This window comes from Flavobacterium kochi, assembly GCF_048286715.1.
GTDB lineage: Bacteria > Bacteroidota > Bacteroidia > Flavobacteriales > Flavobacteriaceae > Flavobacterium.
Genome location: NZ_JBLVPW010000006.1, coordinates 1 through 57671, shown reverse-complemented (window position 1 = coordinate 57671; position 57671 = coordinate 1). Strand labels below are relative to the sequence as shown.

The window sequence follows — 57671 nt, the reverse complement described above, 5'->3', positions numbered from 1 at the left end:
ATTCTACTTAAATCAGTTTAAAAATAAAATAGATGAAACATTATTCTCATTTCCCATCCTTACTAAATCCAGAGAAGAAAAATGGGTAGAACAAACGGTAATGCAATTAAGAGAAGGCAATAGGATAACCGGACATAAATCTATTATGAGAGATATTACGGAACGAAAAGCGGCTGAACAGAAATTAAAAGAAAGCGAAGGTCAATTGCAAACCATATTTAATGAGGCGCCAGACGCTTTAATAGTAATAAATGATGAGGGAAATATTATCAGATGGAACCCGCAAGCTGAAAAAACATTCGGATGGTCACTATCGGAAGCTATGGGAAAAACTATGCGTGATTTAATTATTCCTGAAAAGTATAGAGACGAACATAGTAAAGGTTTTAAAAATTTCCTTACAACAGGTGAGGGACCGATTATTAATAAAACAATAGAAATCACAGCCCTTAACAAAAAAAATGAAGAGTTTGATATTGAGCTGACAGTGTCTCCAGCTACAATTTTGGGCAAATATATTTTCATTGCTTTTATCAAAGATATCTCACTAAGGAAAAAAATGGAAAATGAAAAAAAAGAAGCAGACAAATTAGTGCATCTTAATGAACTAAAATTAAAATTGATCCTTGAAAATATTGGCGAGGGAATTATTGTAACCGATAATCAAAAAAGAATTGTTTTATCCAATCATATGGCAGAAGAAATTATAGGAATAAAACAAGATTCTGCAGCCCCTACTACGCTTGATTGGTCAACTAAATATGAATTATATTATCCTGACGAAAAAACCATTTTTCCCGCACAGAATCTTCCATTGGAAAAAGCATTAAAAGGAGAGTCTACGGATGATGTTGAGATAATAATTGAAAATTCAGAAACAAAAGCCAAAAAACGGGTTATCATTAGCGGCAGACCAATAATCGATGAAAACAACTATGTTATCGCTGCAGTTGCTAATATAAAAGACATTACCTCTTACAAAGAACTTGAGGTTGCCTTAGAAGAAAGCGAGCAGAAATATCGAAAATTAATTGGTTTTAAAAAGGGATAAAAAAATAGCTCAGCATTGTCATTAGACTTATTTTGAATACCCTATCTTTATATAATAGTCTTTTTTAACAACAGGTACGTCTTGCTTGGGATAAGGAAAAACACTGATGCTTTTTATTTTTCTTTGCTTTTCTGGTAGATACATCGCAAACCATTGTTTGTTTTCTTCTTCATTTTTTGGAGAAAAGACAATCGTTTTATCGTCAATTAACTTTGAATCTTTATAAACGGAAATAACTCCTGAAGCTTCTCCAGCCCAGACGCAAGTAACGCCCTCCGGACAACGGGAATCGGAAATGATTGCTTTCAGAACCAATTGATATCCTGTTTTTTTAAGGCATCTTTTTGGGCTGATCTTTACATATTTTATGTTTTTTTTTTGGGTGTTTTGGGCAAAAACGGCAACACAGAAAACCAATAAAAAAATTAAGAAACTCTTTTTCATTTGATTTTTATTTTAATATACCAAATACAATACCTTTTGGTTAGCTTATTTTCACAAAAAGATTGGTGGCAATTTTATTTGAAATGGTTAAGTCTTTGTGATCCACTTTTATCTTTAAAGACAGGTCAAAACTTTCTTTAGTCAGTATTTGAATTTTAGAGCCCAGTGCTATTCCTTGTTTGTCTAAATATTTAAGAAATTCAGATGAAGTATCTTTTACACCCACACATATTCCAGTTTGATTTTCGTGCAATTCAGAAAGCAACTGTTTTTCAATTTTAATTACACGTCCATTGGCATCCGGAATAGGGTCACCATGCGGATCTTCGGTCGGATTTCCAAGAAAATCATCGAGTTTGTTAATCAGTTTTTCTGATTTTATATGTTCTAATTGTTCTGCAATATCATGAACCTCATCCCATGAAAAGTCTAATTTATCTACTAAGAAAACTTCCCAAAGACGGTGCTTTCTCACAATCATTTTAGCCGTTATTTTCCCGTGCTCCGTCAAAGAAACCCCTTGGTATTTTTTATAATTGACCAAATCCTTTTCGGCTAATTTCTTGAGCATATCGGTTACCGATGATGCTTTGGTTTCCATCATTTCAGCAATAGCATTGGTACTTACTTCGGAATCTGAAATATTGGTAAGATGGTATATGGTTTTAAGATAATTTTCTTCTGAAAAAGTCATTTGAATTTTGATTGAAGATTAACGATTTTATTTATAACAATTAGCGCGACATCGAAGATTCAGCAGCGCTAAACGGCCTCTGAAAAATTTAATTTTTTACAATAAACAAGGGGATTGAAATTTTGCGTCGTACTCTGTCAACAGTAGTTCCAAAGACTAAATCTTTAAAATCCGTATGTCCGTGCGTCCCCATTACTAAAACATCAAATTTTCCATTATTAATAATTTGGGGAATAACTTTATTGGGTTTCCCAAATCCTAATTCTGTAGCAATTTTATATCCTTTCTCCGTCAACATTTCTTTGTATTCATTCAATAGTTTTTCGTCTATTAACGTCTCGTGATCCTCAATATTGCCGCCATAAATCATGGCTCCAACTGTTTCTTCTACGTGAATTAAAGTATATTTTGCATCTATTCCCCCTAATTCAAAAGCACTGTTTAATGCAATTTCATCTGCAGTGGAAAAATCTACGGAAACGGCGATATTCTTTTTGTCATAACATCCCGATTTAGAGAATTGCAGTTTTAAATTGTGTGGCGAATGATTTTGAATATCTATTTTTGATTTTGTAACAAAAGGATTAAATACGATATACAGCAACAAAATCAGGAAACCTATCGCTAACGGAACAACCGTAAACCATAACAGCGTTGGATTTTCGGAAGTTTCGAGCCAGTCGTTTATTTCATCAAAAACCAATTTGGCGTTAAGCGAAACAATAATAAGTGCAACAAGCCAAGAAGCAGCCTGTGTTGTTTTACTGATATGAAAACCTTTCATTTTTGATTTATCGCTGACAAAATGAATCAGCGGAATAATGGCAAAACCAAGTTGTAAGCTCAGAATTACCTGACTTAAGATTAATAATTTACCCGTAACATCTTCCCCAAAAATTGAAATAACAATAACTGCCGGAACAATAGCGATAAGTCGCGTAATAATCCTTCGGATCCAGGGTTGAATACGTAGATTCAGATAGCCTTCCATAATAATCTGCCCCGCCAATGTTCCAGTAACAGTAGAACTTTGCCCTGCAGCAATCAAAGCTACTGCAAATAATATCGGAGCCCATTTGCTCCCCAAAAGAGGTTCCAGAAACTTATGTGCGTCTTGAATCTCTGATACATTAAACATACCACTTTTATAGAAAGTGGCAGCTGCCAGTATTAAAATGGCTGCATTTACAAAAAAGGCCAAGTTCAGTGCAATAGTAGAATCAATGAAATTATATTTCAATGCCTCCTTAATTCCTTCCTTGCTTCTGTCTAATTTTCTAGTTTGTACCAAAGCGGAATGCAAATATAAATTGTGCGGCATTACAGTTGCTCCAATGATTCCGATAGCGATATATAGTGCTTCTTGGTTGGGCATGGAAGGAATTAAACCATAAATAATTTTTCCCATTTCCGGTTGCGCAAAAATCATCTCAAAAATAAAGGAAAACCCAATGATTCCAACCAATACAATAATGAAGGCCTCCATTTTTCGGATGCCTTTATTGATTAGAAATAATAACAGGAAAGTATCTAAGACTGTGATCAAAACTCCTTCAATCAGTGGAATTCCAAAAAGCAGATTAATCCCAATAGCCATACCCAAAACTTCTGCCAAGTCACAGGCAGCGATAGCAATTTCAGCTAGAAAATAAAGAATGTAATTGATAAATTTAGGATAGGTTTCGCGTGAGGCTTGCGCCAAATCCCGCTGGGTAACAATTCCAAGTCGTGCACTTAAACTCTGCAGCAACAAAGCCATAATATTACTCATCAATAAAACCCAAATCAAGGCATAGCCAAACTGACTTCCTCCTGCAATATCGGTTGCCCAATTTCCCGGATCCATATAACCCACACTAATCAGATAAGCAGGTCCTGAAAATGCTAATATTTTTCTGAATATTGATGTTTTATTATGTGCAGCCACCGATTCATGAACTTCCTCTAAAGATTTCCCCATGGTTGAATTAAATTATTGATACAAAAGTAATTAAAATATTTGTTTTGCGAAATTTTATTTTTAGCTTTGCCTAAATTTAATTTAAGCATTGTGAAAAAAATATTTATGATATTTGTTTTTCTTGTAAACTTCAGTTATGCACAAGAAAAAACTTTTATTTCAGGGTCCGTTTCCTCAGAAAATAAAGCGATTCCTGAAGCAAGCGTTGTTATAATAGGAACTCAGTATAAAACTAAAACAGATAACCTCGGTAAGTATACCTTTGAGAATATCCCGGAAGGAACTTATAAAATTCAGATTATAGCCAACAGTTTTCAAACATCAAGAAAAAATATAACTGTCAAAAAAAACGAAAATACAATTGTGGATTTCGAACTCTCAAATATTGAAAATCAACTGAACGAAGTGGTTGTTTCAGGAACCTTGAAAGCCGTAAAAAGATTAGAAAGTGCCGTCCCGGTTGAAGTCTATTCCCCTATATTTTTTAAAAAAAATCCTACGGCAAGTATTTACGAAGCGCTTCAAAACGTAAACGGAGTCCGACCACAACTTAATTGCGGCGTTTGTAATACCGGAGATATACACATCAACGGATTGGAAGGTCCCTATACTTTGGTTTTAATAGACGGGATGCCTATAGTAAGCAGTCTATCCACTGTTTATGGATTATCCGGAATCCCAAATTCTTTAGTTGAAAGAATTGAAATTGTAAAAGGTCCCGCATCCTCTTTATACGGAAGTGAAGCAGTTGGAGGCTTGATTAATATCATTACCAAAAACCCGATAAATGCTCCTTTATTTACCGCTGATGTCTTTAGTACTTCCTGGCTCGAAACTAATGTTGACCTGGGGGTAAAATTGAATGCAGGCAAGAAAGCAACAGCCTTATTAGGTCTAAATTATTTCAATTACAACAATAGAATTGACAACGACAAGGACGGATTTACCGATGTTTCGCTCTCGGACCGGATTTCTCTTTTTCAAAAATGGACTTTTAACAGAAACGAAAATCGATTATTCACCATAGCTGCACGTGCGGTCTATGAAGACCGTTTTGGAGGAGATATGCGCTGGGAGAGAAAACACCGTGGAGGAGACGAGATTTACGGCGAAAGCATCTACACAAAACGAGCAGAGCTTATCGGAAGTTATCAATTGCCATTTCAAGAAAAATTGATGCTTTCCTTCTCTGGAAACGTACATTATCAAGACAGTCGCTACGGCACAACAAAATATATTGCCAACCAAAAAATTGGTTTTCTACAATTAACCTGGGATAAGAAATTAGGAAAAAGTGACCTGCTTACAGGAATAGCGGGACGTTACAATTACTATGATGATAATACTCCAGCGACGGCAGCTCTTGGACAGAACAATCCTGAAAAAACCTGGTTGCCCGGAATTTTTGTACAGGATGAAATTACGTTCACTGAAAAACATAAACTTTTATTGGGAATGCGTTACGATTATAACTCCTTTCACGGAAGTATTTTGACACCCCGATTAGCCTATAAATGGAAATTGAATGACAATAATATTCTTCGTTTGAATGCCGGAACGGGTTTTAGAGTAGTGAATTTATTTACCGAAGACCATGCTGCTTTAACAGGTGCTCGGGAAATCGTAGTTGCCAATAACCTGAAGCCCGAGCAATCCATAAATGCAAATTTAAATTACATCAAAAAAATAAATTTCAGCAATGGGACATTTATAGGAATTGAAACCGCACTTTTCCACACGAGATTCAGCAATAAAATTGTTTCCGATTATGAGACTGACCCCAATAAAATAATTTATGACAACATCAACGGATATGCGATAAGCCAAGGAATTAGCACGAATATAGACGTCAATTTCCCTAACGGATTAAAAATTATAACAGGAGCTTCCTTTCTTAATAATAAAAATGTTGAAAACGGAGTAAAGGAAACTCCCTTTCTGACCGAAAAATTCACTGCGACATGGACGGTATCGTATAAAATAAAAACGATCGATTTAAATATTGACTATACCGGAAATGTATACGGACCAATGAAATTACCATTATTAAGTACTTTAGATCCCCGAAGCCCAGATTCACCATGGTTTAGTTTACAAAACATACAGCTTACCTATTCGGGTTGTAAAAATTTTGAGTTCTATGCCGGAATTAAAAACATATTGAATTTTCTGCCAAAACAGAACAACCCCTTTTTGATTTCCAGAACAAATGATCCTTTTGACAAAAATGTAACGTACGACTCCAATGGACAAGTACTGGTTACATCACAAAATCCCTACGGATTGACATTTGACACGACTTATGTTTATGGTCCTAACCAAGGTATTCGCAGCTTTTTTGGACTGCGTTATAATTTAAAGTAAATGAGAAAAAAATTCTTTTTATTGTTGCTTTTATTTTGGGCGATTCCATCTGGTTTTGCGCAGCTAAATTTGGTTTCTTTTGAACAAATTGATAGCCTCCAAAATATTCAAAAAAGGAAAGTTATCGTTTTTATTCATACGGATTGGTGCCAATTTTGCCATGTCATGAAAAACACAACGTTCAAAAACGAAAGCATCATAAGGGAATTAAACGATAATTTTTATTTTATTGATTTTAATGCCGAAGAAAAACGGACGATTCTTTTTAACAAAGCCACTTTTAGATTCAAATCCACGGGAAACAATTCCGGAATTCATGAACTGGCTATACCGTTAGGAACCATTAATAAACAGCTGAATTATCCCGCTTTATGTATTTTAAATAGTGAAAACGAAATCATTTTTCAAGACAACAGCTACATAAAACCGAAAGAGTTTACGCTACTTTTAGAAAAACTAAAAGAATAAAATATGTATTTTTGATGTAATTGTCAAATTTTCAAATGAAACACTTCGATTACATTTTTACCGGAACTGGCTTATCTGCTTTGATGACCGTTTATAAAATGGTGCTTTCGGAAAAATTCAAAGACAAAAGTATTTTGCTAATTGATGAAAACACTAAAAAAACAAACGACAGAACCTGGTGTTTTTGGGAGAAAAACAATACTGTTTGGGAAGATTCTGTTTCAAAGAAATGGAATTTGGCATTGTTTGCCAATGAAGACTTTCGTCGGGATTTAGATTTAAAACCATATCAATACCGCCTGGTAAAAGGCTTGGATTTTTACAACCAGGTGTTTGATCTAATTTCGAAACAAGAAAGCATCACTTTCGTCAATCAAAAAGTAATCGAAATTGAAGAATCAGAAAATATAATTCTGATACAAACTGATTCTGAAAGTTACTCCTGTACAAAACTATTCAACAGCATTTACTATAGGCAGAAGGTAGAAAATCAATCTAAATATCCGTTGTTACAACAACACTTTATTGGTTGGTTTATAAAAACTGAACAGCCCGTTTTTAATCCGGAACAAACCACATTTATGGATTTTTCGGTAGAACAAAAAGGAAATACACGTTTTATGTATGTGTTGCCTTCCAATAGAAGCGAAGCTTTATTAGAGTATACTTTGTTTTCTCACAATCATCTTGAAAAAGGGGAATATGAAAGTGAAATCAAAAAATACATTCAAAATCTCGGTATTATTAATTATGAAATCATAGAAAAAGAACAAGGAAGTATTCCCATGACGTGTTATCCTTTTTGGAAAATGAACACCAAGAATGTCATTAATATAGGTACTTCTGGTGGTTGGACCAAAGCCAGCACAGGTTATACTTTTCGAAATTCTGATAAAAAATCTACTGAATTGGTTTCATTTCTACAAACTGAAACTGATTTCACAAAGTTCCATAAAAAGAGTAAATTCTGGTTGTATGATTTGTTGCTTCTGGATATTTTAGATCGCACAAACGAATTGGGAAGCACTATTTTTTCTTCCCTGTTCAAAAAAGGAAATCCGACATTAATTTTGAAATTTCTGGACGAAGAAACTTCTTTTTTTGAAGACATTCAAGTCATTTTAAAATGTCCTAAATTAGTATTTATTAAAGCCCTTTTGCATGTTATTTTCAAAAAAAACAAAATAACAATCAAACTATAACAAAACTTTATAGCTCAAACAAACGTGTTGATTTTAAACTTTGTAACTTTGTAGCTTGAAATTATCAATTTTAAAATAAAAAATATGTATCCAGAAGAAATGGTAAAACCGATGCGTGCTGAGTTATCTGACGCAGGTTTTCAAGAATTACATACAGGCGAAGCGGTTGAAAACGCAATAAAAGCAGAAGGAACGACTCTTGTAGTTGTAAATTCAGTTTGTGGTTGCGCTGCAAGAAATGCACGTCCAGGAGCAAAAATGAGTTTGGATAATGCTAAAAAACCGGACCATTTAGTAACGGTTTTTGCAGGTGTTGATAAAGAAGCTGTTGATGCTGCAAGAGGATTTATGTTTCCTTTTCCTCCATCTTCTCCAAGTATCGCCTTGTTCAAAGACGGTGAATTAGTTCATATGTTAGAGCGTCACCACATTGAAGGTCGTCCGGCAGAATTAATTGCTGAAAACCTGAAAGACGCTTTCAACGAGTATTGTTAATTCAATCCAAAAGAAATAAAAAACCACGATTTTGAATCGTGGTTTTTTTATTATTATTTTTCGCCCCTTCTATCAAACGACAGTGTCTCCCCCTTTTCTAAACCCTATTAACTGTCTGTACTTTAATTCAGTTTCTTTTAATTCTTCTTCCATCTGTTTGTATTTACTGATGTCTTTTATAGTAACAACAGCTGCAACTACTTTATCATTTTGATCCACCAATGGCCTGCCGCTAATGAGAACCCTTCTCTTTTGTTGAGCAACAGGATTCCAAAGAACTACATCAACATCATTTGTTTCTTCGCCCGCCAGTGCCCGCTCCATTGGTAAGTTTTGGGAGGGAAAAATAGTTTTCTCATCCGGAAAATACAACTCAAAATGATCGGTTAAATTTGATGATATTTTATCATCCTCTTCGATCCCAAAAATTTCATTTGCCATATAATTCGCCATTACTACTTTTTTATCTGCATTTGCAACGATAATGCCCTCACTTATATTCTCCAAAATCAGCCGTAACTTTTCTTCATTCTCATACAATTCATCCACGGCTTTTTTGCTTTCGGTAATATCTCTCACAAAACCAATAAAAAAATATTTCTCCCCTGTTTTGATCGGCGAAATACTTAGCGACACCGGAAATTCAGTCCCTTCTTTATTGACCGCTTCTATATCATATGGTTTACTTAAAATAGGCCCTGTTCCAGTCGTTAAAAAATGCTCCATCCCTTTCTTATGACCCTCTCTGTAGCGTTCAGGAACAATGAAATCATAAAGATGTTTCCCCGCAACTTCGGCAATTTTCCATCCAAAAACAGATTCTGCCTTTGGATTCCACCTTAAAACATTGCTTTCGCTGTCAATTACGATAACCGGATCCGGAGCACCATCAAAAATGGCTTGGATTTGTTCTTCGTTGTCTTTTAATTTCTGAGTATAATTATTCAACAATCCTTCATCATGCCTTTTTTGGGTGATATCACGTAAAACCGCATAAATCATTCCTTCTTTAACATCCGTTGCTATCACCGATTCAGTCCATTTATAAGAACCGTCTTTGCATAATAATGGAAACATAACATCGGCCTCTACCTGCTCTCCTTTCAAACGTTTTTCCCTCCTTTCACTGACAATTTTTATATAATCAGGATGCAGTAAATCTAAAAGCGACATTTTCTCTAAGTCATTTTGATTATAACCCAAAATTTTAGTGAAAGCAGGGTTGATTTTTATGATTTTATTTCCTTTTTCAACAAAAAAAGCATCAAAAGACATCTCGAAAAAATTGTTGACTATTCTTAAGGATTGTTCATTTTTAACTTTTTCGGTAACATCACGTGCCACAGAGTACACTATGCCTTGCTGTACATCAATAGTGCTGTGCCATTCCAGCCATTTATAGATCCCGTCTTTACCACGAATACGATCTTCAAAACTTACAATTTCTTCTCCTTTTAGAAGCTTAGCCCATACTTCATCAGCTATCTTTTTATCATCAGGATGCGTTAGCTCCGTAAACTTTATGGCATCCATATCCTCTTGCGTATATCCAAGTGTTTTAGTAAAAGCCGGATTTATTTTTATAAAATAATCTCCTTTTGTAACGACAAGTAAGTTATTGGACATGTTGAAAAATTTACTGGCAATAACCAAAGAGTCTTCAACTTCCTTTTTAGCGGTAACATCACTGGCAACACCATACAACAATCCGGTTGATGGATCTGTAAAGGTTGACCAGGAAAGCCATCGTATTGACCCGTCTTTACAAACATATCTATTTTCGAAGTTTAATGTCGAATTACCCGCCTGAATTCTACTAACTTCCTTTTGTGTAACTTCAACATCTTCGTGATAGATAAATTCCAGAAAGGGCTTACTCAATAACTCCTCCTCTGAATATCCCAAAATTTTAGTGGCTGCCGGGTTGACCTTTACAAATTTACTCTTTGTGGCTATAACCATTATTTCTAATGACATATTAAAGAATTTATCTATATCTTTAAAAGATTCTTCTAGTGTTTTTCTATCTGAGATATCCGTCGAAATTCCGCCAATAGCATAAATCCTCCCTGCTGAATCATACAAAGGAAATTTTACTGCGATATAGGTATGAGGACCATCCGGTTGCTGGATTGTTTCTTCCGTTTTTAATTCTCTTAATGCTTTTGCCACTTCAAGATCAGAATTTCGATACACATCAGCCACTTCCTTTGGTAAAAAATCGTGATCTGTTTTCCCTATTATTGCTTCGTTAGGGATTTGAAATAAAGAACCAAATTGTTTATTAACCAATAAATATTCACCATTTATTTTTTTTATAAAGATGGGATTCGAAGTGTTATCAATAATAGACTGAAGTAGTTGTTTGTTTTCTAACAGTAAGTTTTGAGAAATATTTTTAGCACGTAATTGGGCTTTAATTATAAAATAGACGATGGTCAGCAAAATAATTGAAAGAACAAACAGGGAAAGCTCTATCCAATATAACATAGAATCATTTGTTTGATCCCTATGTTTATCAAGCCGAGAAATAAAAACCCATCCTGAAGCAGTGACAACCAGTAAATTGATAATAAATCCTAGCAATATTTTTTTTTCGAAGGAAATTTTCATAGCAGAAAAGATGTTACATTTAACATTCATTAACCTCAACAAACCGAATAATCATCTATTTATATACATGAAAGTTAGTGAATTATATCCAATAATCAAAAACGATTTTAACGTATCCGGCCTGAGCAGCACTCTAAACCCAAAAAGAAACACTTACACCCAGTGTCAGACAAATCGGTCAAGGTATTAAACAATTTAAAGGACGAAAACAGCATTACTCCCACTTAAATTTTTGTTTGGAGCAATTTCCAGCTATCGGTCAGGAAATTATTTCATTTCCTAATTAATTCTTACATTTGCACCGTTCAAGAAATTGACTTGAATATTTTATCGAAAATAAATTTCTCAACTTAAAACTGTTTATAGCATGCAACTGTATAACACATTAAGCGCAGAAGAAAGAGCCATCATGATTGATGATGCCGGAAAACAACGTCTTACATTGTCTTTCTATTCTTATGCGCAAATCTCAGATCCAACACAATTCCGTAACGAATTATTCCTGGCTTGGAACTCTCTTGAAGTTCTTGGTCGAATTTACGTAGCCAATGAGGGAATCAACGCTCAATTATCGCTGCCTGCCGATCATTTCTATGCCTTCAAGGATTCTATCGAAGTCTACGATTTCATGAAAGGCATTCGGTTGAATATTGCCGTAGAACAGGACGACCATTCGTTTTTGAAACTCACGGTAAAAGTTCGTGATAAGATTGTGGCTGATGGTTTAGTTGATGAAACTTTTGACGTAACCAATATCGGAATACATTTAAAAGCGAAAGAATTCAATGACCTTTTGGACGACCCAAATACAATTGTGGTTGATATGCGAAATCATTACGAAAGCGAAATTGGACATTTTACGAAAGCTATAAAACCAGATGTTGATACTTTTCGAGAATCACTCCCCATTATCGAAGACCAACTTTCTGAACACAAACAAGACAAAAAACTCTTGATGTATTGCACTGGAGGAATTCGTTGCGAGAAAGCCAGCGCCTACTTCAAACACAAAGGTTTTGAAAATGTATACCAACTTGAAGGCGGAATTATAGAGTATACCCGTCAGGTAAAAGCCGAAGGACTGGAAAGTAAATTCATCGGTAAAAACTTTGTATTTGATCATCGTCTAGGCGAAAGGATTACTGATGATATCGTTTCCCAATGCCACCAATGCGGAAAACCTTGTGATGTTCATACGAATTGTGTGAATGAAGGCTGTCATTTGCTTTTTATTCAATGTGAAGAATGCGCAACGGCCATGGAAGGATGTTGCTCTCAAGAATGCAGGAATGTAATTCATTTGCCGGAAGAAGAACAAAAAGCTATTCGAAGAGGCATAAAAAACGGAAATAAGATTTTCAAAAAAGGAAAATCAGATGTTTTGACTTTTAAAAATAACGAAGAAACTCTTACTGCTTTTGCCGCGGACCCAAGCTTTAGTGAATCGGCAAACCAAAAACCAAAAACAGCTGTAAAAAAAGGACCAAAAATTAAAAAAATCTATATTGGAAAAGGAACTCATTTCTTTCCAAAACCAAGTATTGGTCAGTTTTTAATTGAAGAAAACGAAATCAAAATTGGCGATACTATTCTAATCAAAGGTTCCACAACTGGAGAGCAAAAAATGATTATTGAAGACATGTTTGTCAACGACTTGGTTTTAAGAAAAGCTGTTTCTGGTGATACTTGTACTTTTAAACTACCATTCAGAATCCGATTATCCGATAAATTATATAAAATTCTAGATTAGAAAAGAGGATAAAAACCGTATAAGAAAAACCCAGTGCAAACCGATTGCAATGGGTTTTTTTTAGTATAAATTTATGATTTATTGGCGCATATATGCGTTGTGCCGTGAAATTAAAAAATACTATCTTTACACATTAAACGTTTAAGAACTTAAGTTGTGCTAGTCGCAACACTACATATAAAATTATGGCATGTACAAGTTGTTCAACTTCTGACGGTGGCGCACCTAAGGGTTGTAAAAATAATGGGACTTGCGGCACCGATAGCTGCAATAAATTAACTGTTTTCGATTGGCTTTCTAATATGAGTTTGCCTAATGGCGACGCTCCTTTTGACTGTGTTGAAGTACGCTTCAAAAACGGAAGAAAAGAATTTTATCGCAATACTGAAAAATTAACATTAAGCATGGGCGACATTGTTGCCACCGTTGCTTCACCAGGACACGACATAGGAATTGTAACTTTGACAGGCGAATTGGTAAAAATTCAAATGAAGAAAAAAGGAGTCAATCATTTAAGCAATGATGTTCCTAAAATCTACAGAAAAGCATCGCAAAAAGACATCGACATTTGGTCAACTGCAAGAGACAAAGAAGAGCCTATGAAAGTTCGCGCTCGTGAATTAGCAATTGCTCAAAAACTGGAAATGAAAATTTCAGATATCGAATTTCAAGGTGACGGATCTAAAGCTACTTTTTACTACACAGCAAATGATCGTATTGACTTCCGTGCTTTAATTAAAGATTTCGCTAAAGAATTCAGTACCAGAATCGAAATGAAACAAGTAGGTTTCCGCCAGGAAGCAGCTCGTTTAGGCGGAATCGGTTCTTGCGGAAGAGAATTATGCTGTTCTACCTGGTTAACAGATTTCAGAAGTGTAAATACGTCGGCAGCACGTTACCAACAGCTGTCTTTGAATCCGCAAAAACTTGCAGGACAATGCGGAAAATTAAAATGCTGTCTGAACTATGAGTTAGACACTTACATGGATGCCTTGAAAGATTTTCCGGATTTCGAAACAAAATTAGTGACTGAAAAAGGAGATGCAATTTGTCAGAAACAAGACATTTTCAAAGGACTAATGTGGTTTGCTTATACCAATAATTTTGCTAACTGGCATGTTCTGAAAATTGAACAAGTCAAAGAAATTGTTGCCGAAAACAAACTAAAAAATAAAGTCTCCTCACTGGAAGATTTTGCCATAGAAATTGTTGCAGAACCAGAGAAAAACTTCAATAATGCAATGGGTCAGGAAAGTTTGACTCGTTTTGACCAACCAAAACCAAAGAAAAAACAAAATAAAAAACGCAAACCAGCCGGTGAAAATGCAATTGTAGCAAACAACAACAAGCCTGCAAATAATAATAACAACAATAAGCCTGCAAATAATAATAATAATAATAACCGTCAGGCCTCGAATGAGAAGAACCCGCCAATAGCAAGAAAACCTATAATTATTACTAAAAATGAGGGTAAAAAATAGCGCTCTACTTCTTCTGGTTGTCCTAGTCTTTTTCTCTTGTGATAAAAAAAGAGTGTTTGATGAGTATAAATCTGTAGGAAGTGCGTGGCATAAAGACAGCATCGTAACGTTCGATCTACCGGAACTAGACTCCACAAAACAATATAATTTGTTTATAAATTTGAGAGATAATAACAATTATCAATTCAACAACTTGTTTTTAATTGTAGCGCTGGAAAAACCGAATGGTTACACAAAAGTAGATACACTCGAATATCAAATGACGGACCCGGACGGAACTTTATTGGGTAACGGATGGTCGGATATAAAGGAAAGTAAACTGTACTTTAAAGAAAATGCAACGTTCAAAGGGAAATATAAAGTTCTTATAAAACAAGCCGTTAGGGAAACTGGTAAAGTTCCTGGTGTGACAGCTTTGGAAGGAATTACGGAAGTAGGTTTTAGAATAGAAAAAAAAGATTAAAAAAGTATTATGGCTATCAAAAAAAATAACAATCAGACAAGAAACATTGATAAAGATATAACCTACTACAAAAAGAAATTTTGGAAAATTTTCTTTTACGGAATGGGCGCTATCGGTTTGTTTTTCTTATTTGCTTCATGGGGACTTTTTGGCTCGATGCCTTCCTTTGAAGATTTAGAAAATCCCGATTCAAATTTAGCCACGGAAATCATTTCCTCTGACGGAGTAGTTTTGGGTAAATATTTTGAGAAAAACAGATCACAATTAAAATATTCTGACTTACCAAAAAACCTGGTTCAGGCATTGGTAGCTACTGAAGATGCTCGTTTTTACGAACATTCCGGTATTGATGGCAGAGGAACTTTGAGAGCCATTGCGAGTTTAGGAACAAGTGGCGGAGCCAGTACATTAACACAGCAATTAGCCAAACAATTATTCCACGGAGAAGGTTCTAAATTCTTGCCTTTTAGAATTGTACAAAAAATAAAAGAATGGATTATTGCCATTCGACTAGAAAGACAATATACTAAAAACGAAATCATTGCCATGTATTGTAATGTATACGATTTTGGTAATAATTCTGTTGGAGTAAGTTCTGCTGCTAAAACTTATTTTTCAAAAGAACCAAAAGATTTGACTATAGATGAATCGGCAATATTAGTTGGAATGTTCAAAAATTCCGGTTTATATAATCCTGTACGAAATCCAGAGGGTGTAAAAAACCGCAGAAATGTGGTGCTTTTACAAATGGAAAAAGGAAATATAATCACAGAAGAACAAAAAGTAAAATTACAAAGCTTACCGATCAAATTAAATTTCAAGTTAGAAACACATAAGGAAGGAACGGCTACTTATTTCAGAGAGTATTTGCGTGATTACATGAAAAAATGGGCCGAAGAAAATAAAAAACCGGATGGTTCTGATTATGATATTTACAAAGATGGTTTAAAAATCTATACTACCATAGATTCAAGAATGCAATTGCATGCTGAAGAAGCAGTTTCGGCACACATGGCAAACCTTCAGGAAGAGTTTTTTATTCAATCTAAAGGCAATAAAAATGCTCCTTTTGTCAATATCTCTTCTGTCGAAACACAACGAATTCTGAATCAGGCTATGAAATCTTCTCATCGCTGGGAGGTTATGAAGGCAAACGATAAAAGTGATGAAGAAATTATAAAATCGTTCAGCGAAAAAACAAAAATGACTGTTTTTTCCTGGAAAGGGGAAAGAGATACAATTATGACTCCGTTAGATTCAATTCGTTACTACAAGCACTTTTTACAATCGGGATTAATGGCAATGGAGCCACAAACGGGTAATGTAAAAGCTTGGGTGGGCGGAATCAACTACAAATATTTTCAATACGATCACGTAGGACAAGGCGCAAGACAAGTAGGATCAACATTTAAACCCTTCGTTTACGCCACTGCTATTGAGCAATTGAACATGTCTCCCTGTGATTCTATCCTTGATGGTCCTTTTATGATTCGAAAAGGACGTCATCATGTTACCGAAGATTGGGAACCAAAAAACTCTGATAACAGATACCGCGGAATGGTTACCTTAAAACGAGGTTTGGCTAATTCCATCAATACAATATCAGCAAAACTAATGGACAAAGTCGGGCCTGAAGCAGTTGTTGATTTGGCGCATAAATTAGGCGTAAAATCCGAAATTCCACTGCAGCCTTCCATTGCATTAGGGGCTGTAGAAATAACCGTGGAAGACATGGTGGCTGCTTACAGCACCTTTGCTAATCAAGGGGTTTATATGAAGCCCCAATTTATAACTCGAATTGAAGACAAAAGTGGTGTGGTAATCTACGAGCCCATACCGGAATCACATGATGTTTTAAATAAAGACATTGCTTTTGCAGTCATCAAATTATTGGAAGGTGTAACCGAAGGTGGTTCTGGTGATCGTTTGCGCACAACAGGTGGCGGAAGCGGTGACAATCGATGGACCGGTTATCCTTATTCATTCAGAAACCCTATCGCTGGTAAAACAGGTACCACTCAAAACCAGTCTGATGGTTGGTTTATGGGAATGGTTCCCAATCTTGTAACTGGAGTTTGGGTAGGCTGTGAGGATCGTTCGGCTCGTTTCAAAAGCATCACATATGGTCAAGGAGCAACTGCAGCACTTCCTGTCTGGGGTTATTTCATGAAACTTTGCTATGCGGACCCTGGTCTTCATGTATCTAAAAGTGATTTTGACAGGCCCGCAAATCTTTCCATAAAAGTAGATTGCTACACCCCCCGAGCTGCGGTAAAAGATACTACCGATGTCCAACAGGACACTGAAGAATTTGAATTGTAAAATTTTTATTTGAAGCTATTCCAGCGGCTTGGCATATCTTTTTATCTTGTCTCGTTCTGCCATTCGCATCTGGACTAAAAAATACACTATGATCAACAAAAAAGTAAATACCGTTCAAGACGCACTTCAAGGAATTGAAAACGGAATGACCATAATGTTAGGCGGTTTTGGATTATGTGGAATCCCGGAGAACTCTATCGCCGAATTAGTAAAAAAAGAAAACAAGGATTTAACCTGTATTTCTAACAATGCGGGTGTAGATGGTTTTGGTCTTGGACTACTTTTGCAAAAGCGTCAAATCAAAAAAATGATTTCTTCCTATGTAGGAGAAAATGCCGAATTTGAACGTCAAATGTTATCCGGCGAACTCGAAGTAGACCTTATTCCACAAGGAACACTTGCGGAGCGTTGTCGTGCTGCACAAGCTGGAATTCCAGCTTTTTTCACACCTGCAGGTTATGGAACTGAAGTAGCTGAAGGTAAAGAAGCACGCGAATTCAACGGAAAAATGCACGTGATGGAATTGGCTTTTAAGGCTGATTTTGCCATTGTAAAAGCCTGGAAGGGTGATACTGCCGGAAATTTAATCTTCAAAGGTACGGCCAGAAACTTTAATCCATGCATGGCCGGAGCAGCAAAAATAACCGTTGCTGAAGTGGAAGAATTAGTGGAAGCCGGAACTTTAGATCCAAACCAAATTCATATTCCTGGAATATTTGTACAGCGCATCTTTCAAGGAGAGCAATACGAAAAGAGAATCGAGCAACGTACTACCAGAAAAAAAGCGTAATCATGGCATTGGATAAAATAGGAATCGCAAAGAGAATTGCACAAGAGCTACAAGACCGATATTTCGTAAATCTCGGAATCGGAATCCCAACATTAGTAGCAAATTATATCCCAAAGGGAATTGACGTCGAATTTCAAAGCGAAAACGGCGTTCTGGGCATGGGACCATTTCCTTTTGAAGGAGAAGAAGACGCTGACATTATTAATGCAGGAAAACAAACCATTACTACCCTACCGGGCGCATCCTTTTTCGATTCGGCTTTGAGTTTTGGGATGATCCGTGGTCAGCATGTTGATTTGACAATTCTTGGTGCAATGGAAGTTGCTGAAAATGGCGATATCGCTAACTGGAAGATTCCCGGTAAAATGGTCAAAGGAATGGGTGGCGCAATGGATTTAGTGGCTTCTGCCGAAAACATTATTGTTGCCATGATGCACGTCAACAAAGCCGGAGAATCAAAAATTCTTAAAAGATGTACTTTACCGCTAACAGGCGTGAGCTGTGTAAAAAAAATAGTTACTGAACTAGCGGTTCTTGAAATAACTCCAAAAGGTTTCAAACTATTAGAACGCGCACCAGGTGTAACTGTGCAGCATATTATTTCTTCCACTGAAGCAGATTTGATTATTGAAGGTGAAATTCCCGAAATGGTGATTGATTAGACTAAAATTATTTTAATACATAAAAACCACAAAATTCAGAAATTTACTTCCTGAATTTTGTGGTTTTCTATTTGCCCATTTTGCAGTTAAAGAATTAAAATAGTCTTGGTATTAAAAAAACCAAGTCGCCACTAAAATAGCCGTAATCACACATACCAAATCTACCAAAAGCATCGTCCCAAGAGTATAACGTGTATTCTTAATTCTAATAGACCCAAAGTAAACTGCGATTACATAAAACGTAGTTTCGGCACTGCATTGGAAAATGGAACTCAGCCTTCCTGTAAAAGAATCTGGCCCAAAAGTACGCATCGAATCAATCATGAAGCCTCGTGAACCTCCCGAACTAAAAGGTCTAAGAATCGCAACCGGTAAAGAATCCGTAATCTCTTTGCTTACACCAATATTAGAAAAAACAAACGAAATTCCATTACTGATAATTTCAAATAAACCGCTGTTTCTAAAAAAAGAAATGGCAACTAACATGGTCAAAACATAAGGGAAAATAGTAACTCCTGTCTTAATTCCATTATTGGCTCCCACAATAAAAGCATCAAAAATTGTGGTATTCAAAGCCGTAAATTTTTTCTCGTTCACAAAAGAAAATACTAATGTAAAGCCAATAATACCAACTAACATCAATCCTGAAAGATTAGAAGTGAAAAAGTTTTTACCAATTAAATCCAATCCATTTATATAAAACAACAGACCTGCAATGGCAGCGATAATAACCATTAAAGCGGTGACTAAAGAAGCACTTTTAAAATTGATTTTTTGTCTGATGCCAACAATTAAAAACGCTGCAATAGTTCCTATGAACGAAGTTAAAATACAAGGCAACATAACATCTGCAGGATTAGCCGCATTTTCAGCAGCACGATACCCGATAATAGAGGTCGGTATCAAAGTTAAACCTGCAGCGTGCAAACACATGAACATGATTTGCGCATCACTGGCTCTGTCTTTATCTGGATTAAGGGTCTGCAAACTCTCCATTGCTTTTAAACCAAAAGGTGTAGCGGCGGAATCCAAACCTAAAAAGTTAGCCGCAAAATTCAAAGTCATGTAGGAAATCGATTCATGATTCTTAGGCACGCTTGGAAAAACTTTTACAAATACAGGACTTAATTTTTTAGCCAGCTTCTCGGCTGCCCCAGAGTCAATTAGCAATTGCATCAATCCACAGAAAAAAGCCAAATAAGCAATTAACGGAATGATTATATCAAGTAAACTATTCTTGCAGGTAGGCAACAAACCATCTGACTTCTGAACACCGCTGTATATTTTTACTGTCTTGCTCTTATAAACATAAGTGGTATCCGCATTGATGGTATCCCTGTTGATGATCATGGTCTGATCCGGCGCTTTTTTGATGCTGTCACGGATAAAAGCAGGTACTTGCTCCATGTATTTTTCGGAAAGCAAAACAGGATCGTCTTTTTTACCATTTAAAATATAATCAATGGTGTAACTATTACCGGAAAACAAACTAATAACCACAAACACAATTGAAGAAATAAAAATAGCCAACCAAAATCTGCTCAATACCATAATTTATAATTTTTGTAAATGTAATTATTTAACCCTAAAGAGTGTAACTATTTTTACAAAGTAAAGGGTGAATAATTACAACAACAGATTTGTTTTGTTGTTGTAATTTCGAATTTTCATTCCTATTTTTTTGCAAAAATAATTTACTTATTCCATCACAATGGTACTTCCCAAGTAAGTTCCATAAGACTTAATTACCTCAACAAGCGACTCTTTCTTATTTTTATCCACTGTTTCAAAAAACTGTGTTTCCACTTTTACAAATTCTTTTTTTACAGTTCGTTTCCAGGTTCCAATGACTTGTCCGTTTTCGACAATAATTGGTTTAAAAATTCCATTATTTGTGAATGCCTTTGGCTGATTTTCAAATGAGATGGAAGCTTCCCGATTTTTATAAGAAATTAAAAACTCATCAAAAGAAGGCAAAAAGAGCATGTTTGAAGTGCGATTGTTAATGGGCAAACCACTACTGCCAAACCAGTACGTTTGACTCTCAATTTGAATTGAATTAAGCCCTGATTCAATTAAATTTACGGCCATTTTCGCAGTTGTAACGGAGAAACCAGACCACCAGGCAAAATCACTAACTGTCGCCGGACCATGACTTTCAAAATACTTTTTAGCCAATTTCGCTAATCCTTCTTCTTTGGTAAGTTTTATTTTTGATTCCCTCACTCTTTCATCGAGCAAAGCATAGGTAATTTTTTTTCCCCTCATGTATCCGTTGCACACCAAACCGTCAAGTTCCGCGTTCATCATGATTAAAGCAGATTTAAATTCTTGCTCGGAACCCGTTTTAAGATTCAATTCCCGCATTATTTCGTCACGGGTAAGATGATTATTTCCCACTAAAAGTTTCTCGATAGCTCCATTGATCTAACCTAATTTTTTTTCGTCAAGATCATATTTCTTAGCAATCGATGCTGTAAATTTCTTAACCTGAGGTGCAGAAAGTTCTAACATCCAAGAAATATCATTCGCTGCAACAAAATGCCAAGTTGGTCTCAATAAATGGATTCGGATAATTTCTCCAGAATGTATCGCTTCCTCGATTGTCTTCTCTGAAACACCACATCGTGAGCCGATTGCCCATTTCGCCATAGCATAATCCTGGGCCTGTATAGCTCCGAAATGGCTGACCATCTCTTTTGGGGAGCTTTTCTGGGTATTTAAAAGTTTTTGGGACGAAACTCTATAATTAGCTATTTCAAGATGGGTCATTTCCAATTGTTTTTACTATACATGAATAATCTCGTCGTCAATCAATAATTCTTCCCGACGTAATCGAAGGAAAATCTGCGCTACGGCTATAGTATCTTTTTCACAGTACGTTACAATTCTGTCAATGTCTTTTTCTACGTAAAAAACATACCCCACCTGACTGCCGTCGATATCGCCTTTTGGAGAAGGGATCCCCAGTATCTTAGTCAGTAATTTTAAAGAAGTGTAATGTTTATAATCTCCAAATTTCCATAATTCCAATGTATCCAAATGTGGAATTTCCCAAGGTTTCTTTCCAAATAAATTCAGTTTATCTGGAATTACAATCTGATTTATAATCATGCGTCGGGCAATGAAAGGAATATCGAATTCTTTAGCATTATGGCCACACAAAAGATGTTGCGGTTGGTTGAAATGATTGTTTAGCAGATTAATAAAATCGTTTAGGATCTTCTTTTCTTCACCAAAAAAAGAAGTCACCCTGAAATTTCGAATGTCGCCTTTAATAATAAAATAACCCACGGAAATACAAACGATTTTACCAAACTCGGCCCAAATTCCGGCACGGTCATAAAAATCTTCCGGACTGTATTCATCTTTGCGCTGGTATTGGGTTTTATGCTCCCAAAGATCTTTCATTTCGGCATCCAATGCATTGAAATCAGCTGCTTCAGGAACCGTTTCAATATCAAGGAATAAAATATTATTGAGGTGAATTTTATCTATCATAACTACGATTTTTAGATTTTTTAGACGTTCTAAAAATCCATTTTAAAACAAACTTTGTTGTGTGGTTGGATTCTCATGTTCCAATAGCCATTTCTTTCGCCACAAACCTCCTGCATAACCTGTGAGCGAACCATCGGTTCCAATCACGCGATGACAGGGAACAACAATCCAAAGCGGGTTTTTTCCATTGGCGGAAGCCACAGCCCGAATGGCTTTGACATCGCCTAATCTTTTGGACAAATCCATATAAGACAGGGTTTTTCCAAATGGAATTTCCAACAGTCCCTTCCACACTTTTCGTTGGAATTCAGTTCCTTTTGGATTGAGTGCAAAATCGAAATCAGTTCTTTTCCCTTCGAAATAATCGTTGAGCTGCGAGACCGCTTCTTGTAAAACAGCTGGAATTACAGTTGCAATCTCCCCTTCATCGCCCACTGAAATTATTGAAATACCATTTTCATCACCACTAATTGTTGCAATTCCTAAAGGAGTTTTGATATAAGTTGTTTCCATATTTAAAGATAAAAAATTAACTGCAATGTTCACCAATAAGCTACAAAGTTCCTGCAGCAATAAAAACCCGCATCGTATTGGAAATAGAAAAACCATTCGATTACACGAATGGTTCTTATTTTATAGCCCTTATTGAGGCGAAATATTTTTGCTTTTTTAAGAGATAAAAGATTGAATACCACGACTAACTCTTGCTAAAAATCTATTTCAGCTGTGAATTCACATAGGCTTCTAACCCTTTTAATTCTTCTTCCGTCATCGTTTTTGTAAGGACAATATTCGGTTTCATTAATGCATATTGCGAAGGATCAACAATCGGATCGCTCTTCTCTTGCAGGAAACTAACAATGCTTCCGTTTTTCTCTTTGTAGATTTTGGCAATATCTTGTAAACTTGGCCCAATCAACTTTACGTCTGTTTTATGACAAGAAATACAAGTTCCTTTTCCTTCAAAGATCTGCTTGCCTAATTCTTCAGGTGTTTGAACTTCTACTGGCATTCCTTCAGAAGATGCAGCTTCTGTTACTGCTGGTTCAGCAGCTGGTTTAGCTTCTTGCTTTTTACAAGAAAAAGCTAAAAATGCGATTGCAATAATTAATACTTTTTTCATTATAGTTTTTTTAGTTTTCTCAAAAATAAATCATTTTTTGAAATTAGAATCAAAAAAAGAATTAAAATTAGTAAATCAAAAAAACTATTTTTTTATTTGTTTAAAAGAATTGCAGCTTCTTTAGCGAAATAAGTCGAAATTAAACTTGCCCCAGCTCTTTTGATACACATTAATTGCTCCATCATGATTTTATCATGATCCAGCCAGCCTCTCTCTGCCGCTGCTTTAATCATCGCATATTCCCCTGAAACATGATAGACCGTTACCGGTACATTCACGGCATTTTTGACTTCACGAACGATATCTAAATAGGCAATCCCCGGTTTTACCATGACCATATCGGCGCCTTCTTCCACATCCCACAATGCTTCTTTAATGGCTTCAATGCGATTAGCATAATCCATTTGATAGGTTTTTTTATCTTTTGGTATTTCAGTTGCATCAATAGGTGCGCTGTCTAATGCGTCACGGAAAGGCCCGTAAAAAGCGGAAGCATATTTTGCCGAATAACTCATGATGCCCACATTATGAAAACCCGCAGCGTCCAAACCTTCGCGCAAACGCAACACACGCCCGTCCATCATATCAGATGGCGCTACAAAATCGGCACCCGCCTGAGCATGAGAAACGGCCATTTTTACCAAGGCAGCAACAGTCGAGTCATTTTCTATAGCACCTTTTGCAATAATTCCGTCATGTCCATAAATAGAATAGGGATCCAAAGCCACATCAGGCATTACAATCATCTCTGGACAAGCTTTTTTAATGGCTCGAATAGCATTTTGCATCAACCCGTTTGGATTCCAGGCTTCCAATCCTGTATTGTCTTTCAAATTTTCACTGACTTTTACATAAATATTTACCGCACGTATACCTAAATCGAATAATTCACGGATTTCATTTACCGTTAAATCAATCGAGCGACGAAATATTCCTGGCATCGAAGCAATTTCCACTTGCACATTTTCGCCTTCGGCGATAAACATGGGAAACATAAAATCTGATGGACTTAAGCTTGTTTCGCGAACCAAACTTCTAATGGATTCATTCGTTCTTAATCTTCTGCCTCTGTGTAATGGGAACATATGATTTATGATTTTAGATTGCTTCGCTAATTCGAGCAAAGCCCTCGGGTTACAATTGCTGATTTAAATCAGCGATTGGCATTCGTTATTCTGCAATCCATTGGATTGGAGTCTCTAATACGTTTACTAATTTTTCTTCTTCACTTCCCGCTTCCGCGTGATGATCGTACACCCATTGCACATGTGGCGGCAAACTCATCAGGATACTTTCGATTCTTCCGTTGGTTTTTAGACCAAATAGAGTGCCTTTGTCATGAACCAAATTGAATTCTACATAACGACCCCTACGGATTTCCTGCCATGTTCTTTGGGCTGCAGTATAAGGTAAGTCTTTTCTTTTTGCTACAATTGGAACATACGCTTCTAGGAAACTATTTCCAACTTCTGAAACGAAATCAAACCAATTCTCCATGGACATGGTCTCCGTTACTTTGCAATAATCGAAAAACAATCCACCGATTCCCCTTGCTTCATTGCGATGTGCATTCCAAAAATAGGCATCACATTGTTTTTTGTATTTTGGATAAAATTCCGGATTGTGTTTTTCACAAGCAGTTTTACAGGTTTGATGAAAATGGATTGCATCTTCTTCAAACAAATAATACGGCGTTAAATCCTGTCCGCCACCAAACCATTGCTGGATTATATTTCCGTTATCATCATACATTTCAAAATAGCGCCAATTAGCATGAACGGTCGGAACCATCGGGCTTTTTGGATGCAAAACCAAACTCAATCCACAGGCAAAAAAATCAGCTTCCCCTACATTGAACAATTTTTGCATGGCTTCCGGTAATTTTCCGTGAACTGCCGAAATATTAACGCCTCCTTTTTCGAAAACAGTTCCGTTCTCCATTACGCGGGTTCTTCCACCCCCACCTTCCGGACGTTGCCAAAGATCTTCACGAAATTTAGCTTGACCTTCAATTGCCTCTAGTCCTTTACAGATTTGGTCTTGAAGGCGCTGTATGTATGAATAAAATTGTTCTTTCATTATGATTCTGATGATTTAAACAAATTTTAAAAGTGTCTAAAAGTGTCTAAAAGTGTCTAAAAGTGTCTAAAAGTGTCTAAACAGTATTTATATTAATTCCCAATAATATCCAGGTGTGCACTTTATTTTTCCTTCTTTCCCTAAGGCAGAAAGAAAATTAGTTACTTTCTTTTTCCTTTTCTCTTCAGTAAGTGCAGCCGAAAGTTTTGGAATAATTAAATTATCAATAGATTGCCGTTTCGATTTTCCGAACTTTTTGAGATATCCAATAATCATATCTTTAAAGTGAGAATCATCAAAACTGCGATTAGCCATATATTCCGCTTTTAATTCTTCACTATTTGTTAATTCAATAACATTAAAAGAAAGGAAAATATTAGACTTTCTTCCTTCGATAAACTTCAACTTTTTAAGATATTTAAACTCATCAGCTGTTATTGGTTTTTGCTTTTGTACCTTATCTAACAAGATTATATCTTCTAAAGACAGATTTGGATTTTTTATAAGAATTCGAGCAAAATCTTCATTTAAAATTTTTCCAGTAATCGTGACTTTTACTTTATTATCTGAAAAATTATAATCTGGTAAAGGAAAAAAACGTTGTCTTTGAAAATTAAAAATTTTCCGTATACCTCCACCCTGCGTTTCTATCATATCTAAGTTTTTCATCGCCTCCACTAGAAAAGGATTTCTATACACTTCTTCAGGTGTGTCATTTAACACTACATCTTCAATTGATTTTGGAAGGAAGGAGCCGTAATTTGAAAATACTAAATGATCATCTTCAAATTCGACCACATTAACTCGTGCCCCTTTGCTATAATCCTGATGTGCAATCGCATTGTTTAATGACTCTCTTATAATAAATGGATCATAACGCAACACTTCGTCCGGAAACAATGTTCCATCACGCAAATACCGATATTTAAGATTTCTTATTTTTAAATAAACCGCATCTACAGCTAGTAATAAAGGAATAGAAAAAACATCAAAATCTTTATCTTGATTGTCTACTGTTTTAAGATTCCATCTGATTTTCACAAATGAACCGAGAAAATGTTCCGCCTCTTCCTTTCCTAAAAGAATGAGTGCAGTTCTCGTAATTTTTCCTTTGATAGTGATTTTAGATTTATTTAAAAAATCATAATCACTCCAGCTATCTACATCTTTGTTATATTTAGGATTTCGTTTTTTGAATTCAAAACGTGCTTTTTCAATTGCATTTTTATCTAGATCCTCCAGAGTTGCGGTGGGAACAATAACTACTGACCAATCTTCATTGATCTGAATCTGAGTAAGTATTGCATCTAATCTTGCTTTGGTCATTTCCACCAAATTATCATCAATACGTTGCCATGTTTTTTTATGAGCATAAACAGGTAATCTAAATTGATGTCTCGGTATATGAAATACCCAAACCGTTTTATTTGTATCTGAAGAAATGAATTGTTCAACCTGAAAAAGATCCACATTTAGATTAGGACAATTTCCAACAACTCTATATTTGATGTTTTGGATGGTATATTCTGCAAATTCTTTAATTCCTACTACGGCATGTGTTTGATCTTGAATCCCAATTACTAAGTTCCCTCCTTGCATATTTGCAATCGCAGAAATATAAGAAATGACATCATCACCAGCTCTTCCTGAAATAGCACTTTTTAAAGACTTAAATTCTTTCCATTCACATTTTTCGTTTTCACGTGGATAGTTCGTTTTTAAGTAATTCTGTAATTCATTTTCTGTCATTTCAAATAATTTATAGAAACATTTCTAAAGACGAATTAGACATTAACAAATCTATGCTATTTACGAAGATAAAACAAAAATCAGATTGTTCTTTCATTCTAAATTTGTTTTTGCAGCAGCTATTTTACTATTGATTCCAAACGAAAACATTTTGCTTTCCTGCTGAATATAATTGTAAATGGCAATTGCTTTTTCAGAAAAATCAAATGGATTGTCTTTTGAACTGATCACTAAAAAATCGGCAAATTGCTCCAGTTGATTCCAGTCCAAATGACACCGTAACAACTGCGTAATTAAATCCTTTTCACTACAATCAATCAGACTTTGAAGATTCAATCCAAAGTCTTTCAATTGCTCTTCTACGTTGATTATATCTTCTAAATTCCAAAATTTAGGCACAAAAACTATAGCAAGCAACGTCTTTAAAACATTGTCTATCCGTATACTTTCCTGGTCTCGTAATCCTTTGTTTAGCATTTACAAACGTCTTATTGATTGTATTCCTTAACTGCATCAATAAACGCTTTCGCATGATCCACAGGAATATTTGGTAAAATACCATGACCTAAATTCACAATGTATTTGTCTTTCCCAAATTCGTCGATCATTTCGTGAACCATTTTTTTGATGGTTGGGATAGGCGACAACAATCTTGACGGATCAAAATTTCCTTGCAATGTGATGTTTCCTCCTGACAGGTATCTTGCATTTCTTGGGGAACAAGTCCAGTCAACACCTAATGCTGATGCTCTGCTTTTTCCCATTTCACCCAATGCAAACCAACATCCTTTTCCAAAAACAATTACATGAGTTTCATCGGCTAAAGCTTCCACGATTTGGTTGATGTATTTCCAAGAGAATTCCTGATAATCAACCGGAGAAAGCATTCCTCCCCAAGAGTCAAAAATCTGAACGGCATCAACCCCGACTTTTACTTTTTCTTTTAAATATAAAATAGTGGTATCGGTAATTTTTTGCAATAAAACATGTGCTGCTTCCGGGTGTGTGAAACAAAATCCTTTAGCCATATCAAAGCTTTTAGAACCTTTTCCTTCTACAGCATAACAGAAAATAGTCCAAGGTGAACCTGCGAAACCAATTAATGGCACCTCATCATTCAACATTTCTTTGGTCAATTTGATGGCATCCATCACATAACCCAGCGTTTCCTGAATATCTGGAACAGTCACTTTCTCAACATCCTGAATCGTACGAATAGGATTGGGCAAAAACGGACCAAAATTTTCTTTCATCAAGACTTCAATTCCCATTGCTTGTGGAATTACTAATATATCCGAAAACAAAATCGCAACATCCGGAGCTATTCTTCTTATCGGTTGTACCGTAATTTCAGCAGCTAATTCTGGAGTTTGACAACGAGTGAAGAAATCATATTTGTCGCGTAAAGCGATGAATTCCGGTAAATATCTTCCTGCTTGACGCATCATCCAAACTGGCGGACGTGTTACAGTTTCTCCTCTTAATGCTTTTAAAAATAGGTCGTTCTTTATCATAATTTTTTGCTACAAAGGCGCAGACGCGCAAAATTTTTATTTATATTCTTCAATCACGTCTTCAATCACATCTTCAATAGAGGGCTGATCGGCAATTATAATGTTTTTAGTGATTTTGTTTAATGCTTCGGCAGTGGTTGTTCCTATACAAAAGCAAAGCTCGCTCTTGATCTTATTTTCTTTCAAATAACTCTCTACGCCTGATGGGCTAAAAAATAAAATGGCATCAACTGGCATTTTTATTTTCTGAGGTGTTAAAGAAGTCTCATAAACCTGGATTTCGTTGAACTTTACTTTGGCCTCTTTCAATGCTTGTGGCAGCGTTTCTCTTCGCAGGTTTCCGCTGAAAAAAGTATAGCTTTCATTGGCATAAATCAACGTGATTATTTCGGCTAAATCTGCTGCATAGCCTGTATAGGCTACAACATTGAATCCACTTTCCGACAATAAAATTTTCGTTTTCAATCCGACACAAAAAACGTTCTTCGCTTTTAAATCTTCACATTTAGGATGAAGTAATAAGCTTTGAGCCGCATTTTGACTGGTCAAAATCAAATTATCATTGACTTCATTTAATTCGAAAGCCTGATTTTCAGTATGAATAAAATCGGCTTCAACTACATTGAAATCAGCTTTTACTAATTCTTGTTTTTGAATATTCGAAAGTATTTTTGTCGATAGTACCTGAATTTGTTTACTCATGTATAAGTTGTATTCCCTTTTAAAACGCGATAAGGGTCAGTGAAATTATTTTTTTAATGTTTCTTTAATGGATTTCATTAGTGCTATTCCACCGTTCCCTAAAATTTCCTGAGCCGATGTAAAACCTAATTTTTTCCATTCTTGCAACGGAACGGTTTTTTCAATTTCAATTTTTTGTTTTCCATCAATAGAGAAAAGCACTCCTTTAAACACAATTTCATCTTCTAAAAACACAGCCAAAGCCCCAATTGGTGCAGTACAACCGCCTTCTAAAGTTTTTAGAAACTGTCTTTCAATATGGGTGCATACTTCTGTTTCAATATCATTAAGTTCAGCAACCGCTTCTCTGCAAAAATCATCATTAGCCATAGCAACAACGACCATGGCACCTTGAGCCGGTGCTGGAATCATCCAATCCAAATCGATATAATTTGACGGTTTCAAATTGATTCTTTCCAATCCTGCAGCTGCAAAAACAGCTCCATTCCAATCACTTTCCTGTAATTTTTGCATTCTGGTGTTTATGTTTCCACGTAAATCCACCATGTTGTGATTTGGATATTTGTTTAACCATTGTGCCTGACGACGCAAACTGCCTGTTGCAATTGTTGCTGCTGTGTTAAGAAAATCCTGATTTCCTTTGTATACCAAAATATCCAAAGTATTCGCTCTTTCAAGAACAGCCGCCTGTACAATTCCTATTGGCAAAGCTGTTGGAACGTCTTTCATGGAATGCACTGCAATATCAACCTGACCATTGATCATAGCGATATCCAGCGTTTTGGTAAAAATTCCTGTGATTCCTAGTTCATAAAGTGGTTTGTCGAGAATAATATCTCCCTGTGATTTTACCGCTACAATTTCGGTTTTATATCCAAAATCATTAAGTCTTTTTTCGACATTGTGAGCTTGCCAAAGCGCGAGTTCACTATCGCGGGTTCCTATTCTTATCGTTTTATTCATTATTTTGTAGTCACTCCGATTTTAAAAACTTTTTCAATCCATTCGATACTTTCATCTACCATAGTATCATCATCTTTCAAATGATTGGCAAAGTGTGTCGTTATTTTTTGGATAATTCTTGCACTGATAATCTCAGCTTGCTCTTCATTAAAATTTGAAATTTTCTTGCTTTGAAAATCCAATTCTGAATTTTTTATAGCATTCAATTTTGCTTTCAAAGCATTGATTGTTGGTGCAAATTTTCTGCCTTTGGTCCAGGTAATAAATTCTTCTTTTACTTCTTCAATTATTGCTTCAGCGGCAGGAATATGTTTTTTTCTGTTTTCTAAAGTTTCATCTGTAATTTGAGACAAATAATCCATGTGAATCAGCGTAACGCCTTCAAGTTCTTCCACATCTTTATTCACATTTTTCGGAATAGACAAATCCAGAATCAGTAACGGTTTCTTCAAATTCAGAATCGCTTTATCGACTGTCGGATTTTGAGCTCCCGTAGCCACAACAACAACATCTGCTTTTTGCAATTCAAGATGCAATTCCGAATAATCTTTTACAATTAAATTCAGTTTTCCGGCTAGCTCCTCGGCTTTGGCTTTCGTTCTGTTGATTAGAGTGATATGTTCGTTTTTAGTGTGTTTTACTAAATTTTCACAGGTGTTTCTACCAATTTTTCCGGTACCAAACAAGAGAATGTTTTTATTCCCAATATCTTCTACATTCTTGAAAATATACTGAACGGCGGCAAAAGAAACCGAAGTAGCTCCAGAGCTAATCTCCGTATCCGTTTTAATCTTTTTACTGGCCTGTATAACGGCATTCACCAATCTTTCCATGAAAGTATTGGCCAAACCAAAAGCTTTTGATTGCGAAAAACTGGATTTTATCTGAGCAATAATTTCAAAATCACCCAAGATTTGACTATCCAGACCGGTTCCTACACGAAACAAATGACTTATAGCTTCTTGATTTTTATAAACAAAACCAACTTTTTGAAATGCTTCAACAGAACCTTGACTATTTTCGCAAATTAATTTGATTAATTGAAATGGGTGTTCTGCAAAACCGTAAATTTCAGTTCGGTTGCAGGTAGAAGTAACTATTAAACTCTCTATTCCTTCAGTCTTAGCTTGTTCCAGTAAACGCGTTTTTGCAGCAGCATCTAAACTAAATTTTCCTCTAATCTCGGCATCCGCTTTTTTATAGCTTAATCCAACGGAGTAAAAATAATGATGCTTTGATGTATTATTGTTTTCCATATTTTGCACTTTACCAGAAAGTGATACAAAATTATCACTATAGTTTTTATAAAAGTAACGCTAGAAGTTCTTTTTGTATCGCTGAGTGATTTTTTGATTCTAATTGCTTATTTTATTGTAAAAAATTCTATTTTTGTAGTAAAATCAAGTTGTCGGAATCAAATTATTTAGAGCTGTTCTAAATAAAAAAGTCTGATAATTATCATATTTGTAATAAAAAAATATCGCTATGGGTTCTCAAGAAATTATAAAAATAGAAGATGATTTTACCCTAATTCGTTTTCAAAATGATGACGTTGATGCTTTCAATGCACAACGCGAAGTGGGCAGCGGTTTGATTCAGTTCCATTTTGGAATTAAAGGAAAAGCCAAATTCATTTTCAATCAGGGAAATTATGCTTTGGAATTAAAAGAAGAAAAATCGTTGCTTTTATACAATCCACAGAAAGAATTGCCATTAAATCTGGAGTTAGCCCCAAATTCGTGGGTAATTTCTGTAATTATTTCGATCAAAAAATTTCATGCTTTGTTTTCGACAGAAGCAGATTACATCACTTTTTTAAGTGCCGACAATAAGGACAAAAAATATTATAACGAAGGAAATATCAGTCCGTCGATGGCAATTGTTTTATCTCAATTGTTTCATTACAGTTTGCATCCGTCCATAAAAAACCTCTATTATAAAGGAAAAGGATATGAATTACTGAGTTTGTATTTCAACCGAACTGAAGATCCAAACGCGGAACAATGTCCTTTTTTAATAGACGAGGATAATGTGATGAAAATTAAAAAAGCCAAAGAAATCATCATTGCCAATATGGCTGAACCGCCAGGATTACAGGAATTAGCAGATGAAATTGGTTTAAATCTAAAGAAACTAAAAATGGGTTTCAAACAAATTTATGGCGATACCGTTTATGGCTTCCTATTTGATTACAAAATGGATTTTGCCCGAAAATTATTGGATAGCGGCTCGTATAACGTAAACGAGGTAGGACTGAAAATTGGGTACAGCACCGGAAGTCATTTTATTGCGGCATTCAAAAAGAAATTTGCAACCACACCAAAGAAATACCTGATGTCAATCAACCCAAATATGCAGTAAAGAATTGATTTCTTATAGTAAACAATAAATAAAAAATAGTTAATCTCAATTTACAAAAAAGTAAGTTTAATTACTTTTACAAAACAAAAACACATAAAATGAAAGGTGTATTATTAGTAAATCTTGGTTCTCCAGAAAGTCCAACTCCAAAAGATGTAAAACCCTATTTAGATGAATTTTTAATGGACAAATACGTAATTGACGTTCCGTTTTTGTTGCGGGCATTATTAGTCCGTGGAATAATTTTACAGACAAGACCTAAAAAATCTGCTGCCGCTTACGCAAAAATATGGTGGGACGAAGGGTCTCCGCTTGTGGTTATTTCCAAAAGAATGCATGAGAAAGTAAAGCAATTAGTTGACATTCCTGTTTCCTTAGCGATGCGTTACGGAAATCCGTCTTTATTATCTGGTTTGCAAGAATTACATGATAAGGGTGTGAATGAAGTATTACTTTTTCCATTGTATCCACAACATGCTATGGCTTCCACCACCACCATTCTCGAATTAGCCGAAGAATTGCGAAAAAAGCACTTTCCGGAAATGAAATTCACTATTGTTCCTGCTTTTTACAACAAACCGGATTATATAAAAAATCTGGCTGATTCTATCAAAGGTCATTTAGAAGGCTTCAATTACGATCATCTATTATTTTCATACCACGGAATTCCGGAACGTCACATTCGCAAGACGGACATCACTAAATCACATTGTAAAATTGATGGTTCCTGCTGTAACACGCCTTCACCGGCACATGAATTTTGCTACCGTCACCAATGCTATGAAACCACTAAACAAGTCGTAAAACTACTGGGAATCCCAGAAGGAAAGTACAGTCAGACTTTCCAATCGCGACTGGCAGGAGACAAATGGCTGACCCCGTATACTGATGTGGAAGTGAATAAAATGCCCGAAAAAGGAATTAAAAATCTGGCCGTTGTAACACCGGCATTCGTATCGGATTGTCTGGAGACTTTGGAAGAAATTGCCATGGAAGCCAACCATCAGTTTAAAGAACATGGAGGCAAAGAATTTTTAGCGATTCCTTGTTTAAATGACAGCGACGATTGGTGTAAAACTGTAAGTAACTGGATCGCCAATTGGTCCAACACATCCTCGCCAGTTAAAGTTGACTCGAAAAAAATAAATGTTTAAATGGCCGTTACCGCTGATGAATTAGGAACTCAAGACATCAAAAAACTCTTGATAAAACAAGCAGTTCCGTCCTCTATTGGAATTTTATTCATGTCGGTTAATATTTTAATCGACACCATATTTGTAGGACAATGGATTGGCTCTTTAGCCATTGCAGCGGTAACTGTAGTTTTACCAATCACCTTTTTGATTTCTTCTTTAGGAATGGCAATTGGCGTGGGCGGCGGTTCTGTTCTTTCAAGAGCTTTAGGATCCAATCACAAAGAAAAAGCACTATACACTTTTAGCAATCAAATCATGATGACCTTTTTATTGTCATCTGTTTTTGTGTTTCTTGGTGTGTTTTTTAGTGATGAAATGCTGTTGCTTTTCGGTGCCAAAGGGGCAATAATGAAACCTGCAAAGGAATTTTTTTTACCAATAATCATCAGCGTTCCGTTTCTTGCGCTTTGCATGATGGGAAATAATATTATCCGTGCAGAAGGCAAAGCCAAATTTGCTATGATTGCCATGATTATTCCAGCTTTTGTAAATATTGCACTTGATATTCTTTTTATAAAAGTGATGAATCTTGGAATGTTTGGATCCGCAATGGCATCAGCAATTTCCTATTTCATGTGTTTTGTATTTGTGCTATGGTTTTTTGTTTTTAAAAGCGAATTAAAGTTAAAAACGAGACATTTTAAGTTTAAAATCCCCATCGTAAGAGAAATCGTCGCACTCAGTTTTGTCACTTTTTCAAGACAAGGCGTAGTGAGTATTTTGTCCATAATTTTAAATCATACTTTATATACCTATGGCGGCGAACATTCTGTGGTAATATATGGGATTATTAGCCGCATGTTGATGTTTGCTTTGTTCCCGATTCTGGGAATTACCCAAGGATTTTTGCCTATTGCAGGCTTTAATTACGGCGCTCAAAATCATGAAAGAGTTAAAGAAAGCGTACTGCTTTCGATAAAATACGCAGCATTTTTAGCCACGCTTATTTTTGTTGTTATTTTGTTTTTTGCTACACCAATAGTAGCCATTTTTACCACAGATCCACTCGTGATTGCTCAAACTCCTGAAGCTTTGCGATGGGTTTTCGCCGCTTCACCTGTTATCGCAATTCAGTTAATTGGAGCTGCTTATTTTCAAGCCGCGGGAAAGGCAAAAAAAGCATTGCTTTTGACGTTAAGCAAACAGGGATTTTTCCTAATTCCGTTAGTGCTGATTCTACCAAATTTTTTAGGTATTTTTGGAATATGGATTGCATTTCCGATCGCCGATGTTTTATCAACAATACTGACTGGTTATTTTCTAAAAAAAGAAATGAATACAAAATTGATTCAAATTAACGATGGAATATTATAATTATCTAAAATCCTTACACCTCATCTTTGTAATCACCTGGTTTGCAGGATTATTTTACATTGTTCGCTTGTTTGTTTATCAAATTGAAGCCGCACAAAAACCATCTCCGGAGAAAGAAATTTTGCAAAAACAATACAAAATAATGACCTACCGCCTGTGGTATATTATCACCTGGCCTTCGGCAGTTTTGGCGAGTATTTTTGCTTTTTGGATGCTATTGTTTACGGATTTAGGACAAGCGTGGTTAAAAATGCCTTGGATGCATGTAAAACTTGGCTTTGTATTTGTGTTATATTTATATCATGGTAAATGCCATCAAATATTCAAGCAATTGCAAAACGACGAAGTAAAATACTCTACAAACTATATGCGTTTATGGAATGAAGGGGCGACAATTATTCTTTTTTCGGTGGTTTTTTTAGTGATTCTGAAAAATGCCGTGAACTGGATTTATGGCGTAATCGGGATTATTTTATTCTCTGTTCTGATTATGCTTGGTTTTAAATTTTACAAAAGAATTAGAGAAAGAAATCAATCTTAATTATGTTTAATAACTTCAAGACAACAATGCTTTCATTGCGGGTTAGGATTTTCCTTTCCATGATTGTATTGATAGTTATGGCTTCCATTCTTTTAGCTTCCATTTCAATTATTCAATTTAAGAATGAAGCCAAAGAATACCATCAGGAACGCTTAGAACGCAATGAAAATGCAGTAAAGCAGCATATAAACTATGTACTTTCCACAACAACATACCCATTAAACACCGCGAATTTAGGTCTGATTTTTAAAGATAAAATTCACGAATTAGCACAAATTCACAATATTGAGATTAACATTTACAGCTTAGATGGAAAACTATTGAAATCCTCTAAAGAATCCTTTTCAGTTGATAAAGTATCCCCCTCCATCCCAAAATACATTCTGAAACTAGTTCGTTCCTCTATTGAAAAAAGATATGTCGATATCAAAACCATTAACGGCGTTAAAAATCGCTCTTCATACAGCCAGATAAAAGACGACAAATTTAAACCGCTGGGTATTTTGAATTTGCCTTACGTTGAAGATGACGGGTTTTATGAAAATGAATTGAATAGTTTCCTCATCCGATTAGGACAAGTGTACTCATTCATGCTAATTGTTGCTTTTGCGGTTGCTTATTTTCTTTCCTCCTACATCACCAAATCTTTAAAAACCATTTCAGATAAATTAAGTGAGACAAGTTTGTATCAAAAAAACGAGAAAATTGTATTAGAAGCCAATAGCAAAGAAATTAATTTGCTAATAAAGGCATACAACGGAATGGTCGATGAATTGGAAAAAAGTGCCATAAAACTAGCGCAGAGTGAACGAGAAGAAGCCTGGCGAGAAATGGCAAAACAGGTGGCTCATGAAATCAAGAATCCGCTTACGCCAATGCGACTGACGGTACAGAGCTTTCAAAGAAAATTTGATCCCACTGATGCAGATATAAAACAAAAAATGAAGGACTATTCCGAAACCCTGATACAACAAATTGACACAATGAATGCAGTTGCATCTGCATTCTCGAATTTTGCTTCGATGCCGGCGCAACAAAATGAAACCTTGAATGTGGTAGAAGTTGTGGAACTGGCGATGGATATTTTCAATGAAGAGTATATCGTATTTGAAAGTGATTCACCCGAAATAATTTCGAAAGTAGACCGAACCCAACTCATCCGTATTATTACAAATTTGGTCAAAAATGCGATTCAGTCCATTCCTGAAAACCAAGAAAACAAATCAATTATTGTAACGGTAAAAAAAGACTTAAACAACGTTCTGATTACTGTTACAGATAACGGGATCGGGATTCAGCCTAAAGACATCAGCCGTATATTTGAACCCAAATTCACTACTAAAAGTAGTGGAATGGGACTTGGTCTTGGTATTATTAAAAACATTATAGAAAATTATAAAGGAACGATTACCTTTGATACTGAATTTGGAAAAGGAACCACTTTCACGGTTTCACTTCCAATAATTAACTCCTAAAATTACAATCATGAATTACGAAAATATTTTAATTACAACAGAGAATAATAGTGCTACGATTACTGTTAATCGCCCTACAAAACTAAACGCTTTGAACAAAGCTACCATTACTGATTTGTATAAAGCATTCAAAACATTGGGAAAAAACAATGAAATTCGTTCTATTATTCTAACTGGAAGTGGTGAAAAAGCTTTTGTTGCAGGAGCCGATATTGCTGAGTTTGCTAATTTTTCTATCGAAGAAGGAATGCAATTAGCTGCTGAAGGACAGGAAAAATTATTTGATTTCATAGAAAATCTTAAAACTCCCGTTATCGCAGCAATCAATGGTTTTGCATTAGGAGGCGGATTAGAATTAGCGATGGCATGTCATTTCAGAGTTGCTTCGGAAAATGCAAAAATGGGTTTACCTGAAGTTTCACTTGGACTTATTCCTGGTTATGGCGGAACACAACGCCTGCCCCAACTTATAGGAAAAGGGCGTGCAATGGAAATGATCTTGACTGCCGGAATGGTAAGCGCGCAAGATGCCTATCGAACTGGATTGGTAAATCACGTGGTACCAGAAGCAGAACTTTTAGATTATTGTAGTAGTCTTGCACAAAGCATAACGAAAAATTCTCCCTATGCAATTAGTAAAGCCATAAAAGCCATCAATGCCAATTACAAAGAAGGCAAAAATGGTTATGAAACCGAAATAAAAGCTTTTGGAAAATGTTTTGGGACTACCGATTTTAAAGAAGGAACAACGGCATTTCTAGAGAAAAGAAAAGCGGTGTTCACAGGAAAATAATAACAAAGGAGAATCATTTTGGTTCTTTAACTCAAAGGTAAAATGCTTTGAAATAATCTTTCTTCAAAAAATGGATTGTTTGATTTACAAAACTTAATTTTGCAAACCCGTTTCGGAATATAATCCAACATTTAAAATCTTACTTTATGTCCTACCAACCTGTATTTGCACTTTTCTGGGAAAAGGTAAAAGAAAGCATCCAAAATGGCACTTATGCCAAATTAACGCTAGCCAAAACCATCGGTGATACTGAATTGAAAAATATTTATGTGCGTCCCGTTTTATTAGAAAATGACGCTTTTAGTCTATCTGTTACGGCACGTTATAAAACGGAAGAAGTAGAAAGCTTCCATTCACTCGATGAAGCTTTTATTGTATTGGCTCCCTATATGAACAATCCGTTTTTGACCGCTCTTCTGTTTACTACTGAGAATGACATCACATTTAAACTCAATAAAAAAAGAGTAGGAAGCATTATTGAACAGGCACCTACTTTTAAAAATGCTTCAGATGTAATTATTGAAATGAAAACCAAAAGAATTATATAATCAATAATAAAGACGCACAGAGTTGCGTCTTTATTATTTTTCCCCCTCCCATTCGGCATAAAATTGCGAAATGAAACCTTCCATATAACGGTGTCTTTCCTTTGCAATTTGTCTTCCGGTTTCCGTATTCATTTTATCTTTTAAGAGCAATAACTTTTCATAAAAATGATTGATTGTTGGAGAATCATTGTTCTTGTATTCTTCTTTTGTCATTCTTGTGTTTGGCGCTATTTTAGGGTCATAGAGAGTTCTGTTTTTAAATCCTCCATAATTGAACGTTCTCGCAATTCCAATGGCACCAATAGCGTCCAGTCGATCTGCATCCTGAACAACATCCAATTCAATTGAAGAAAATTTCTTTTCAAAATTACCGCCTTTATAAGAGATGTTATTAATGATATTCACCACATGATTGATAATCTCCTCGTCGACATTTTCTGATGCTAAGAATTCACGAGCTATTTTAGGACCGATCGTTTCATCTCCATTATGGAATTTACTATCCGCAATATCGTGAAGCAAAGCACCAAGCTGTACAACTGTTGTATCACAAGCTTCGTTTTTAGAAATCGAAATAGCATTTCTATACACTCTTTCAATATGAAACCAGTCATGCCCGCCTTCCGCATTTTCTAATTTTGCTTTTACAAAAAGAATTGTTTTACTAATTAAATCTGTCTTTATCATTGTTATATTTGGTAAAAAAAATGTCGATTTTCAAAGACTAACTTCAAAAATCAACATTCATTATTCTTAAATCAAAAAAAATTAAAGTCTAGCTGGCTCTACCCATTTGAAAATATGTGACTCTTGTGGAATGACCAATCTTTCCGATATTTTTGCCATTCTTCCTGGTAATTTCATCAAATAATCACGCGCTTTTTCCGCTTCATCAGTCAAACCAGAAATCTTGTCAATTTCCCACTTGTCAATTAATTTTTGCATAATATCTACATAATCAGCAGCAGTATAAACGCCAATTCTTTGTGCTGAATCGGAAAATTGTTCGAAAGCAGTACTTATTTTTTCACCAGATTCTCTCAAGAAATGCGCTGGCATAACAATTTTTGCTTTCATCATGTATTGAAACGCAAGCATCATTTCACTAGGATCTACCTGAAAAATACGGTTTACAAATTCGCTGTACGCATGATGATGACGCATCTCGTCACCAGCGATCATTTTGCACATTTTAGACAATTTGTTATCCCCATATTTCTTAGCCATTTGCGCTACCCTGTTGTGTGACACATAAGTTGCCAGCTCTTGAAAACTAGTATATACAAAGTTTTTGTATGGATCTCTTCCTGTTCCAATATCAAAACCATCGCTAATAAGGTGCTGTGTTGTCATTTCTATTTCACGCATGTTTACACGACCTGACAAATACAGGTATTTATTTAGTAAATCACCATGACGATTTTCCTCTCCAGTCCACTGTCTGATCCACTTAGACCAACCGTTTCGCTCCACATTATCAATTCCCTCTACGTCCATTAACCAAGATTCGTATGTTGGTAAGGCCTCCTCAGTAATAGTATCACCTACTAGAGTCACCCAGAAATCATATGGTAATTCTTTTGCAATTTCACGTAATTCTTTGACCTCATCAAAAAAAGTATCGCTTTGAGAATTAGGCAAAAAATCTGTTGGTTGCCATATTTTTTCTACCGGAATTAGATACTGATCGACAAAGCTATCTACGTTTTTTTCTAAAAACTGCATTACTTCTAATCGAATGTTTTTTATTGACATTATATATAAATTAAATTTTTATTTCTTGAACAACTGCTGTTTCTGTTTTCTTCATTAATTCAGCAAAATCATACTCTTTAACCGCTAATGGTTCGTGGACTACAAAGGTAAGATGATTTCCTAGACCTAAAGGGAAAAATCCGTATTTAACCATTTTCCAAGAATTGTTTATGCTTATTGGAACAACATATGCCGATGGCGCATATTTACACAAAATTTTCAACCCGCTTTGAGCAAACTCCTTCGGTTTTCCTGTTTTACTTCGCGTCCCTTCCGGAAAAATAACTGCCGTACGTTTGTATTTTTCAATATATTCCGACAATCCCTTAATAGCAGGAATGGCTTGCTTAGGATCTTTTCGATCAATAAGAACGGAACCACCATGACGCAAATTAAAAGATACGCTTGGAATGCCGCTGCCCAGTTCTTTCTTACTAACAAATTTACAATGAAATCGGCGGAAAAACCAAATCATAGCGATAATATCGTACATACTTTGATGATTGGAGACAAAAATCAAAGGAACATTTTCAGGAATGCTTTCTATATTTTCAAATGTATAGGTTGTTCCTAAAAGGTTGGTGCATTTTAATAAGAAAAAATTCAGATAATCGACACTTTTTTTATGAGCCTCATAGCCGAAAACATAGAAGCAAACCCACTGAATTGGGTGAAAAATAACCAAGGTAAGACCGAAACATAAATAATAAATTATGGATATGGGATACGAAATTAGTTTTTGCATGCTTTAAAATTTGCCACAAAAGTAAGAAATATATTTTTAGCCCGATTTAAATCACAAACAATATACAGGCTCAGCGTTTAATTGTAACTTTGCAGATCAAAATCTATGTCTTTTGTCTATTAAAATGAACTTCACCTACCCAAAAAACGAAAAGCTAAAAAGTAAAATTACCATTGGATTATTGTTTTCTGAAGGGAAATCAGTATCCAAATATCCTTTGCGGTTGGTTTATTATTCGGGTGCTTTGGGTAATCCTGAAAAATCGGAAGAAAAAATCAAAATGGGTGTTTCGGTTTCTAAAAAATATTTTAAGAAAGCCGTTGATCGCAATTATTTCAAACGGGTGTTGCGCGAAACCTATCGTCTCAACAAACATTTATTGATTGATAATCTGGACCAGCCCCATGCTTTTATGTTTTTTTACCAAAGCAAAGAACGATTAAGCTATGAAGAAATAAATACGAAAACCATTCAATTGTTTGAGAAGTTTTTGGCTCAGAACAGCAAAAAAAAGGTATCTGAAAACGACTCAAATTTAGAAAACAAATAATTCTAATTTTATTAAATAAGGCAGAATAGCGTTTCCCTATAGCCCAGCTATTATTATTGGTGATTTATGCTTAATTTAGTAATCTCAAATTTAGTCCAAAAAACCATGAACTTCTTTTTCAAAAAAAAATTCATAATCCCTCTTGTCGCTTCGGCATTTCTCTATATTGGCACCAGTTTCAAAGATGATTTTTTTGAAATCGCCAAGCAGATAGAAATTTTCACTACGCTTTTCAAGGAATTGAATAAGAACTATGTTGATGAAACAAATCCTGGTGACTTAATGGATAAAGCCATTAAAGGCATGTTAGCCAGTTTAGATCCGTATACCGTTTATTTTAACGAACAAGATGTCGTCAGTTTTAAAATAAACAATACAGGAGAATATACCGGGATTGGCGCTTTACTAACCCGGAAAGACGGCAAACTCATCGTCAAAGAACAATACAAAAATTTTCCGGCGGATAAAGCAGGACTCAAAGCAGGTGATGAAATTACTCAAGTAGGAGATATTCTTTTATCTGATTTTAGAGACGATGCATCCGAATTATTCAAGGGCGCAAAAAACACTAAAATAGACATTAAATACATCCGTCAGGAAAAACCCTATACTACCCAAATTGTTCGTGATGAAGTTGAGATAAAATCAGTTCCCTTCTTTGGCAAAATAGATGCTGAAACCGGCTATATCGTTTTATCACATTTCAATAACAAAGCTGCTGCAGAAACCAAAATGGCATTAGAACAGCTAAAAAACGAAGGTGCTAAAAGAATTGTTTTGGACTTAAGAGGTAATCCTGGAGGACTCTTGAATGAAGCGGTAAATATTTGTAATCTCTTTGTTCCAAAAAACGAAATCATAGTAACCACAAAATCGAAGATCGAAAAATACAACAACACCTACAAAACCACCAGAGAACCTGTTGACACTGAAATTCCTTTGATCATTATTGTAAATGGAAAAAGTGCTTCGGCTTCAGAAATTGTTTCCGGAGCTTTACAGGATTTAGATCGTGCTGTGGTATTGGGAAGCAGAAGTTTTGGTAAAGGATTGGTGCAAAGACCCGTTGATTTAACTTATGGAACCCAACTTAAAGTGACTATTTCTCGTTATTATACGCCTTCTGGCAGATGCATTCAAGCTTTGGATTATGCCCATAAAGACAAAAATGGCTTGGCCATAAAAACCGAAGAGAAGAATTTTAATGCTTTCAAAACCCGAAAAGGAAGAACGGTTTATGATGGTGGAGGCATCCAGCCTGATGTGGAACTTGACGAAACAAAATTAAGTCCGGTAACAAATGCAGTCGTAAAAAACGATGGGATTTTTAATTATGTGACGAGTTACTATTACAAAAACCCAACTTTAGGCAATACCATTCCAACGATTTCCGATGCAGATTTCTTAGACTTTAAACAGTTTTTAAAAGCGCAAAAATTCTCTTTTGACACGGATACGGAGTTGGCACTGAAAAACACCTTGGCTGTAGCCAAAAAAGAAAAAATAGACGGATCCATCACTGCTGAATACCAACAATTGCTTTCTGCTCTTCAAAAAAGTGAAGATGCATTATTAGATAAAAATCAAAAGGAAATCAAGAATTTAATTTTAGAGGAAATAATTAAACGCTACCAATATCAGGAGGGTTTATATCAATATTACATAAAAAATAATTCTGAAATTAAGAAGGCCGTAAGCATTTTAAACAATAGTCCAGAATACAAATCTATTTTGAAATTGTAATGCATCAATACTTTAAAATAGTCCTTCTTTTATTTTTTGGATACCTTTCAGCTCAGGAAAAAACCGTACAAACAGTCTATTTTGAATTTGATAAATACAACCTTTATGATCAACAAATTAAAACTATTGTTGATTTTGTAAAAAAATCAGACACTACGAAAATTGAATCTATCCAAATTTATGGCTATTGTGATGACAGGGGTGATAATGATTACAATTATGAATTATCAACAAATAGGGTAAAAACGGTTCAAGACGTGCTCACTTCTTATGGGTTCAACAAAAATAAAATTGTCGTTATTGAAGGCAAGGGACGCATCATTCTAAAAAAAGATACGGAAGAAAATGTAACCGAAATGCGGTCTAAAAACAGACGCGTCGATTTGTTTATTGTTAAAAAAAATAGTTTCGGAAAAGGCATTTACAATTCGTTTCAGGAAAATCATAAAGTTGGTGACCGTGTTTATTTTGAAAACATATTATTTATGCTTGGAAGCAGCGCCTTGCTGCCAGAATCGAAAAAAGAACTGGACAAAATTGCCACAATACTGCAAAAAAACCAAACATTAGAATTTGAAATTAGAGGTCACGTATGCTGCACTCCAAGTTATTATGACGATGCAATAGATGAATTTACTCATGAAAGAAAACTTTCATTGAATCGTGCCCGAAATGTCTACAGGTATCTGATATCAAAAAAAATTAATCCACAACGAATGACTTACAAAGGTTGTGGGAATAAATTCCCTTTAGGAAAAGGTGATGCACTTGATCGAAGAGTCGAGTTTCTTATTTTAAAAATATAGTTAGGCTTTCTGCATTTCAATATGCGGAATATCATCTTCCAGATACATTTCGCTGGTTTGCACAAAACCTTGGCTTTCGTAGAATTTTTTCAGGTACAATTGGGCTCCAATGGTGATTTTACTTTCGCCAAAATGAAGCAGAATTCCTGTAATAGCTTCTTGCATTAGGTCATGTCCCCATTTCCTGTCTCGGTAATTTGCAGCAACGGTTACTCTTCCTATAGAAGCATTATCAAAACTGATTCCTGCTCTGAAAAGTCGGGCATGCGCCACAATTTTTCCCTCAAACTCACCAAAGAGATGTAACGCCACCTTGTCTTTACCGTCAAGATCCAGATAGACACAGTTTTGCTCTACCACAAAAACCTCACTTCTCAGTTTTAGTATATCATATAGTTCATGAACAGTAAGGGCCTCAAAGGGCTTTATTTTCCATTCTAATGCCATTTAGTTTTCTTTTTTATTAAAATGCCAGGATTATTTCTTCTCAATTTCAACCGATTTTATCATCGCTTCCAACTCATGCATCAAATCACGTTTCTCCTTTGACGGTGCATAACACAAACCTTCCAAAACCAGAATTCTACTGTGTTCCTTGTCTAAAATCGCATAATTGATAAAAGGACCCGCCATAAAATCATTCTTTAATTCCCAAGTTCCTTTGGTCTCATAGGTTTCCTTCCCGTCAAGATTAATCTTTGAAAGATAGGGCGCATATGCTTCTTCGGTAATCATATTGGTATTAGGTTCTGTTCCGCTGATATATAAATTACCTATTGAATCCCTCATTTTTATGATATTGGAAATCAAATTTGTGTTCTTTTTAATGGATTTTATAGGAACCTGATAAATTAGCAGACTTGTATTTCCACCGACAATTTCCTTCTTCAACCATATGAAATTGCTCTTGTGAAGCACATACGTATAACCGGAAGGAATCTTTATCAGGATATGAAATTTATTGCTAATTAATTGGGGGTTAAGCAGCGACTGACTATTTATCCTCTGGCTTTCGGCTATTTCACCCTGTTTGATTAACTGAATCATTTGCGGAGCATTTTTTTCTAAGCATGCGATAATATCGGCTCCGGTTTTTCCTGAAATATGAAATACATTTTGAGGTGATGCGTATTGGTTTTTTTTTATTTCAAATTTATTCTGCTCTTCTTTCTTTACCACAATAATTGCTCTGGTATCAGTCATGAACCCCTCCAGAAGTTTAACCGGATATTGATTAATGGTAAATAGCGGTTCTTCTTGCGGCAATCCAATAACTGGTGATGCAAACTTATTTCGAATGCTGTCCCCTATCTCACCATTCCATAACTGGTCATCAATAATTACTGAAATCGTATTGATTTTTCCACTCGTTTTACGATGCAGATTATCGCTCTTCTTTGTACAAGAAAAAAATAAGAACGAAACAAGAAGATACAAAAAATGGATTTTATTCATTGATTCTGTAGTGCTATAAAAATTTTAATTGCCAAATAAAAAGAAAAAAGGTCAACTTTACTGAAAAAAGCAAAAAAGTATTTTAATTAAACTATTTATGGATTTTGTTTAATTGAATATTCCTAAAATCAATTGGCGAACCTTCATAATTTAGAGAAATCTTTCCTTCTTTGGAAGACACTTCAACACATTCATTTACTAACTTTCCGTTCAAATATTGTGTACATTTCCCGTTGAATGATTTGATGAGAATTGTATTCCATTCTCCATAAGGGTTCTCATTGCTACTAAATTTTGGAGAAACCACACTTGCACCAGCCTCAATTAATTTTCCGTTTACTTTTGCTGTTACATTATCTAAAAAAATAAAATCACCGGTACTGCTCTCCTTTATTTGAAATTGAATTCCTTTAGGCCAAATGTGATCGGGTGAATCTGAAGGTATGTTGTACATCACACCACTATTTTTTTTTCCATCACCTCTGTAAAATTCCTTTTCTATATTCCACCTGAACTCTAACCTTAATTCAAAATTTTTATAAGAATTATTTGTCATTAGATAGCCACTATTCTCTCCATGCATTCTAATCATGCCGTCCGTAAAATCGTAAGCTTTTGACGGTGCTATTCTTTCAGTGCTATTTTTGGTATACGCATACCAGTCATTCATTGATAAGCTTTTTTGCTTAACAGCACAGGAACTCAGGGATATAAGACAAACAAAAATTATCTTTTTCAACATTATACTATTTTTATTTAAAAACAAAGTACTTACTCTATTTAATTAGAGGTTGAAATTAAGAAAATGAAACTTAAACACTTCTAATTTATCCGTTTATTTTTAACTTCATTCCGGGTTTAATCGGTTCATCGCGAATATCGTTCCATTTTTTAATATCTGAAATAGTTACTCCAGGATATTTTTGGGCAATGCTAAATAAGGAGTCTCCTTTTTTTACATAATATTCTGCTGCCTCTTTTTTAGAAACTGAAGCCATATTTTTCTTCTTGAAAGAACTGGACGATGCTTTATCAGTAATAATTGCAATTTCGTTCTTGGCAACAATCAAAATAGCACCTAAAGCAATGTTATGGTCCGACAAATTATTCCACTGTTGCAAATCGGTTAAAGCAGCGCCAAATTTCTTAGCGATATTCCCCAGATTGTCTCCTTTTTGAACCACATACTCAATGTCTTTTCGTTCTGGATTAGTAGCCAATTCTGCTTCTTTATTGATTTTAACTTCAGCAATTGCTTCTGCAGGAACTGCCTCCGCTTTTAGTTCTTTCTTAACTGCTTTTACAATACTTTCTTCGGTAAGGATCTTTAAACTCTTACCATAAGGAACGGCATTGTTTTTCAATTTATTCCATTTTTTAATATCGGAAACGGCAACGTCATATTTATGGGCAATTTCACTCAGATTATCTCCGCGTTTTACTTTGTAATATTTCGTTTTAGGAACTATAATCCGTTGGGTGGTAAATTCATCGTATCCCGTTCAACAATCGCTTTGGTAACCTGAAATGTTTTTTCACGAGAGTCAACTTCATGTTGGGCATACGCATAAATTTTAGCTTCATTTGAAGTAAATACAGCAACTTTATCTTGTGGCAATCTTAAAAAATGATTTTCATCATGGTAAAACGGAATCACATTTAGCTTATATGATGGATTCAACAGCTGCAATTGTGCAACGGGAACGTCCAGCAAGTCTGAAATTTGTTGGAACGACATTTGCTTTTTGATCATGATGGTATCGGTAGCAAAATGCTTTATTATCGCTCTGTCCGGTTTTATTCCGTGTTCCTTGTGGTATTCATAAATATACATAGTCGCAAGAAAAGCAGGAACGTACGCTTGTGTTTCTTTTGGAAGATTTTTTCTGATATTCCAATAATTTTGCTGGCCACCAGAACGCCTGATCGCTTTAGAAACATTTCCCGGTCCGGAATTATAGGACGCTAAAACCAAATCCCAATCTCCAAATATTTTGTACATATTAGTCATGTATTGTGCTGCGGCCCCAGAAGCTTTTAAAGCATCGCTTCGTTCGTCAATATAGGAATCGATTTTCAAACCATACTGTTTTCCGGTTTGATACATAAACTGCCAAAGTCCTGTAGCACCAACTCTTGAAACTGCTTTTGGGTTTAAAGCGGATTCCACAACGGCTAAATATTTTATTTCCAAAGGAACATTTTGCTTGGCAAGCGCTTCTTCAAAGAGTGGGAAGTAATATTCAGAAATACCCATTAATCGTTCAAAAGATCGCTTTCTGTTTTTTAGGAATGATTTGATGATATTTTCTAAACCTTGATTGTACTCAATATTGAACGGTGATTTTGCATCCATTGCCGCCAGTCTTTCTTTCAAAAGTTCGGTAGGCAATTCATAGTCAACTTTTTCGTCGATATTGATACTTTTTATATCATCCGTTATATTGTTATATAAATCTAAGTTTGTCAATTCTTTCATCCACAAACTATCAACACAAGATGCCATTTCATCTTTTATGAAAGTCTTTTTGATAGAATCTAAATAGGATAATTTTGGTTCTATTTTTACAAAGTCTCTATTTTCTACAGCTTCTTGAGAAAATAAATGGATTGATAACAATAGAAATAACGATAGGGTGGTATTTTTTACATTCATATTTTTAACGATCAAAGGCCTATATTTCAAATGTTTACATTGGTATTTTTTACAAACATAACAGGTTAAAACTAAAAATTTCTTTAAATATTGTTAAAAATGCAACTTTGAGTTCTATTATGAAGAATTTTCCGTGATTTCATTTTAAAAAATACCTTTTAGAACACAATTCGTCAAATTTTAAAACTAAAAAAACCTTAGTGACAAATACTTTGCCTCTAAGGTTTCTTCTTATTTGAGTACGATTTTTTTTGGATTAGGGCTATAAATCAAATCCGATTGCGTCAGTATTAGTCAAGTATCGCTGCAATTCCTGGCAATACTTTTCCTTCAAGCATTTCTAACATGGCACCTCCACCAGTTGAAACATAACTCATTTTGTCTTCCAATCCAAATTGTTTTACTGCAGCTACTGAATCTCCTCCACCTACAAGTGAAAACGCTCCGTTTGCAGTTGATTCAGCTATGAAATTACCAAGGGCAATTGTTCCATTAGCAAAACTCTCCATTTCAAAAACGCCTAATGGACCATTCCAAAGTATCGTTTTAGAATCCATAATTACTTTTTCGAAATTTTCCAATGATTTTGGTCCTGCATCAAGTCCTTGCCATCCGTCAGGAATTGCTGAAACATCAACAATTTGAGTATCGGCAGTATTTGAAAAAGCATTTGCCGCAACAACATCAACCGGAATATGAATTTGAACTCCTTTTTCTTTAGCCAGTCTCAATATTTCCAATGCCAATTCTTGCTTGTCATCTTCACAAATTGAATCTCCAATTTTACCTCCTAATGCTTTCACGAAAGTAAATGTCATTCCACCACCAATAATCATGTGGTCTACTTTATCCAAAATATTCTCGATAACAGTAATTTTAGAAGAAACTTTAGATCCACCAAGAACAGCTGTTACCGGTTTTTCACTATTTTTCAAAACTTTGTTTAAGCTTTCGATTTCTTTAGCTAATAATAATCCAAAACATTTTTCAGTTGGGAAGAACTGAGCGATAATTGTAGTAGATGCGTGTGCTCTGTGTGCCGTTCCAAAAGCGTCGTTTACATAAATATCCCCAAGCGACGCTAATTCTTTTGCAAAAGCAACATCTCCAGCTTCTTCTTCGTTATGAAAACGCAAATTTTCCAATAATAAAACTTCTCCAGCTTGTAAGTTATCCGCAGCATTTTTAGCTTCCACACCAACACAGTTCGAAGCAAACTGAACTGGTACCCCAAGCACTTCTGAAGTTGTTTTTAGGATGTGTTTCAATGAATACTTTTCTTCAACACCTTTTGGTCTGCCTAAATGTGACATCAAAATTACGCTTCCGCCTTGAGCAAGAATTGCTTCAATTGTAGGCTTTGCCGCTTCGATACGCGTGGCATCTGTTACATTGAAATTTTCATCCAAAGGCACATTAAAATCAACACGTATTATTGCTTTCTTATTTTTAAAATTAAAATCGTTTAAAGTTTTCATTAAGTATATTTTTAGTTTGTTTTTTTTGAAAGAATAACAAATATAGAACTTTTCAGGAACTAAAAAATAAGAATATTTTGAAAATTAGGGAAATCCACTAACGAAAACGTTATAATTGTCTCAAATTAATTGTTTTTTAGAATTAATTTGAAAAAAGGTTCGTCTCTGAAATCTTTTCTTTATGGAATTTCTAAAACGACAAGGAGCGCATTTTCGGATAATGCTTCCCATTCCAAGGAGTCGATTCCTGATAAACTTAATCCGTCTTTTGATTCTAACAAACGATTTTCGACTTCAAAAGCACCATTAATTACAAAGACAAAAACGCCTTTAGTAGTGTTTTTTAGCGAATAAACTCCTTCCTTTCTTCCGTCATACATTCCTATAAAACCGAATGCATTTGAAATTTCGAATAATGGAATTAATTGGTTCTTATCGGTTAAACCAAAATTAAACTGTTTGAAACTACTTTCGAAATCTTGATTTTTGGCATTGAACGCTATTTGTAAATAACTGACATTTTCTTCCTTGTAAGAATTAGAAAGAACGAAAGACATTCCTTTCTCGGCAGAAACAATTCGGATTTGTTCTACTCCTATAAAACTTTCATTCCCTAAACTGTCTTTATAATCCACTCCGCCAAACAGCGGTAAAATAAGCACTGTCGTATTGGCTTCCAAAACCGTTTTGGCAGTATGATAAGGCGCCAGTATTTCTTCGTTTAAAACGTGTAAGGAACCAAATGGTTTTCTACTTTCTTCGAAATAACTTCCAAAATTTAAAGTAGAAAGACAGTTGTGTCCCTTTGATTTAAAATGCCCCCTTGCATCGGACTTGAATATTTGTACAGAATTTTGGTGTATCATTTTGGTGACTATTACTCTCAATCAACTTGTTTAACCCGCAACATTTATGGTATGTTCCAAGACAAATCCTTCAGCAATACTTCCCGTAATTGTTGACAATTCATTTGCCACACCGTCTGAAAACACATTATCGGATGCGTTATACGTATATCCCGTCATTCCTTTAGAATATCCATTCGTTGTCGAAGCATTTACTAATACAACGGCACTACCTGAACCTTCGGGAAAAGCAATTTGAGTAACCAATAGCGAGGCTCCGCTCGCGCTATAAACATGGACATGAATGTGTGTTGCTCTGCCACTGTACCATCCTGGAAAAATAGATTTGAAACTAACTATTCCATTGGCAGTTGTAGTTTGTCTTCCTCTCAAAAAGTGAACTGCTGTAAAATCTGCTGATTGCATTCCGGTTCCGCCGTATTCTGAATAATAACCATCCTTATCACAATGCCAAATATCTACAATGGCGCCCGCTAATGCAGCACAACTGGCATTGGTGTTTTTTATAGTAACATTAATGGTGAATCCTACTCCCGTTCTATCACTTACAATGTTAGTCGTCACTAATGACGAAGGTACTTTGGTAGGAAATGGTCCTGCCGTTTCTGATGAAGTGACAGTACAACTTCCTGAATTGTTAATAGCATCTGTACCCGTCGTAGTTGCTGTTGATGCAATCGCATCATCACTGTTACAGGCCTTAATTATAGGAATGACCAAAGATCCTAATCCTACTAATCCTAATCCTCTTAAAAATTCTTTTCTTTCCATGGCAAATACAATTTTAATGTTACAATTATAAAAGTATTTAAATGTAAATAAATGCTGAAATTTATGAGGTAACCAAAAGATTTTATGCGGTAAACAAATGAAAATCAAACCAAATTTGTAATTTTTTAACAATAAAACAACACATTTATTCTTTATTTATTAGGGCATAAAAAGCACTTTCATAACTCGCACTAACGGGAATTTCTTCTTGATTGATGTAAATTATTTTGTTTCTTACTTTTTCAATTTTAGAAATGGGAACAATAAAAGAACGGTGCACTCTTATGAATTCAGGAACAGGCAGCTTTTGAAGGATGGCTTTCAAAGTCATTCTGGCGACAATAGTTTTCTGATTTTGTATGTGAATTTTCAGGTAATCATCTAACCCTTCAATATATAAAATATCCGAAAAGAGAATTTTAATCAGACTATAATCGGCACGGATAAAAAGATAGCGTTGTTCTGGATCCTGGTTTTGTAATTTCCATTGGGAATAGGCTTTTTCGACAGCTTGTTGAAACCGTGAAAAAGAAAAAGGTTTCAAAATATAATCGGTAGCGCTTAATGTAAATCCTTCAACTGCATATTCAGAATAGGCAGTAGTGAAAATCACCATCGTTTTATGTGGTAGGTTTTTAAAGAAATCAATCCCGGAAATGGATGGCATATTAATATCTAAAAACAATAAATCAACAGGATATTTCTTCAAATATTTGAATGCTTCCTCCGATTTAGTAAATGTTTTTTGCAAATCAACAAATTCAATTCTATCACAAAAACTTTGCAAAATATCCAATGCTGGCGGCTCGTCATCGAGTGCAATCGCTTTTATCATCCTACTTTGATTGTTAAGGTTACAGCATAATTTTCCTGATTATCATCAATTTTCAATACGTGGTTGTTGGGATACAAAAGAGACAATCTCTCGATTGTGTTTTGCAATCCGATCCCACTGTCAGATTGAATAGATTGTACTTTATAATTAGAAACAAATAAAGTTAAATAATCTCCGACAATTGTAATGCGAATAGCGATATCAGAATTCTGATTTGGATTCACACCGTGCTTGAATGCATTTTCTATAAATGAAATTAAAATAAGTGGTGTAATGCATTTGCCAAAAGCATTCCCTTCTACAACATAATCAACTTTTACTGTGTCGCCCAAACGGGTTTTTTGAAGCTGAATAAAATTGTTGATGTAATTAATTTCTTTATCCAAAGCAATTACATCATCATTAGCATTCGTTATTATATATCGCATTAATTCGGATAACTGTACAACAGCATCGGCGGTTTTATCATCTTTTTTTATGGCTAAAGCATAAATACTATTCAATGTATTAAACAAAAAATGAGGATTAATTTGGGCTTTCAAAAAGGATAATTCCGATTTCATTTTATCTTTTTCCACTTTTTGCAACCGAATATTAATGGCAAACAACAAGCTGGAAACAATTCCAATTAAATAAACTAAAGTGGTGTGTCCATATTGCGTTGGTGGCCCTCCCATTGGTCTTAAGCCCATGGGTTTGGGTCGAGGCATTACCCCCCTTGGCGGGTTCCCATGTCCAAAATCAAGAAAATTGCGCTCCGGATGATCTAAAAAAGTTGAAATCCACAGAAAAAACAATAAAAACAGAATAATGATACTAAAGTACAGCATCAGTTTTTTTGAAAAATAAACTTTCGGGATAAGATAATAATAATTGAAGTAAAAGAAAAGCAGTAACATAAAGTAGATAAGAAAATAGATTCTGTCATGACCGTTACTTGCTAAATTCGGCAAACTAAAAATACTTCCAGATGATGTAAATGCATACGGCAACAACATAAATGCCAAACACAAGCACAAATGCAATAAATAAAAGGAACTATTTTTTTTCATCAATACTACTTAACCAATCAAATTTAAGATTCTTATTGGAAGCATTCAAATTATTGCGGTAAAAACATCGATTGTTGCGATTTCTATCCCATTTAAATGAACAGTACCCATTTAAATGTAAGCCTATAAATGGCAACGTTTAATTAATCTATCTGAAATATTAATCGTGCACCGGACCTTGTGTACAAGGACAGTTACTAATGCCCGCAAGAAAATCAAGTCCTATTGTAACAACATGAGTTCCTGTATTAAAGACTGCTAATTGGTTAAGGGTAAGTTGATAGGAATACCCAAAATAAAAATTAGACTTCTTAAAACCAAGCATTGGACCCACATTTAATGGTTTTAACATTTGATCGTTAAGAAAACGATAGGATATTCCAGCCCAATAATAATCCTCATATTTATTAAAATGCCTGTATTTTATATTCACGTCAGTACTGGAACGCTTATCGCTGGCAAATAATTGATAGTAAACAGAAGGCTCGTACTCCACCCTGCTATTGGTAGGGCTTTTAAAAACATACCCGGTATAAATCTGATAATTCAAAAGTAAACTTGGCTCTACACCCCTATATTTATCAATATTCTTAGCTAAAATGTTACTTGCATTAAAACTGAAATAAAATTCTTTGTTTCTATATAAAGCTCCTACATCAAAGTTATTATTTGAATTGGATCTATTGTCTGTAATACTAGGGTCTACAACGGGAATTTCGTAAGTAGTGTTGAAATTATTAATGTCTATTCTAAAATTATTAATGTTGTAGGAGATCCCAAAAGACAGGTATTGTTTGGAATAATAATCCAGTATTAAATGATGTGCAAAAGAGACTTTTGCACCCGTTTGTCTGGTATTCCCATTACTGTCATTGTACAAAGACACGCCTACCCCTGAGCGGTCCGCAATTCTAAAATCAGCGTAAACGGATTGATTTTCTGGCGCATCTTTTATACCAACCCATTGTGTCAACCCATTGGCTCTGATTTTAAGATTATCTCCAATTCCAGCGAATGTCGGTGCTATCACGAAATGATTATCTGCTAAATATTGTGTAAAAACCGGCAAATTTAACTCTTGGCTATAACTCGAAGTTACAGCCAGGAGAAGAAATGATATTATTAATTTTTTCATTTGAATAATTTTAATTTGAGATAAAAGTGCCATGGGTTTATTCGTTATCTGTAAAGGGTAAAATGACCCACAAATTCGCGTGCATCTCTCAAATCATTTAGTTTTAAAACATACCAGTAATCTCCTGAAGGAAGTTCAGCGCCGTTGTATTTACCATCCCAATATTGACCTAATCGATAGGTTGCTATTTTTCGACCGTACCTGTCAAAAATATCGAATGTCAGATCTTTATAATTTATGGTACATCCGGGAGCCCATCCGTCACTTACACCATCGCCGTTTGGCGTAAAATAATTTGGAACGCATACATCTATGTACTTAAAATTCCTGGTGGCTTTAGCCACACAACCATTTGAGTCCGTAACTTCAACTGCATAGTCCCCAGATTTGTAGATAATGAAAGTATTCTTCGTTCCGTTGGATTCGCCATTAAATGCATACTGATATCCTCCGCCACCGCCAGTAGCTGTCGCAACAATCTCATTTAGTCCTCCATCGCTCAGCACTAATGCCAGCGGATCAATCTGTAAAATATCGAACGTCGGAGTTCTTTGGGTGCATCCGTTGGTATGTCTGACATCGATAAACTGGCCTGTACCCGGTGCCACATTTGTAAATACATTGCTGGTCTGATACGCTGCACCATTGAGTGAATAATCCAAATCAGTCAGATCAGTTATGCTGGCATCTACTGTTACAGTAACTGAATTACTTGCCGAATTGTTCAAACAACCATAATCCACAGTGGCTATCGGGTTTATTTTAACCGATTCCGGCATGACAACAATAAATTCAATAGTACAGCCATTGGCATCCTTAATATAAACCGTATGGGTTCCTCCTGCCAGTCCTGTGAAATCAAATTGTGTCTGAGTCAAAGTACCTGTTTTATAAACTCCGTTAGCATTATCTAAACTAACGCTATACGGCATCGTTCCTCCAGTAATATCAATACTAAATGCTCCATCTTTATCTCCAAAACAAATTTCCGGAAGCATTGATCCTGCAGTAAGCGACGGAACTATTGGATTGGGTTCGCTAATAACAATACCTGTGATGTACACATAACATCCATTTTTATCCTGAGCAATAACATCATAAGAACCCGGTTGAAGATCTATGAAAATTCCTGAATCAAAAAACTGATCCAATCTAGGAGAAATAGCATATTTAATAATACCGGTACCTCCAGAGGCAGTAACGGTTATTTGTCCGTTTCCTTGTCCGAAACAAGTAACATCTTTAGTTATATAGGGAGCAATCAATGGAGAAGCGGGTTCACTAATGGTAATAATTGACGATATTGTTGTGCAATCCCCGCTATCCACTTTTACCTGGTAATTCCCTACAAAAAGACCCGTAAAATTGCCCGAAACTTGTGGTCCCTTAACAATTACGCCAAGCCCATCCAGTAAAGTATAACTATAATTACCCAGACCTCCCTGAGCCATGGCAACAATAACACCCGTCTTATCTCCGGCACAATTGATAACCGCATTGCTTAAATCTAAATTAATAGCTAATGGAACCAAAGGATCAATTTTGATGTCATTAGACAGATAACTCACACAGCCATTAGCATCTTTCACGTAATAATGATAGGTTCCTGCTGGCACTGATAAAGGCACTGTAGGATTGAATGTCGCACCATAAGTAGTTCCATCTGCGCTATAGGTATACGGTGGAGTTCCTCCAAAAGCACTCAAAGTAAGTGTGGTTTGGGTTAAACAGGTTTTCGTTGTTGCTACCACTAAACTGGTCGTTACTTTTGTAGGTTCGGCTATAACAATATTCGCAGAGCTAGTGCTGCAAGAATAACCATCCGTAATGGTAACGGTATACGTTCCCGCACCCAAACCTCCAAAAACGGGCGATGACTGAGGACCGGACATATATGCAGTTGGCGCAATAGCATTCAATGTATAAGAATAATTACTTCCTTGGCCCCCTGTAACATTGGATACCGTTATACTTGCATCTGTATTTCCAAAGCATGATAATAAAAGAGTGCTTGGAGTAAATGTTCCATTTATTGGTGCAGGGATAGAAAGTGTAACTCTATTTGAAACTCTTGTACATCCTTTTGCATCTCTAACATTTACGGTATAGCTTCCTGCAGCTAAATTTGCAAAAGTGGCGTTTCCAGAATAAGGCACACTTACTCCTGCTCCAGGACCCACCAATTCATATTCAAGTGAACCCCATCCGCCAGAACCAACTGCCGTAATTGTTCCTTTATCATTGGTACAAGTTACGCTGGCCGTCTCATTAGCAACAACAACTAAAGGGGTATCGGGTGAAATAATTGTAACCTCATTCGATATTTTCACACAAAATGGACTTGCTGTTTCGGTTACCTCAATGGTATAGCTACCTCCTGAAAGTCCATTAATAATTAAAGGATCACTAGTTGTATTCCCAGATCCGGTGATTAATGGTGTGCTTCCTAATACTTTATAATTATAAGCTCCGGCATATCCTGTAACATTAATTTCCAAAGCGCCATTGGCATCTCCAAAACAAATTACCGGTTTAGTAGCAGTTGCCACAACATCAATCGTATTGAAAGAAGCTACAACATAGGGAAGTGTAGTAATAGAACATCCTGTAGCTGTATCGTCAACTTGGAAATAATAAGTGCCTGGTTGACTTATGTGGAATACGTTTGGTAATACGGCATCTTGAATTACGTTTGAAGCGCCAACAGGTGAAGATTGGTATGTAAATGGGCCTGTAGCGCCAGTTCCGGTTATGGTAACTGTTTCATCATTGGTACACGTAATTGCAGTCGTTTGTGAAACAGTCTGCGTTGGTAACGGATTAACAATTACTGTATTAGTAGCAGAACATCCGTTAGCATCTTTTACATAAACATTTATAGTCTGGGCTACCGTTGTAGCTACAATAGTAAATATATTAGACGCAAAGTAATTGGCTCCATCGATACTATAGGCATATCCCGTCGTACCTCCGACAGCAGTAATGCTTACCACAGCGGTGTTGAATGTATTATTAGTAGGACATTCATAAACAGAACCACTTACGGATAAAGATAATGGTTCTCCTATTACAACGGTCCGAACCGCTGAACAACCTCTGCCTGAGTTTACTTTTATAGTATAAGTGCCCACAGCCAATCCCGTAAAAATATTTGAGGTTTGAGCCGCGACAACTATTGGTGCTGTTATCTCATAAGTATAGGTTGG

At 35.5% G+C, this 57671-nt stretch carries 52 protein-coding genes and 1 pseudogene (1 of these 53 running past the window's edge); 21 read left to right on the top strand and 32 right to left on the bottom strand.

The window, feature by feature from the left end:
• On the top strand, positions 1-1051 hold the 3' portion of the coding sequence (locus tag ACNQGH_RS06970) for a PAS domain S-box protein (RefSeq protein ID WP_417955264.1). 1403 nt of this gene lie to the left of the window's left edge; 1051 of the gene's 2454 nt are visible here — the last part of the coding sequence; its start codon lies off the left edge, out of view; it ends in the stop codon at positions 1049-1051.
• A 27-nt stretch (positions 1052-1078) separates the two neighbouring features.
• Here ACNQGH_RS06970 and ACNQGH_RS06965 read toward each other — a convergent pair whose 3' ends face one another.
• From ACNQGH_RS06965 to ACNQGH_RS06955, 3 genes are all read right to left on the bottom strand, one after another.
• On the bottom strand, positions 1079-1495 hold the full coding sequence (locus ACNQGH_RS06965; RefSeq protein WP_417955263.1) for a hypothetical protein: 417 nt from the start codon (positions 1493-1495) through the stop codon (positions 1079-1081).
• A 40-nt stretch (positions 1496-1535) separates the two neighbouring features.
• Positions 1536-2189 carry a metal-dependent transcriptional regulator gene (locus tag ACNQGH_RS06960; RefSeq protein ID WP_417955262.1) on the bottom strand — a complete coding sequence of 218 codons (654 nt, stop codon included), beginning with the start codon at positions 2187-2189 and terminating at the stop codon, positions 1536-1538.
• Between the two features lie 88 nt (positions 2190-2277).
• Entirely contained in the window at positions 2278-4149 is a 1872-nt protein-coding gene (locus tag ACNQGH_RS06955) for an Nramp family divalent metal transporter (RefSeq protein WP_417955261.1), read from the bottom strand.
• 105 nt (positions 4150-4254) lie between these two features.
• Here ACNQGH_RS06955 and ACNQGH_RS06950 point away from each other — a divergent pair, with 105 nt between their 5' ends.
• From ACNQGH_RS06950 to ACNQGH_RS06935, 4 genes are all read left to right on the top strand, one after another.
• Positions 4255-6513, top strand: a complete 2259-nt coding sequence (locus tag ACNQGH_RS06950) for a TonB-dependent receptor (protein ID WP_417955260.1) — start codon at positions 4255-4257, stop codon at positions 6511-6513.
• Entirely contained in the window at positions 6514-6981 is a 468-nt protein-coding gene (locus tag ACNQGH_RS06945) for a thioredoxin family protein (protein WP_417955259.1), read from the top strand.
• Between the two features lie 35 nt (positions 6982-7016).
• A complete protein-coding gene (locus ACNQGH_RS06940) occupies positions 7017-8183 on the top strand; it encodes a lycopene cyclase family protein (protein WP_417955258.1) in 1167 nt (388 codons plus the stop codon).
• An 84-nt stretch (positions 8184-8267) separates the two neighbouring features.
• A complete protein-coding gene (locus ACNQGH_RS06935) occupies positions 8268-8678 on the top strand; it encodes a BrxA/BrxB family bacilliredoxin (RefSeq protein ID WP_417955257.1) in 411 nt (136 codons plus the stop codon).
• A 72-nt stretch (positions 8679-8750) separates the two neighbouring features.
• Here the strand turns inward: ACNQGH_RS06935 and ACNQGH_RS06930 are convergent, their stop codons facing one another.
• Positions 8751-11291, bottom strand: a complete 2541-nt coding sequence (locus tag ACNQGH_RS06930; protein ID WP_417955256.1) for a PAS domain-containing protein — start codon at positions 11289-11291, stop codon at positions 8751-8753.
• A gap of 367 nt (positions 11292-11658) precedes the next feature.
• On the opposite strand from ACNQGH_RS06930, the gene trhO reads away from it, so the two are divergent.
• The 6 genes from trhO to ACNQGH_RS06900 all read left to right on the top strand — a co-directional run bounded on the left by trhO (position 11659) and on the right by ACNQGH_RS06900 (position 18759).
• Complete coding sequence (gene trhO / locus ACNQGH_RS06925) at positions 11659-13041, top strand: oxygen-dependent tRNA uridine(34) hydroxylase TrhO (protein ID WP_417955255.1); 1383 nt, start codon at positions 11659-11661, stop codon at positions 13039-13041.
• 185 nt (positions 13042-13226) lie between these two features.
• Positions 13227-14522, top strand: coding sequence for a PSP1 domain-containing protein (locus tag ACNQGH_RS06920; RefSeq protein WP_417955254.1), 1296 nt, complete (start codon positions 13227-13229; stop codon positions 14520-14522).
• Positions 14506-14985 carry a gliding motility lipoprotein GldH gene (locus tag ACNQGH_RS06915; protein WP_417955253.1) on the top strand — a complete coding sequence of 160 codons (480 nt, stop codon included), beginning with the start codon at positions 14506-14508 and terminating at the stop codon, positions 14983-14985. Before ACNQGH_RS06920 ends, ACNQGH_RS06915 begins: the two co-directional genes overlap by 17 nt.
• Before the next feature lie 9 nt (positions 14986-14994).
• A complete protein-coding gene (locus tag ACNQGH_RS06910; protein ID WP_417955252.1) occupies positions 14995-17307 on the top strand; it encodes a penicillin-binding protein 1A in 2313 nt (770 codons plus the stop codon).
• Between the two features lie 88 nt (positions 17308-17395).
• On the top strand, positions 17396-18097 hold the full coding sequence (locus ACNQGH_RS06905) for a CoA transferase subunit A (RefSeq protein WP_417955251.1): 702 nt from the start codon (positions 17396-17398) through the stop codon (positions 18095-18097).
• A gap of 2 nt (positions 18098-18099) precedes the next feature.
• Positions 18100-18759 carry a CoA transferase subunit B gene (locus ACNQGH_RS06900; RefSeq protein WP_417955250.1) on the top strand — a complete coding sequence of 220 codons (660 nt, stop codon included), beginning with the start codon at positions 18100-18102 and terminating at the stop codon, positions 18757-18759.
• Positions 18760-18870: 111 nt separating this feature from the next.
• Here the strand turns inward: ACNQGH_RS06900 and ACNQGH_RS06895 are convergent, their stop codons facing one another.
• From ACNQGH_RS06895 to hemA, 13 genes and pseudogenes are all read right to left on the bottom strand, one after another.
• Positions 18871-20310: a nucleoside recognition domain-containing protein gene (locus tag ACNQGH_RS06895; protein WP_417955249.1), complete on the bottom strand. Its 1440-nt coding sequence runs from the start codon at positions 20308-20310 to the stop codon at positions 18871-18873.
• Positions 20311-20457: 147 nt separating this feature from the next.
• Positions 20458-21453 (bottom strand): annotated as a pseudogene (locus tag ACNQGH_RS06890) (winged helix DNA-binding domain-containing protein).
• Positions 21454-21546: 93 nt separating this feature from the next.
• Positions 21547-22260 (bottom strand): 3'-5' exonuclease, encoded by a 714-nt coding sequence (locus ACNQGH_RS06885; RefSeq protein WP_417955248.1) that lies wholly within the window; start codon positions 22258-22260, stop codon positions 21547-21549.
• Between the two features lie 42 nt (positions 22261-22302).
• Positions 22303-22773 (bottom strand): methylated-DNA--[protein]-cysteine S-methyltransferase, encoded by a 471-nt coding sequence (locus tag ACNQGH_RS06880; RefSeq protein WP_417955247.1) that lies wholly within the window; start codon positions 22771-22773, stop codon positions 22303-22305.
• Positions 22774-22975: 202 nt separating this feature from the next.
• Positions 22976-23383 (bottom strand): c-type cytochrome, encoded by a 408-nt coding sequence (locus ACNQGH_RS06875; RefSeq protein WP_417955246.1) that lies wholly within the window; start codon positions 23381-23383, stop codon positions 22976-22978.
• 92 nt (positions 23384-23475) lie between these two features.
• On the bottom strand, positions 23476-24468 hold the full coding sequence (hemB, locus tag ACNQGH_RS06870) for a porphobilinogen synthase (protein ID WP_417955245.1): 993 nt from the start codon (positions 24466-24468) through the stop codon (positions 23476-23478).
• 85 nt (positions 24469-24553) lie between these two features.
• Positions 24554-25462 carry an oxygen-dependent coproporphyrinogen oxidase gene (hemF, locus tag ACNQGH_RS06865; protein WP_417955244.1) on the bottom strand — a complete coding sequence of 303 codons (909 nt, stop codon included), beginning with the start codon at positions 25460-25462 and terminating at the stop codon, positions 24554-24556.
• A gap of 87 nt (positions 25463-25549) precedes the next feature.
• Complete coding sequence (locus ACNQGH_RS06860) at positions 25550-27211, bottom strand: RNA-binding domain-containing protein (protein ID WP_417955243.1); 1662 nt, start codon at positions 27209-27211, stop codon at positions 25550-25552.
• Between the two features lie 93 nt (positions 27212-27304).
• Positions 27305-27688 (bottom strand): hypothetical protein, encoded by a 384-nt coding sequence (locus ACNQGH_RS06855; RefSeq protein ID WP_417955242.1) that lies wholly within the window; start codon positions 27686-27688, stop codon positions 27305-27307.
• 11 nt (positions 27689-27699) lie between these two features.
• Positions 27700-28725, bottom strand: coding sequence for a uroporphyrinogen decarboxylase (hemE, locus tag ACNQGH_RS06850; RefSeq protein WP_417955241.1), 1026 nt, complete (start codon positions 28723-28725; stop codon positions 27700-27702).
• A gap of 36 nt (positions 28726-28761) precedes the next feature.
• Positions 28762-29427 carry a uroporphyrinogen-III synthase gene (locus ACNQGH_RS06845; RefSeq protein ID WP_417955240.1) on the bottom strand — a complete coding sequence of 222 codons (666 nt, stop codon included), beginning with the start codon at positions 29425-29427 and terminating at the stop codon, positions 28762-28764.
• Positions 29428-29472: 45 nt separating this feature from the next.
• Positions 29473-30393 carry a hydroxymethylbilane synthase gene (gene hemC / locus ACNQGH_RS06840; RefSeq protein WP_417955408.1) on the bottom strand — a complete coding sequence of 307 codons (921 nt, stop codon included), beginning with the start codon at positions 30391-30393 and terminating at the stop codon, positions 29473-29475.
• Positions 30390-31646, bottom strand: a complete 1257-nt coding sequence (hemA, locus tag ACNQGH_RS06835) for a glutamyl-tRNA reductase (RefSeq protein WP_417955239.1) — start codon at positions 31644-31646, stop codon at positions 30390-30392. The genes hemC and hemA overlap by 4 nt, the downstream gene beginning before the upstream one ends.
• 229 nt (positions 31647-31875) lie before the next feature.
• Here hemA and ACNQGH_RS06830 point away from each other — a divergent pair, with 229 nt between their 5' ends.
• From ACNQGH_RS06830 to ACNQGH_RS06800, 7 genes are all read left to right on the top strand, one after another.
• Complete coding sequence (locus tag ACNQGH_RS06830; protein ID WP_417955238.1) at positions 31876-32751, top strand: helix-turn-helix domain-containing protein; 876 nt, start codon at positions 31876-31878, stop codon at positions 32749-32751.
• Between the two features lie 98 nt (positions 32752-32849).
• Positions 32850-33905, top strand: a complete 1056-nt coding sequence (gene hemH, locus ACNQGH_RS06825) for a ferrochelatase (RefSeq protein WP_417955237.1) — start codon at positions 32850-32852, stop codon at positions 33903-33905.
• Complete coding sequence (locus tag ACNQGH_RS06820) at positions 33906-35261, top strand: MATE family efflux transporter (protein ID WP_417955236.1); 1356 nt, start codon at positions 33906-33908, stop codon at positions 35259-35261.
• Entirely contained in the window at positions 35248-35802 is a 555-nt protein-coding gene (locus ACNQGH_RS06815; RefSeq protein ID WP_417955235.1) for a CopD family protein, read from the top strand. Before ACNQGH_RS06820 ends, ACNQGH_RS06815 begins: the two co-directional genes overlap by 14 nt.
• A gap of 2 nt (positions 35803-35804) precedes the next feature.
• Complete coding sequence (locus ACNQGH_RS06810; protein WP_417955234.1) at positions 35805-37277, top strand: sensor histidine kinase; 1473 nt, start codon at positions 35805-35807, stop codon at positions 37275-37277.
• A gap of 10 nt (positions 37278-37287) precedes the next feature.
• On the top strand, positions 37288-38070 hold the full coding sequence (locus ACNQGH_RS06805) for an enoyl-CoA hydratase/isomerase family protein (protein WP_417955233.1): 783 nt from the start codon (positions 37288-37290) through the stop codon (positions 38068-38070).
• Positions 38071-38216: 146 nt separating this feature from the next.
• On the top strand, positions 38217-38618 hold the full coding sequence (locus tag ACNQGH_RS06800) for a hypothetical protein (protein ID WP_417955232.1): 402 nt from the start codon (positions 38217-38219) through the stop codon (positions 38616-38618).
• A gap of 33 nt (positions 38619-38651) precedes the next feature.
• Here the strand turns inward: ACNQGH_RS06800 and ACNQGH_RS06795 are convergent, their stop codons facing one another.
• From ACNQGH_RS06795 to ACNQGH_RS06785, 3 genes are all read right to left on the bottom strand, one after another.
• Positions 38652-39305: an HD domain-containing protein gene (locus tag ACNQGH_RS06795; RefSeq protein WP_417955231.1), complete on the bottom strand. Its 654-nt coding sequence runs from the start codon at positions 39303-39305 to the stop codon at positions 38652-38654.
• A gap of 81 nt (positions 39306-39386) precedes the next feature.
• The gene (locus ACNQGH_RS06790; protein WP_417955230.1) at positions 39387-40373 is read right to left on the bottom strand and encodes an acyl-ACP desaturase; all 987 of its coding nucleotides are present in this window, start codon (positions 40371-40373) and stop codon (positions 39387-39389) included.
• 10 nt (positions 40374-40383) lie between these two features.
• Positions 40384-41118, bottom strand: a complete 735-nt coding sequence (locus ACNQGH_RS06785; RefSeq protein ID WP_417955229.1) for a lysophospholipid acyltransferase family protein — start codon at positions 41116-41118, stop codon at positions 40384-40386.
• A gap of 124 nt (positions 41119-41242) precedes the next feature.
• Between ACNQGH_RS06785 and rnpA the strand changes: the two genes are divergently transcribed.
• The 3 genes from rnpA (at position 41243) to ACNQGH_RS06770 (ending at position 44217) form a co-directional block, all read left to right on the top strand.
• Positions 41243-41668 (top strand): ribonuclease P protein component, encoded by a 426-nt coding sequence (rnpA, locus tag ACNQGH_RS06780; RefSeq protein ID WP_417955228.1) that lies wholly within the window; start codon positions 41243-41245, stop codon positions 41666-41668.
• Between the two features lie 105 nt (positions 41669-41773).
• The gene (locus ACNQGH_RS06775) at positions 41774-43411 is read left to right on the top strand and encodes a S41 family peptidase (protein WP_417955227.1); all 1638 of its coding nucleotides are present in this window, start codon (positions 41774-41776) and stop codon (positions 43409-43411) included.
• Positions 43411-44217 carry an OmpA family protein gene (locus ACNQGH_RS06770; RefSeq protein ID WP_417955226.1) on the top strand — a complete coding sequence of 269 codons (807 nt, stop codon included), beginning with the start codon at positions 43411-43413 and terminating at the stop codon, positions 44215-44217. The genes ACNQGH_RS06775 and ACNQGH_RS06770 overlap by 1 nt, the downstream gene beginning before the upstream one ends.
• On the opposite strand, the gene ACNQGH_RS06765 is transcribed toward ACNQGH_RS06770, so the two are convergent.
• The 12 genes from ACNQGH_RS06765 to ACNQGH_RS06710 all read right to left on the bottom strand — a co-directional run.
• Positions 44218-44664, bottom strand: a complete 447-nt coding sequence (locus ACNQGH_RS06765; RefSeq protein ID WP_417955225.1) for a GNAT family N-acetyltransferase — start codon at positions 44662-44664, stop codon at positions 44218-44220.
• Positions 44665-44694: 30 nt separating this feature from the next.
• Positions 44695-45672: a DUF4837 family protein gene (locus tag ACNQGH_RS06760; RefSeq protein WP_417955224.1), complete on the bottom strand. Its 978-nt coding sequence runs from the start codon at positions 45670-45672 to the stop codon at positions 44695-44697.
• Between the two features lie 91 nt (positions 45673-45763).
• Positions 45764-46342 (bottom strand): 3-keto-disaccharide hydrolase, encoded by a 579-nt coding sequence (locus ACNQGH_RS06755; RefSeq protein WP_417955223.1) that lies wholly within the window; start codon positions 46340-46342, stop codon positions 45764-45766.
• A 157-nt stretch (positions 46343-46499) separates the two neighbouring features.
• Positions 46500-47036 (bottom strand): LysM peptidoglycan-binding domain-containing protein, encoded by a 537-nt coding sequence (locus tag ACNQGH_RS06750; RefSeq protein WP_417955222.1) that lies wholly within the window; start codon positions 47034-47036, stop codon positions 46500-46502.
• Between the two features lie 101 nt (positions 47037-47137).
• Positions 47138-48328, bottom strand: a complete 1191-nt coding sequence (locus tag ACNQGH_RS06745) for a lytic transglycosylase domain-containing protein (RefSeq protein WP_417955221.1) — start codon at positions 48326-48328, stop codon at positions 47138-47140.
• Between the two features lie 290 nt (positions 48329-48618).
• Complete coding sequence (locus ACNQGH_RS06740) at positions 48619-49806, bottom strand: phosphoglycerate kinase (protein WP_417955220.1); 1188 nt, start codon at positions 49804-49806, stop codon at positions 48619-48621.
• A 179-nt stretch (positions 49807-49985) separates the two neighbouring features.
• Positions 49986-50672 (bottom strand): pirin family protein, encoded by a 687-nt coding sequence (locus ACNQGH_RS06735; protein WP_417955219.1) that lies wholly within the window; start codon positions 50670-50672, stop codon positions 49986-49988.
• A gap of 30 nt (positions 50673-50702) precedes the next feature.
• A complete protein-coding gene (locus ACNQGH_RS06730; RefSeq protein ID WP_417955218.1) occupies positions 50703-51443 on the bottom strand; it encodes a dioxygenase family protein in 741 nt (246 codons plus the stop codon).
• A 145-nt stretch (positions 51444-51588) separates the two neighbouring features.
• Positions 51589-52278, bottom strand: coding sequence for a LytR/AlgR family response regulator transcription factor (locus tag ACNQGH_RS06725; protein ID WP_417955217.1), 690 nt, complete (start codon positions 52276-52278; stop codon positions 51589-51591).
• Entirely contained in the window at positions 52275-53330 is a 1056-nt protein-coding gene (locus ACNQGH_RS06720; protein WP_417955216.1) for a sensor histidine kinase, read from the bottom strand. The genes ACNQGH_RS06725 and ACNQGH_RS06720 overlap by 4 nt, the downstream gene beginning before the upstream one ends.
• 160 nt (positions 53331-53490) lie before the next feature.
• Positions 53491-54465: a PorP/SprF family type IX secretion system membrane protein gene (locus ACNQGH_RS06715; RefSeq protein ID WP_417955215.1), complete on the bottom strand. Its 975-nt coding sequence runs from the start codon at positions 54463-54465 to the stop codon at positions 53491-53493.
• Positions 54466-54509: 44 nt separating this feature from the next.
• Positions 54510-57671 (bottom strand): T9SS type B sorting domain-containing protein (locus tag ACNQGH_RS06710; RefSeq protein ID WP_417955214.1); only part of this gene is annotated, 3162 nt, incomplete at its 5' end.

What these genes read in the sequence shown, in the direction of transcription:
- ACNQGH_RS06965 (WP_417955263.1), bottom strand. Translation starts at nt 1,495, where the DNA reads ATGAAAAAGAGTTTCTTAATTTTTTTATTGGTTTTCTGTGTTGCCGTT.
- ACNQGH_RS06960 (WP_417955262.1), bottom strand. Translation starts at nt 2,189, where the DNA reads ATGACTTTTTCAGAAGAAAATTATCTTAAAACCATATACCATCTTACC.
- ACNQGH_RS06955 (WP_417955261.1), bottom strand. Translation starts at nt 4,149, where the DNA reads ATGGGGAAATCTTTAGAGGAAGTTCATGAATCGGTGGCTGCACATAAT.
- ACNQGH_RS06950 (WP_417955260.1), top strand. Translation starts at nt 4,255, where the DNA reads ATGATATTTGTTTTTCTTGTAAACTTCAGTTATGCACAAGAAAAAACT.
- ACNQGH_RS06945 (WP_417955259.1), top strand. Translation starts at nt 6,514, where the DNA reads ATGAGAAAAAAATTCTTTTTATTGTTGCTTTTATTTTGGGCGATTCCA.
- ACNQGH_RS06940 (WP_417955258.1), top strand. Translation starts at nt 7,017, where the DNA reads ATGAAACACTTCGATTACATTTTTACCGGAACTGGCTTATCTGCTTTG.
- ACNQGH_RS06935 (WP_417955257.1), top strand. Translation starts at nt 8,268, where the DNA reads ATGTATCCAGAAGAAATGGTAAAACCGATGCGTGCTGAGTTATCTGAC.
- ACNQGH_RS06930 (WP_417955256.1), bottom strand. Translation starts at nt 11,291, where the DNA reads ATGAAAATTTCCTTCGAAAAAAAAATATTGCTAGGATTTATTATCAAT.
- trhO (WP_417955255.1), top strand. Translation starts at nt 11,659, where the DNA reads ATGCAACTGTATAACACATTAAGCGCAGAAGAAAGAGCCATCATGATT.
- ACNQGH_RS06920 (WP_417955254.1), top strand. Translation starts at nt 13,227, where the DNA reads ATGGCATGTACAAGTTGTTCAACTTCTGACGGTGGCGCACCTAAGGGT.
- ACNQGH_RS06915 (WP_417955253.1), top strand. Translation starts at nt 14,506, where the DNA reads ATGAGGGTAAAAAATAGCGCTCTACTTCTTCTGGTTGTCCTAGTCTTT.
- ACNQGH_RS06910 (WP_417955252.1), top strand. Translation starts at nt 14,995, where the DNA reads ATGGCTATCAAAAAAAATAACAATCAGACAAGAAACATTGATAAAGAT.
- ACNQGH_RS06905 (WP_417955251.1), top strand. Translation starts at nt 17,396, where the DNA reads ATGATCAACAAAAAAGTAAATACCGTTCAAGACGCACTTCAAGGAATT.
- ACNQGH_RS06900 (WP_417955250.1), top strand. Translation starts at nt 18,100, where the DNA reads ATGGCATTGGATAAAATAGGAATCGCAAAGAGAATTGCACAAGAGCTA.
- ACNQGH_RS06895 (WP_417955249.1), bottom strand. Translation starts at nt 20,310, where the DNA reads ATGGTATTGAGCAGATTTTGGTTGGCTATTTTTATTTCTTCAATTGTG.
- ACNQGH_RS06885 (WP_417955248.1), bottom strand. Translation starts at nt 22,260, where the DNA reads ATGATAGATAAAATTCACCTCAATAATATTTTATTCCTTGATATTGAA.
- ACNQGH_RS06880 (WP_417955247.1), bottom strand. Translation starts at nt 22,773, where the DNA reads ATGGAAACAACTTATATCAAAACTCCTTTAGGAATTGCAACAATTAGT.
- ACNQGH_RS06875 (WP_417955246.1), bottom strand. Translation starts at nt 23,383, where the DNA reads ATGAAAAAAGTATTAATTATTGCAATCGCATTTTTAGCTTTTTCTTGT.
- hemB (WP_417955245.1), bottom strand. Translation starts at nt 24,468, where the DNA reads ATGTTCCCATTACACAGAGGCAGAAGATTAAGAACGAATGAATCCATT.
- hemF (WP_417955244.1), bottom strand. Translation starts at nt 25,462, where the DNA reads ATGAAAGAACAATTTTATTCATACATACAGCGCCTTCAAGACCAAATC.
- ACNQGH_RS06860 (WP_417955243.1), bottom strand. Translation starts at nt 27,211, where the DNA reads ATGACAGAAAATGAATTACAGAATTACTTAAAAACGAACTATCCACGT.
- ACNQGH_RS06855 (WP_417955242.1), bottom strand. Translation starts at nt 27,688, where the DNA reads ATGCTAAACAAAGGATTACGAGACCAGGAAAGTATACGGATAGACAAT.
- hemE (WP_417955241.1), bottom strand. Translation starts at nt 28,725, where the DNA reads ATGATAAAGAACGACCTATTTTTAAAAGCATTAAGAGGAGAAACTGTA.
- ACNQGH_RS06845 (WP_417955240.1), bottom strand. Translation starts at nt 29,427, where the DNA reads ATGAGTAAACAAATTCAGGTACTATCGACAAAAATACTTTCGAATATT.
- hemA (WP_417955239.1), bottom strand. Translation starts at nt 31,646, where the DNA reads ATGGAAAACAATAATACATCAAAGCATCATTATTTTTACTCCGTTGGA.
- ACNQGH_RS06830 (WP_417955238.1), top strand. Translation starts at nt 31,876, where the DNA reads ATGGGTTCTCAAGAAATTATAAAAATAGAAGATGATTTTACCCTAATT.
- hemH (WP_417955237.1), top strand. Translation starts at nt 32,850, where the DNA reads ATGAAAGGTGTATTATTAGTAAATCTTGGTTCTCCAGAAAGTCCAACT.
- ACNQGH_RS06820 (WP_417955236.1), top strand. Translation starts at nt 33,906, where the DNA reads ATGGCCGTTACCGCTGATGAATTAGGAACTCAAGACATCAAAAAACTC.
- ACNQGH_RS06815 (WP_417955235.1), top strand. Translation starts at nt 35,248, where the DNA reads ATGGAATATTATAATTATCTAAAATCCTTACACCTCATCTTTGTAATC.
- ACNQGH_RS06810 (WP_417955234.1), top strand. Translation starts at nt 35,805, where the DNA reads ATGTTTAATAACTTCAAGACAACAATGCTTTCATTGCGGGTTAGGATT.
- ACNQGH_RS06805 (WP_417955233.1), top strand. Translation starts at nt 37,288, where the DNA reads ATGAATTACGAAAATATTTTAATTACAACAGAGAATAATAGTGCTACG.
- ACNQGH_RS06800 (WP_417955232.1), top strand. Translation starts at nt 38,217, where the DNA reads ATGTCCTACCAACCTGTATTTGCACTTTTCTGGGAAAAGGTAAAAGAA.
- ACNQGH_RS06795 (WP_417955231.1), bottom strand. Translation starts at nt 39,305, where the DNA reads ATGATAAAGACAGATTTAATTAGTAAAACAATTCTTTTTGTAAAAGCA.
- ACNQGH_RS06790 (WP_417955230.1), bottom strand. Translation starts at nt 40,373, where the DNA reads ATGTCAATAAAAAACATTCGATTAGAAGTAATGCAGTTTTTAGAAAAA.
- ACNQGH_RS06785 (WP_417955229.1), bottom strand. Translation starts at nt 41,118, where the DNA reads ATGCAAAAACTAATTTCGTATCCCATATCCATAATTTATTATTTATGT.
- rnpA (WP_417955228.1), top strand. Translation starts at nt 41,243, where the DNA reads ATGAACTTCACCTACCCAAAAAACGAAAAGCTAAAAAGTAAAATTACC.
- ACNQGH_RS06775 (WP_417955227.1), top strand. Translation starts at nt 41,774, where the DNA reads ATGAACTTCTTTTTCAAAAAAAAATTCATAATCCCTCTTGTCGCTTCG.
- ACNQGH_RS06770 (WP_417955226.1), top strand. Translation starts at nt 43,411, where the DNA reads ATGCATCAATACTTTAAAATAGTCCTTCTTTTATTTTTTGGATACCTT.
- ACNQGH_RS06765 (WP_417955225.1), bottom strand. Translation starts at nt 44,664, where the DNA reads ATGGCATTAGAATGGAAAATAAAGCCCTTTGAGGCCCTTACTGTTCAT.
- ACNQGH_RS06760 (WP_417955224.1), bottom strand. Translation starts at nt 45,672, where the DNA reads ATGAATAAAATCCATTTTTTGTATCTTCTTGTTTCGTTCTTATTTTTT.
- ACNQGH_RS06755 (WP_417955223.1), bottom strand. Translation starts at nt 46,342, where the DNA reads ATGAATGACTGGTATGCGTATACCAAAAATAGCACTGAAAGAATAGCA.
- ACNQGH_RS06745 (WP_417955221.1), bottom strand. Translation starts at nt 48,328, where the DNA reads ATGAATGTAAAAAATACCACCCTATCGTTATTTCTATTGTTATCAATC.
- ACNQGH_RS06740 (WP_417955220.1), bottom strand. Translation starts at nt 49,806, where the DNA reads ATGAAAACTTTAAACGATTTTAATTTTAAAAATAAGAAAGCAATAATA.
- ACNQGH_RS06735 (WP_417955219.1), bottom strand. Translation starts at nt 50,672, where the DNA reads ATGATACACCAAAATTCTGTACAAATATTCAAGTCCGATGCAAGGGGG.
- ACNQGH_RS06730 (WP_417955218.1), bottom strand. Translation starts at nt 51,443, where the DNA reads ATGGAAAGAAAAGAATTTTTAAGAGGATTAGGATTAGTAGGATTAGGA.
- ACNQGH_RS06725 (WP_417955217.1), bottom strand. Translation starts at nt 52,278, where the DNA reads ATGATAAAAGCGATTGCACTCGATGACGAGCCGCCAGCATTGGATATT.
- ACNQGH_RS06720 (WP_417955216.1), bottom strand. Translation starts at nt 53,330, where the DNA reads ATGAAAAAAAATAGTTCCTTTTATTTATTGCATTTGTGCTTGTGTTTG.
- ACNQGH_RS06715 (WP_417955215.1), bottom strand. Translation starts at nt 54,465, where the DNA reads ATGAAAAAATTAATAATATCATTTCTTCTCCTGGCTGTAACTTCGAGT.